Origin of the sequence: Rhizobium sp. F40D2 (assembly GCF_051810745.2) — a bacterium.
Taxonomy (GTDB): Bacteria; Pseudomonadota; Alphaproteobacteria; order Rhizobiales; family Rhizobiaceae; genus Rhizobium.
In genome coordinates, this window is the sequence record NZ_JBPWQX020000004.1 from 56,300 (window position 1) to 112,065 (window position 55,766).

Here is a 55,766-nt window from a genome sequence, read left to right on the forward strand (position 1 = left end):
ATCACCCTGCACAACAAGATGCGCAATGTCGGCGAAGTCCGGAAGAATGTCGGCATGGTGTTCCAGCACTTCAATCTCTTCCCACATATGACTGTGCTGATGAACTGTATGGTCGGGCCGATGTGGATCAAGGGTGTGCCGGCGGCCGAGGCGAAGAAGACGGCGCTGAAATTCCTCGAGCGTGTGCGCATCCCCGAACAGGCCAACAAATATCCGATCCAGCTATCGGGCGGCCAGCAGCAGCGCGTCGCAATTGCCAGATCGCTCTGCATGCAGCCGGCTGTCATGCTGTTCGACGAGCCAACTTCGGCGCTTGATCCGGAAATGGTGTCGGAGGTACTCGAAACCATGACCGGTCTTGCCAAGGACGGCATGACGATGGTTTGCGTCACCCACGAAATGGGCTTTGCCCGGGCCGTCGCGGACCGTGTGATCTTCATGAACACAGGCCAGATCGTCGAGCAGGGCGTGCCCGAAGAATTCTTCGACAATCCGCAGCATGAGCGGACAAAGCTGTTCCTCAGTCAAATCCTTAAGCACTAGCAACATGCGGCGGAAGCGCGGATGGTCCGAAGACGTGCCGCGTTCCTCGCTGTAGATTACACCTCAGGCAGCGTCGGCCGATTAGATAGGATCTCTCGTCGCGATGTGGCTTGGCGACGGGCACGCCTGCAGTTTCCATCCGGACCGGCAGAGAGATTGTCTATGACGCGCTCTGGTCCTCGTCGGATGCCGCAAAGGAAGAGACCGGAAGCACTGTTTCCTCCTTCACCGTCTTGGTGACGATATAGGTGAAGTAGCGGTCGATGCCGAGTTCGCGGTCGAGAAGACCGTCGACCAGCCGCTGATAGGCGTCGATATCGGCGGTGATGATTTTCAGGATGTAATCGACACCGCCGCCGACCGACCAGCAGGCGACGATCTCCGGGATTGCGGCAACGGCGCGCTCGAAGCGCTCGAAATCCGCCTGGCGATGGTTGGCGAGCGTCACTTCCATCATCACGCTGGCGACCGGCGCGATGCGCCGCGGGGCGATGCGGGCGTGGTAGCCGGTAATGATGCCCGCCTTTTCGAGCTTGCGCAGCCGCATCCAGCACGGCGTCGGCGACAGGCCCGCCTTTTCAGCCAGTGCGAGCTTGGTGATGCGGCCGTCGCGCTGGACGGCGTCAAGAATGCGCAGGTCGATGGCGTCGAGCTTCATGGTACTTTCTTTAGAAAGAAATCATTTCAAACGCAGCGAAAAGACAATGGAAGCGCATTTTTGCATTGTCAATTGAACTGATTTTCAGCAGTGTTAAATCATGACAAAGTGGCGCCCCGATCCCTCGCAACTCCGCCGGCCGGCTTACCTCTCGCTTGCCGAGCAGATCGCCAATGCGATCACCGACGGCAAGCTCTCCGACGGCACGCAATTGCCGCCGCACCGTAAGCTGGCCGACGATCTGCATCTTTCGGTGCAGACGGTCAGCCGCGCCTATGACGAACTCAGCCGCCGGGGGCTGATATCAGGCGAAATCGGCCGCGGCAGCTTCGTCCAGACCAGGCCGCGCGAGCCGGAGCCGCCTTATCTGCCGGAACGGCTGGGCGAGGTGATCGATTTGTCGATCCTGAAGCCGGTCTGCGAGCAGATCCACCTGGAAAAACTGCGCCAGGCCTTCGGCTGGCTTTCAGAAAACCTGCCTTCCAGTTCCGCCCTGTCGTTCCGTCCGAACATGGTGTTCCCGCGCCACCGCACGGTCGCCACCGAATGGCTGGCGCGCTGCGGGCTGGACGTGTCGCCGCTGAATATCAGCGTAACGAATGGCGCCACCTCGGGCATGACGGTGGCGCTGATGAGCGTCGCGCCGCCCGGCTCGACCATCGCGACCGAAGCGGTCAGCCACCACACGCTGGTGCCGCTCTGCGGCTACCTCGGCCTGCACCTCGAAGGGCTGGGGATCGACGAGGAGGGCATGATCCCTGAGGCGCTCGATGAAGCCTGCCGCACGGGGCCGATCCGGGCAATCTTTCTGCAGCCCTCGGTCATCAATCCGATGGCGGCGCTGATGAGCGCCGAGCGCCGCCAGGCGCTGGCCGCCGTTGCCGCCAAGCATGACATCGCGATCATCGAAAACGATATTCTCGGTCCGATGGTCGAGAACCGGGCGCCGCCGATGGCCGCCTTTGCGCCGGAGCGGACGCTCTACATCACGAGCTTCACGAAGATCACCGTTCCCGGCCTCAGGATCGGCTATCTCGTCGCACCCGACCGCTATGTCGCCGCCGTCGCCAACCGGCATCTCGTTTCCAGTTGGATGGCGACGCCTGCCATGGCCGAGATCGCCACCCGCTGGGTCAGCGACGGCACGGCGATGGAACTGGTCAACTGGCAGCGCCGCGCCCTTGCGAGCCGCCACGCGATCGCAGCAGAGATGCTGGCCGGCCTCAGCTACCGGGCGCATCCGCAAAGCCTGCACGTCTGGCTGCCGCTCGCTGGCAACCATGCCGAGGATGGTTTCGTGTCACAGGCGAGGCTGCGCGGCGTGGCGATCGCGCCAGGCAAATCGTTCCGCACCGCCGACCAGGGCTCGACGCCGGCCGTGCGCATCTCGCTCGGCTCGACGACGGAAAGCGAGCTGCGGACCGGGCTTGGGATCGTCGCTTCATTGGCGCAGGGAAATCCGGAAGAGCTGCTGCTGGCGATTTGATGGCACTGGCCCTCATTTGAGCATTCGCAGAATAATTGTCATGATATTATTTTACGAATTGACATGATTTCAATGGGCCGTCATCGTTAGGGCATTGCTTGTCTCAACAGGGAGAGACATGAATGCCTCAGCCCATCATCCGCATCGACAACATCGTCAAGAGATACGGCCCGCTGACCGTGCTCGACGGCCTGTCGATGAATGTCATGCCGGGTGAGAAGCTGGCGCTGATCGGGCCGTCCGGCTCCGGCAAGACGACGATCCTGCGCATTCTGATGACGCTGGAGACGATCAGCGGCGGCCATATCGAGGTTGACGGCGAACAGCTCTACCATATGGCAGGCAGCGGCGGGCTGGTGCCGGCCGATGAACGGCACCTTCATCGCATGCGCGAAAAGATCGGCATGGTCTTCCAGCACTTCAATCTTTTTCCGCACAAATGCGTGCTCGACAATGTGACGCTGGCGCCGATGCTGACCAAGGGCATCAAACGTCCGCAGGCCGAAAAGCGGGCAATGGAGTTGCTCGATATGGTCGGCCTGGCCGACAAGGCGAAAAGCGTCCCGGCGCAGCTTTCCGGCGGACAGAAGCAACGCGTCGCCATTGCCCGGGCGCTGGCGCTGTCGCCGAAGATTATGCTGTTTGACGAAGTCACCTCGGCACTCGACCCGGAGCTGGTCGAAGAGGTGCTGAACGTCATGCGGCGGCTGGCCTCCGAGACCGATATGACCATGCTTCTCGTGACCCATGAGATGGGTTTTGCCCATGACTTCGCCGACCGCGTGCTGTTCTTCGATCGCGGCAAGATCGTCGAGGAAGGCAAGCCGGGCGATATCTTCCGAAATCCGACGCAGGAGCGGACGCAGACCTTCCTGCGCAAGATCATTGCGGCTGGGCACCGCGTCTGACCTCAGACATTGCCCGCAAAGAATAAAACTCAAAGGAAAGCCAGAGGAGTTGGGAACGATGAAAGCAGGATATGTTTTGAGCGCCGTCAGTCTGTCGGTGCTTCTGGCCGCGGCCGCCGGCCCGGCTTTCGCCGCCGATGACAAGCTCGAGCAGCTGAAGGAGCAGGGTTTTGCCCGCATCGCCATCGCCAACGAGCCGCCGTTCACGGCCGTCGGCGCCGACGGCAAGGTGTCCGGCGCCGCGCCCGATGTGGCGCGCGTGATCTTCGAAAAGCTGGGCGTCAAGGAAGTGGTTGCCTCGATTTCGGAATATGGCGCGATGATCCCCGGCCTGCAGGCCGGCCGCCACGACGCGATCACCGCCGGCCTGTTCATGAAGCCCGAGCGCTGCAATGCGGTTGCCTATTCGGAACCGATCCTCTGCGACGCCGAAGCCTTCGCCCTCAAGAAGGGCAACCCGCTGAAGCTGACCAGCTACAAGGATATCGCCGACAATCCCGATGCCAAGATCGGCGCACCGGGCGGCGGCACCGAGGAGAAGCTGGCGCTCGAGGCCGGCGTGCCGCGCGACCGCGTCATCGTCGTTCCGGATGGCCAGAGCGGCATCAAAATGCTGCAGGACGGGCGCATCGACGTCTACTCGCTGCCGGTCCTGTCGATCCACGACCTGATGGCCAAGGCGAATGATCCCAATCTCGAAACCGTCGCTCCGGTCGTCAATGCACCGGTCTATTGCGATGGCGCCGCCTTCCGCAAGCAGGATGTCGCGCTGCGCGACGCCTTCGACGTCGAGCTGAAGAAGCTGAAGGAATCGGGCGAATTCGCCAAGATCATCGAGCCCTACGGCTTCTCGGCCAAGGCGGCGATGTCGACGAGCCGCGACAAGCTCTGCGCCGCAGCCAAGTAACCTGATGAGAGCAGCCGGCCATGCGTCCTGCCATGGCCGGCTTGCCCTTCGAACGATCTCCAGCGAAGTGAGTTGCCGATGTCGGTATGGTCCGGCTATCTGACACTGATCCTTGAGGGCGCCCTGGTCACGCTCCAGCTGACGGTCATGGGCTCTGCGCTGGCGCTGGTCATGGCCTTCCTCGCGGGGCTCGGCCGCCTGTCACGCTTCTTTGCCGTCAGGGCTCTGGCGACCGGCTATATCGAGTTCTTCCGCGGCACCTCGATTTTCGTCCAGCTCTTCTGGGTCTATTTCGTGCTGCCATTTGCCGGCTTGACCCTGACGCCGCTGCAGGCGGGTGTCCTGGCGCTTGGCCTGAATGTCGGCGCCTATGCGGCGGAAGTGGTGCGCGGCGCCGTCAAGGCCGTCGGACGCGAACAATCGGAAGCCTGTGTTGCGCTCAACCTGTCGCGCTACCAGCGCATGCGACACGTCATCCTGCCGCAGGCGCTGCCGCTGATGCTGCCGACCTTCTGCAACAATGCGATCGAGCTCCTGAAGGGCACGGCCGTCGTGTCGTTGATCTCGCTGACGGATATGACCTTCCAGGCGCAGGTGGTGCGGGCGCAGACCGGCAGTACGCTGGTGCCCTTCGCAACGATCCTCATTCTCTATTTCCTCATGGCCTTGGCGATTTCGGCGGCGATGCGCTGGCTGGAGCGCCGCATGGCCCGCAGCCTCGACGGCATAAGGACCTGATCGGATGGAATGGGATTGGGACTTCGTCTGGCAGATCATGCCGACCCTCCTCGAAGGGTTCAAGATCACCATTCTCGCGACCATCCTCGGCGCTGCCGTCGCCATGGTCGCGGGCCTCGGCCTTGCCATCGCGCGGCGGTCACCGGTCACTGCTATCTCCAGAACGGTCGGCTTCGTCTCGGAATTCATCCGCGGCACGCCGCTCCTGGTGCAGCTTTACTTCATCTTCTACGTGTTGCCTGATATCGGCATCCGGCTGTCGCCGCTTACCGCCGGCGTCATCGGCATGGGCATTCACTATGCGACCTACACGGCGGAAGTCTATCGCGCCGGCATCGAGAATGTGCCGCGCGGCCAATGGGAAGCGGCCAAGGCCACCAATCTGACGACGCGCCAGGCCTGGATCCACGTGGTCCTGCCGCAGGCAATCCCGCCGATGATCCCGGCGCTCGCCAATTATTTCATCGCCATGTTCAAGGAGACGCCGCTGCTGTCGGCGATCACCGTGCTCGAATTGATGAACCAGGCAAAGAGCATTGCCAACAGCAATTACCGCTACATTGAGCCGATGACGCTGGTCGGGGTCTTCTTCCTCGTCATCAGCCTGATCTCGGTCGTGGGCTTGCGCTGGCTCGAAGAACGTTACGCCAGGATGGATGATTGATATGATCGCAGCAATCGAGATCATTCCCGCCGGACGCCGGCCGCGACTGGACGACCGGCCGCTCGAAAAGCGCATCGGCCTGATCATCCTGGCGACCGACCATACGACCGAGGTCGACTTCCGGCGCATGGTCGCCAGCGACCGCATCGGCGTTTATGTCAGCCGCATCCGCTACGCCAATCCGGTCACACCGGAAAACCTCCTGAAAATGCAGCCGTCGCTGACGGAAGGCGCAGGGCTGATCCTGCCGGATGAGACGCTGGATGCGGTGATGTATTCCTGCACCTCCGCCTCTGTGGTGATCGGCGACCGCAACATCGAAGCGGCGATCCATGCCTCCAAACCCGGCGTTCCGGTGGTGACGCCGACGGCGGCGGCCGTGAAAGGCCTGCAGGCGCTTGGCGCAAAACGCATCTCGGTGCTGACGCCTTATACGATCGAGACCAGCCGGCCGATGGCGGATTATTTCGCCTATCTCGGCTTTGCGATCGACCGTTTCACCTGTCTCGGCCTGAATGACGATCGTGAGATGGCGCGAATTGCGCCGGATGAAATAGCAGCCTTCGCGCGTGAGGCGCTGGATCCGCAATCCGATGCGCTGTTCATCTCCTGTACCGCCGTGCGCGCAGCCGAGGTCGCCGCCCGCATCGAAGCCGAGACCGGCAAGCCCGTGGTCACCAGCAATCTCGCAACCGCCTGGGCGTGTCTGAGGCTTTGCGGCGATGACCGGGCGCGGCCCGAACTCGGACAATTGATGACCAAGCCCTACGGGAAAGGCTGAAATCATGGTCCGCACCTTGCCCGTTTCGCTGGAGGATATTCGCGCGGCGGCGCGGCGGATCGCCGGCCGGTTTATCGAAACGCCGATGGTGCATTCGGCATCGCTTGCCGACATTGCCGGTGTGCCTGTCCATCTCAAGCTCGAACATCATCAGACGACTGGCAGCTTCAAGCTGCGCGGCGCGATCAATGCTGTGCTGTCCTTGTCGCCGGCCGAACGTTCGCGCGGCGTCGTCGCCGCCTCAACCGGAAATCACGGCCGGGCGCTTGCCTATGCGGCGAAGGCCGAAGGTGCGGTTGCAACCATCTGCATGTCGCGGCTGGTGCCGGAGAACAAGATCTCGGAAATCCGCCGTCTCGGCGCCGATGTCCGCATCGTCGGGCGATCACAGGACGAGGCGCAGCAGGAGGTCGACCGGCTGGTCCGCGAAGAGGGGCTGGTCATGGTTCCGCCCTTCGACCATCAGGCTGTCGTGGCCGGGCAGGGGACTCTTGGGCTTGAGATCATCGATGCTTTGCCGGACGCGGCCACGGTGCTGGTGCCTCTCTCCGGCGGCGGCCTCGCGGCGGGCGTTGCCGCCGCGATCAAGGGCGTCAATCCGAAGACGCAGGTGATCGGCCTGACGATGGAATGGGGTGCGGCGATGAAGGCAAGCCTCGATGCCGGCCGGCCGGTGCAGGTCGAGGAAAGGCCGAGCCTTGCCGATCTGCTCGGCGGCGGCATCGGCCTCGACAATCGCGTGACCTTCGCCATGTGCCGCGCGCTTCTCGACGACGTCATCCTGCTGACGGAGGCGGAAATCGCCGCCGGCATGCGCCACGCCTATTCCTGCGAGCGGGAGATCGTCGAAGGCGCGGGTGCGGTCGGCATTGCCGCCCTGCTTGCGGGAAAGATCCGCTCCGGCGGTCCCGTCGTTGCGATCCTGTCCGGGCGGAATGTCGACATGGAACAGCACCGACGGGTGATCAACGGCGAGGCGGCGATGTTCGGGGAGGATGGGTCATGAGCCGGATGATCATTCTGACGGAAGCGGAGCTCAGGAAAATCATCGGCCTTGACCTGGATGCGGTAACCTGCGTCGAGCAGGCCTTTGCAGCGCTTGCGACCAAGGCCGTCGCCATGCCGCCGATCCTGCGACTCGACATTCCCGAACATCGCGGCGAAGTCGATGTGAAGACGGCCTATATCCCGGGGATCGAAAGCTTCGCGATCAAGATCAGCCCCGGCTTCTTCGACAATCCCAAGATTGGGCTGCCGAGCACCAACGGCATGATGGTGCTGTTGTCGAGCCGGACCGGGCTGGTACAGGCACTGCTCTTGGACAATGGTTATCTCACCGACATACGCACCGCGGCGGCCGGCGCGGTCGCGGCCAAGTATCTGTCGCGTGAAAATGCGTCCATGGCCGCCGTCTTCGGGGCGGGCATGCAGGCGCGGCTGCAGCTTGAAGCCTTGACGCTGGTGCGGCCGATCCGCGAAGCCCGAATATGGGCGCGTGATGCCGCAAAAGCCGAGAGCGCCGCAGCGGAACTGACCGCAAGGCTCGGCTTTCTCGTCACTGCGATATCGGATCCAAGGCGCGCAATCTCCGGCGCCGATATCGTCGTGACCACCACACCCTCGGAAGCGCCGATCGTTCAGGCCGGGTGGCTGGAACCCGGACAGCATCTGACGGCCATGGGCTCGGATGCGGAGCACAAGAACGAGATCGATCCGGCCGTCATCGCCGAAGCCGGCCTCTATGTCGCCGACAGCCTGAAGCAGACGCGGCGTCTCGGCGAGTTGCATCACGCAATCGGCGCCGGCCTGGTCGCGCCCGATGCCGTCTTCGCCGAACTCGGCCAGATCGTCGCCGGTAGGGTGCCGGGACGGACGAGCGACGACCAGATCACCTTCGCCGACCTCACGGGAACCGGCATCCAGGACACCGCCATTGCCACCCTCGCTTTTGCCCGCGCCAATGCGGCAAACGCCGGGACCACATTCGAAAGCTGGACGGAAAAGAAGGGAAGAAACATGACCCAGCCCAATCTGAAGTTTTCGCTCGGCGAATATGCCGCGCGGCTGGAAAAGACACGGCGCGCCATGGAGGCGAAGGGCGTCGACCTGCTTGTTGTCAGCGACCCGTCGAACATGGCCTGGCTGACCGGCTATGACGGCTGGTCCTTCTACGTGCACCAGGCGGTGATTGTGCCGCCTGAGGGCGAGCCGATCTGGTTCGGCCGCGGGCAGGATGCCAACGGCGCCAAGTTCACCACCTATCTGAAGCACGATAACATCGTCGGCTATCCCGATCATTACGTGCAGTCGATCGAGCGCCATCCGATGGATTACCTCTCCGGCATCCTGACCGAGCGCGGCTTTAGCAAGCTGATGATCGGCGTCGAGATGGACAATTACTGGTTCTCGGCGGCCGCCTTCGCCGCGTTGCAGAAACATCTGCCGAATGCGCGCTTCGTCGACGCGACTGCGCTGGTCAACTGGCAGCGCGCGGTCAAGAGCGAGACCGAAATCAAATATATGCGCAATGCCGCCCGCATCGTCGAGGCCATGCACGCCCGTATCTTCGACAAAATCGAAGTTGGCATGCGCAAATGCGATCTGGTCGCGGAAATCTATGATGCCGGCACCCGCGGCGTCGACGGCATCGGCGGCGATTATCCGGCGATCGTGCCGCTGCTGCCGTCCGGCGTCGAAGCATCCGCCCCGCATCTGACCTGGGACGACCGGCCGCTGAAAAAGGGCGAGGGCACCTTCTTCGAGATTGCCGGCTGCTACAACCGCTATCACCTACCGCTGTCGCGCACCGTCTTCCTCGGCAAACCGACACAGGCTTTTCTCGACGCCGAGAAGGCGACATTGGAAGGCATGGAGGCCGGTCTTGCCGTCGCCAAGCCCGGCAACACCTGCGAGGACATCGCCAACGCCTTCTTCGCGGTGCTGAAGAAATACGGCATCGTCAAGGACAACCGCACCGGTTACCCGATCGGCCTGTCCTATCCGCCGGACTGGGGCGAGCGCACGATGAGCCTGCGACCGGGCGACCGGACGGAATTGAAGCCCGGCATGACCTTCCATTTCATGACCGGCCTCTGGCTCGACGACATGGGCTTCGAGACAACCGAGAGCATCCTGATCACCGAGAGCGGCGTCGAATGCTTCGCCAACGTGCCGCGCAGGCTGATGGTCAAGGATTGAGGCTGTCATGACAGAGATTGGCTTGCGGCCGTCGCCGATCAGCGCGACGGTGGATTTCGCCGCCGAGGGCGTCCAGCATGGTTTCCTGAGGCTGCCTTACAGCCGCGACGATTCCGCCTGGGGCTCGGTGATGATCCCGATAACGGTCGTCAGGAACGGCCGGGGACCGACGGCGCTGCTGACCGGCGGCAATCATGGCGACGAGTATGAAGGACCGATCGCGCTTTTCGACCTTGCCCGCTCGCTGAAGGCCGAAGAGGTGAACGGCACCGTCATTATCGTGCCGGCGATGAATTATCCGGCATTCTTGGCGGGAACCCGGACCTCGCCGATCGACAGGGGCAATTTGAACCGCAGCTTTCCGGGCCGGCCGGACGGCACGGTGACGCAGAAGATTGCCGACTATTTCCAGCGCGTGCTCCTGCCGATGGCCGATCTGGTTCTTGATTTTCATTCCGGCGGCAAGACGCTCGATTTTCTGCCGTTCTGCGCGGCCCATATCCTGCCGAACAAACAGCAGGAGGCTCAGGCTTTGGAATATGTGACGGCCTTTGCCGCGCCCTATTCGATGAAGATGCTGGAGATCGATGCGGTCGGCATGTACGACACCGCGGCCGAGGAGATGGGCAAGGTCTTCATCACCACGGAACTCGGCGGCGGCGGCACGGCTACGGCCAAGAGTGCGGCGATTGCCAAGCGCGGCACCATGAATGTGCTGCGCCATGCCGGGATCGTTGCGGGTGCTGTCGATGCCAGTCCGACGACCTGGCTCGACATGCCGGGCGGCCGCTGTTTCTCCTTCGCTGAGGAGGGCGGGTTGATCGAGCCCGTCATCGATCTCGGTGAAGCCGTCAGTAAGGATGCTGTCATCGCCCGCATCTATCCGACCGGGCGGACCGGAGTGGTCCCCCACGAGATCCGCGCCGGCATGAGCGGCATTCTCTGCGCCCGGCATTTCCCGGGCCTGGTCAAATCAGGCGATTGCGTTGCCGTTGTGGCAACCGTCGACGAATGAGGCGACGAAAGGAGCCCGACCGGCGCGTCAAGCGGCTTGACGCGGGCTTGACATGCTGGCTGCCGCGTCGATCTGAAAGCGTTTGACGACCCCTTCCAATGTCTGCGTTTGGGTGCCGAGCGCGCGGCAGGCCGAAGCGGTATCGACGGCCATCGTCGCATTATGTTGCGTCACCTGGTCGAGAGCATTGACGGAGGCATTGATCTCGCGGATCGCGAACGCCTGCTCGGAGGATACAGACACGATCCGGGCAATGAGCTCGGCAACCTGCTCGACCTGTCCTTCGATTTCCTGAAGCGCCTTGCCGGTGCGGTTGACAAGTTCCACCCCGTTGGAAACCTGCGACGAGGATGTGGAAATCAGAGCCCTGATCTCCTTGGCGGCGTTGGCCGAGCGCATGGCGAGTTCGCGCACCTCCTGCGCCACCACGGCAAAACCCTTGCCGGCTTCGCCTGCGCGGGCCGCTTCAACCCCGGCATTCAGCGCCAGAAGATTGGTCTGGAAGGCGATTTCATCGATGACGTTGACGATGTCGCCAATCTGCGAGGACGAGCCCTCGATCCGTTCCATGGCGGCGATCGCTTCGCGGACGACGGACGCCGAATGTTCGGCGCTGTTGCGGGTCTCGGCCATCATGCCGGTTGCCTTGCCGGCATGATCGGAGGCGTCTTTCGCCTTGGCATTCATCTCGCCGAGCGCGGTTGTGGCCTCTTCGAGCATCGCGGCTTGCTGTTCCGTGCGCGATGCGAGGCTCTCGGTTGCACCCGTAATCTCGGCAGAAGCGCTATCCACTTGTTTGGAGGTCTGGGCGATCTCGGCCATCGAAGCGCAAAGCGCGTCCATGCTGTCGTTGAACTTGGCGCGCAAAGTCTCGTAGGCGGCGGCAAAGGGTGTGGCGATCCGGCAATCGAGATTGCCGTGCGATAGCTGGTCCAAGCCGTGGGTCAGTTGAGCGATTACCGTTTCGCGAACCTGCTCTTCGGCGGACTTTTCGGCCATCTGGCTGCGTTCGCGTTCGAATTCCGCATCGCGAAGCGCCGTCTCGCGCTTCTGCGCCTCCTGCCGCTCAAGGGCGTTACGGCGGAAGACCGCCACAGCCTTCGACATGGCGCCGATTTCGTCTGAACGGCTGGCATAGGGAACCTCGGTCGAAAAGTCGCCGTCTGCGAGGTTGCCCATATAGGCCTTCATGCCGTCGAGCGGCACAATGGCGCGGCGGCGCAGGAGATAGAGGCCGACCAGCAACAAAGCGAAGGATCCGAATCCAGCGCCACCAGCATAGATCGTCCAGGTGACGATTTCCGAGGCGGCATTGCGCTCCTCGCCCTTCAGGAAGGCATCGGAATTGGCGACGAGTTTCTCGACCGCGTCCTGGTGCGAATGGAAGGCGACGCGCAACTGCTCGATCGCCCCATGCGCCTTGTCCTCGTCTTTGGCGGTCAGGGCGGGGATGATCTCGCGGTTCATCACGTCCCAGAATTTGTCGCCCTTGGCGATGACATCGTTTTCAAGCTCGTCCTTCAACGCCTGCGGCAGTCGGGTGGTCTTCCAATAAGCGCGGCGATCGTCATAAGCGGCCTTGAGATTAGCGATCTTGGCAAGATTGGTGTCGGTGAGCTCGGGAAATTTGCTCGCCTCGAAGGACAGCATGTAGGATTCGACCACAAAGAGCGGCGGGGGCAGAATATCGGCGATAAGATCTTTGCCATAGACCACTTGCTCGTAAACCGGACCGTTAACTTTCAGTCGTTCGAGCGCAGATTGCTGTAATCCGATCGACATGAAAAGGCCTGCTGAAACGGCGACACCAAATGCCACCAGGCTACGGGCGATAGTAAAAGCCAAGGCTTTGCTCCAGCTAACTTGTGGCCTTTCCATGTGAGAGGCCTGATCTACGTACAGCATTCTGCCGCAAGACCACTGAAATATGGTTAATTCTCTTGGGGCTCCCGGGCTGATCTCGCTTTTTCTTGCCTGTCAATCGTCCAAAAATGGGATGATGATGTGGTGTTGCAAAGAATCTGTTGGTACCAAGCTATCAATTGCCATTTTGACGGCCCCTGGCAGCGGTCGCTATATTGCCAAAAAGGGAGACCGAAATGGTCGAACCGCAGCTTTCCGTACGAAGCGCAAAGGCGCGTGATATCGCACACCGGCTTGCTCGCCGCGAAAATCGCTCGATAGCCGACATTGTCGAGCGTGCTCTCGAATCATACGAAATACGCGAAGCTGGACGAGAGCCGGCTGCGTCCTTTTATGGCAGGCTCTCGCAGCAAAGCGGGACGGACATCGACCTTGAGGCTGTCACCAAGGAAGGCCGGCAGGTTCATAAGGGCATCGCGCTTTGATTTTTCTCGATACCAACATTGTTTCGGAAACAGAGGTGGCTCGGTTGGTCTGAACAGAGCCTGATCCGGCGTCTGCCGGTCAGGGGATGAATGTGGGCGCCGGGTGGTGTACAACAGGGTGACGGAACACCCACGGGACCGAGGTTCGGGAGCTTTTATATCCGTGGCATCCCTGGTCTGGGCGGCTTGTCCATATCCATTTTTGGCGGACAAGGGGTCTGCTGTGTTCCGCTGCAGCCTTTCGGGTTCGACGTCATGCCGGTTGCTTGAAGTTCCGGTGTGGATGTTTGACCGAACACTGAGTGCACGGTGGTTGGCCTTACCAATTGCGTATGCCGATTTTGCTTGCCTGCTTGCTTTGGCAAATTTGCAGGAAGAGGCAGGCACTCCCTCACAAGGCGCGGATATGAGCGCAGCATTGATCTCTCACGAACGGAGGTGAACTGCGACCCCTGATCCGTATTGAAGATGTCAGGCTTGCCATATCGGGCAAGCGCTTCCTCGACTGCCTCGATGCAGAAAGCGGTCTCCCATCGTGATCGACAGCCGCCACGACAGAACCCGGCGACTGAACCCATCGACGACAGCACAGAGATAGACGAAGCCCCGCGCCATGTCGCCGTCCTGCTCCTCGCTGGAGCCGGACTGTCCGCTAAGGCCGTTCATTTTCAGCGCCATCAGCTGGGACATGAGTTTTTCGGCGCTGTTGGTCGCGTCTTCGCCGAGCTGCTGGCTTGCGGTTGATTTTTTTGCCGAAACCGTATTACAGGATAGGAGGTCCTGGGACGTGGATGTCGAGTTCTTGCTATGGGAATAGGAAGGAATCGATGGTGCGGCGGAGATGGTCGTCATAAGCGCTCCATCGCTAAAGAGGGTGGGGTGCAATGCATTACAGAACGTGTGAGTTCTTTAAATCGAAATTGCAAATGCAACAACCGAAGAATTCATCCCTTAGAAATCGCAATCCGCTTTTCAGGGCCGTCGGCGTGCGCTTCGGTACAGCGGTTTAGATCGTCATGGATGGCGTCAATGAGCCCGCAGATGAACCGCGCAAGCGAGGCCGGCCGAAAGTCTCCAGCGATGAGGACAAGCGGACGCATATCGTCGAAATCGCCCGCCGTGTTTTTACAAAATGCGGCTATGCCGGAAGCACCACTGCGGTGGTCGCCACCGAGGCTGGTGTCTCGAAACAGACGCTCTACAAGCTGTTTGAGAGCAAGGAAGAGCTGTTTGCCGCCGTGGTCGGCGCGCATCGGCGCCTGATGCTCGACCTGCCGAGGCCCGCGGAAGACCTTCCGATCGCCGAAAGCCTCGAACATATCTTCATGATCGACATGGATGAGGAGAAGGATGCGGACCGCGCCGGTTTTCTGCAGCTCGTCTTTCGTGAAGCGGCGCAGTTTCCAGAGCTTATCGAAATTCTGCAGCGCGATGGAATGCTTGCCAGCCGTCAACACCTCGCCGACTGGTTGAGCGATCGCCGGGCGGAAGGCAGATTGACGCTTGATGATCCGGTGAGCGGAGCCCGGATGCTGATGGACATGATCTTCGGCGGTATGGGCCCGCCGGAAGGGCGCGCCCTGGCCTGGCCCGACCGGGCCGGACTGCTCGCCCATCTTCGCCGCTGCATTGCAATCTTCGCCGCCGGCGTCGGGGCCTCGTAGCCCCGAAAAGCGATCCTTCGACTTTTGTCAAGTCGGTCGATGATTTCCTGTCGAGTTCGAGACTGGAGAATTATGCGCTGACGGCCTTCGGTCTCAGCACCGATTACACTCCCGCAGTTTCCTGAAGCAGGTTTTGACGAGCGAAAGCCTTCAACTTCAACGGGGACGGCTCTAGAGACGGCGAAGCGATGTCGGAAGTCTCGCTGGTGACGAGCGGCTATGCGGTGACCTCTTCGACCATTGCCTCTTCGGACACCGGAGAGGCCTATGACACTTATTTCGCGGCGGAGATTGGTAACATCACCTCCGTCGATCAGTTGATGAGCGACGACAAGCTGGTCGGCTATCTCAGGATCGCCTACGGGCTGACCAACGACGAATCCGACACCTTCATTTCCGCAGCGCTGAAAAGCGCCGATATTGCCGACGCGATCGGCCTGTCGGATCTGCACGACGCCTTCAATTTCGATGAGGACGGCGCGCTTGCCGATGGCGACACGGAAGATGCGGTCGATGACTACACGACGCGCATCGCCAGCGTCACCTCGATCGATGATTTCCTCGTCTCTAATGACGATGACGATGATGACGACAATGTCGATCTCCCGGAAATGTGGGAAAGGGTGTGCGGGCCTTCGACATCGATCCGGACAGCGTTTCGCGAAGCCGGGTGCGGAAAATTCTCAAAAGCGATCCCACGGACTCCAAAAGCAATGTTAACAGCCTGGACGATGACCGGTTCGTCGCCTTTCGCAGAGCATTCAACTTTGACAGCGATGGTGGCGTCACCGTTCCCTTGCAGGCCATGTTGGAACCCGTCGTCGAAATCCGGCTGAGGGTCTGGCGTCACGCAAGCGGCGCCATAGAAAAGAGCCGGCTGGTTTCAGCCTTGGCCGGCAGGCGAGTCCATCAAGAGCAAATATCCCGATAAATAGCAGCGGCGCTCCTGCGCCCTTTGTAGTTGGTCTCAGCTAGCCTCGCTTCCGTTTGCAGAAACGGCCGGAGCGCAGCCAGGCGATCAGCCTCGGCAGCGGCAGGAAAATGCTGCGCTGCCAAAAAAATCGCCACCTGCGCGTCTGCGCGTTTTTTCAGCATGACCCATTGACAATTTGTCCTCGATGGCACTTGATAGGCTATTCCAGTAAAACAGACAGTAGTCCATTATATTGGAATAATGGGAATTATCTATAAGGGGAACGCCATGACTATTTCCTTTCGCACAGCCGTGATGTCGCTGGCCGCCGCCGCGCTGCTCGCCACGCCTGCACTGGCCGACGGCAGCAAGCTAGATGAAGTGCTGGCCCGCGGCCATCTTGTCCTAGGCACGGGCAGCACCAACGCGCCTTGGCACTTCAAGAGCGCCGACGACAAGCTTCAGGGTTTCGATGTCGACATGGGCCATATCATCGCCAAGGCGCTGTTCGGCGATCCTGAGAAGATCGAATATGTGAACCAGTCCTCGGACGCCCGCATCCCGAACATCACCACCGATAAGGTCGATATCACCTGCCAGTTCATGACCGTTACCGGCGAACGTGCCCAGCAGGTCGCGTTCACCATTCCTTACTATCGTGAGGGTGTAGGTCTGATGCTCAAGGCGGACGGAAAATATGGCGACTACGCCGCCCTCAAGGCCGCTGGTTCCTCCGTCACTATCTCGGTTCTCCAGAACGTCTATGCCGAGACGATGGTGCACGCGGCATTGCCGGAGGCGACCGTCGATCAGTATGATTCCGTCGACTTGATCTATCAGGCCCTGGAGTCGGGACGTGCCGATGCCGTCGCCACCGACCAGTCGTCGCTCGCCTGGTACATGACGCAGAACCCGGGCCGCTACAAAGACGCCGGCTACGGTTGGAACCCGCAGACCTACGCCTGCGCCGTCAAGCGCGGCGATCAGGACTGGCTGAACTTCGTTAACACTGCCCTGCACGAGGCCATGACTGGCGTCGAGTTCGACTTTTACGCCAAGTCCTTCAAGACCTGGTTCGGCAAGGAGCTGACGCCGCCGCAGATCGGCTTCCCCGTCGAGTTCAAATAACGGCCATGCGGAGCGGGACCTGTCTCCCGCTCCGCTGCAGCGCCGCGCGTCTTTCCAGACGCACAAAGGACGCTGTAACACTTTGAATCTGCGCATCGTGCACGATGCGTTAGTCTGAAAGGGCGGCCCGCATGGGTTACACTTTGAACTTCGGTGCCGTCTGGCGCAATTTCGATTTTCTGTTGAGCGGGCTTGCGCTCAGCCTCGGCCTGGCGGTGATCTCGATCCTGATCGGGGCCGTGATCGGCCTCGTCGTGGCCTTCGCGCTGACGTCCAAAAACCGCCTGGCGGTGGTGCCGGCGCGGGTCTATGTGACGGTCATTCGCAACCTGCCGATTCTCGTCCTCGTGCTATTCGCCTTTTTCGCGCTGCCGCAGATGGGCCTGCGCCTCGACAAGATAAAAAGCTTTGTGCTCGTTTTATCCCTCTATTCCGGCGCCTATCTGGCCGAGGTGTTCCGCGCCGGCCTGCTGTCGATCCCGAAAGGGCTGACCGAGGCCGGCCTCGCCATCGGCCTGACGGGGATGCAGATCCGCAGTTCCATCATCGCTCCGCTGATGCTGCGCAACGTGCTGCCGTCGCTGTCCTCGACGATCATCTCGCTGTTCAAGGACACCTCGCTTGCCGCCGCCATCGCCGTGCCGGAACTGACCTTTGCCGCCCGCAAGATCAACGTCGAAAGTTTCCGCGTCATCGAAACCTGGATGGTCACCTCCGCCCTGTATGTCGCGACCTGTTTCCTCATCGCTGCCGTGATGCGCTTCGTGGAGCGCCGTCTGGCCCTGCCGAGATAGACCCGATGTCCCACACCTTTCTCGAACAACTCTGGATCGCCCGCTACGTCATCATCCACGGCATCGGCGTGACCGTGTCGATTTCTCTGCTGGCCATTCTCGCAGGGTCCGTGCTCGGCGTCTTCGTCGGCCTGGCGCTCGTTTATGGCGGCGTTGTTTTGCGTCTGATCGTGCGCGCCTATACCGATATCATCCGCGGCACGCCGGTGCTCGTGCTGGTGCTGGCAAGCTATTATGTCTCCGCCGCCGTCGGGCTCGATCTCGGGCCGTTCTCCGCAGGCGTGCTCGCCCTTGCGATCTTCTGCTCCTCGCATGTCGGAGAAATCGTCCGTGGAGCGCTGCAGGCGATCCCGAAGGGGCAGACCGAAGCCGCCAAGGCGATCGGCCTGACCTTTACTCAGACCTTCACTTCGGTGCTGTGGCCGCAGGCCATGCGCCAGTGCCTGCCGGCCTGGGTGAATACGGCGGCCGAAATGGTGAAGGCCTCGACGCTGCTCTCCGTCATCGGCGTCGCGGAGCTGCTCCTACGCACGCAGGAGATCATCTCCCGCAATTTCATGAGCCTCCAGTTTTATTTCCTGGCCGGCGGTCTCTATTTCATTGTCAACTACGGCATCGAGCACTTCGGCAAATATGTCGAGCGCAAGACCGCCCTGCCGTCCTGAGGAGTTCCCCCGATGGCCAAGACCATTCTCGACATCAAGGGTCTGCGCAAGACTTACGGCGTCCACGAAGTCCTCAAAGGTGTCGATTGCGCCGTGGAGGAAGGCGAGGTCATTTCCATCATCGGCTCGTCAGGCTCCGGAAAGACCACCTTGCTGCGCTGCGTCAACATGCTGGAAGAATTCCAGGGCGGTACGATCAGCCTCGATGGCGAAGAGATCGGCTACCGCATCGACGGCGCAACCCGCCGCCGCAAGGGCGAGAAAGAGATTGCCCGCCAGCGCGCGCTGACCGGCATGGCCTTTCAGCAGTTCAATCTCTTCCCGCATATGAGTGCGGCCGAAAACGTCATGCTCGGCCTCGTCAAGGTGAAGAAAATGACCAAGCCGGACGCCCGGGCCGTCGCGGAAAAGTGGCTCGACCGGGTCGGCCTTGCCGCCCGGACGAACCACTATCCCGGTCAGCTCTCCGGCGGCCAACAGCAGCGCGTCGCCATCGCCCGCGCCATCGCCATGTCGCCGCGGCTGATGCTGTTCGACGAGGTGACCTCGGCGCTCGACCCCGAACTGGTGGGCGAGGTGCTGCAGGTCATCAAGGGGCTTGCCGCCGACGGCATGACCATGCTGCTCGTCACCCACGAGATGCGTTTCGCCTACGAGGTTTCGTCCCGCGTCATCTTCATGAACCAGGGCGTTATCTGCGAGGAGGGCGATCCGAAGGAAATGTTCGTGCGGCCGAAGACCGAACGGCTGGCGGAATTCCTCAAGACCTCGAGTTTCAACTAAGACGGCCGAGGTGTGCGGCAGCGCGGCGTCGTCGGGCGCCGGCGCCGCTAGTTGGATCGGAGATCCAGAGATCGAGTCGGCGAGGGCCATCTCGCTTAAATTACGTTCAGTCTGCATCCCCGGCAGGCATATTTTGCGCAAAGCATCCGAGACATGCTGAAAATCCTGAGCACGGGATTTTGGCATGGGCTTTGCTTTCTGCCTTGTATGCAAGATAGCCACACATACGAGGCCAACCAGAAATCCATCGAAGCAACCATTGTCTCCGGCATCCTGTCTGCCAGGATTCGGCCCGGTACGCGGCTTGGCGAAAATCAGCTGGCGACGCTCTTCGGTGTGTCCCGAACCCGCGTCCGTGAAGCCATGATGCGCCTGGAGACCCGCGGTATCGTGCATGTCAGCCCCCGGCGGGGCTGGTTTGTCGTCGAGCCGTCCGCCGAAGATGCGATCGCGGTTTATGAAGCGCGGCGTATCGTCGAGGCCGGCTTGCTGCGCAGCATGCGCGTGCTCATGGAGGAGGGCCGCAAGGCGCTCGAGGCGCATCTGAACGAGGAGAGAAATGCAATGGCGGCGGGCGACCGCCAACGACTGACTTATCTGATGGGTGATTTCCATATCCGCATCGCGGAATTGAGCGGGAACGCCATCATCGTCGATATCCTGCGCGACCTGACTGCAAGGACCATCCTCATCTCGATGCTCTATCAATCTGAATTTCATGCGATGCAGTCCCATGAGGGGCACTGCCGGATTTTCGAGGCCATGCAGGCGGGCGACTTCGTCAAAGCTGCGGCGCTCTCCGTCGAACACCTTGATGAAGTCGAAATGGGCCTCGACCTCACGGCACGACCAGATCCGCTTTTGGATCTGCGCAATTCCCTGTCGCTGCCGCCCAAGACCGCGTCCGCCGTCTCCCAACAGCCAGACTTAAAAGCCACAACCTCAAAGGAGCAATGAACACATGCTGACAAGACGAGTCTTCTTCGCAATCGCCACCCTGGCCGCGACCTTCGGGTTCAATGCGCCGTCTCACGCCGATGCCCTCGCCGATATCACGGCGCGCGGCACGCTGCGCGTCGCTGTCCCACAGGATTTCCCGCCCTTCGGCAGCGTCGGCACCGACATGGCGCCCATGGGCTATGATATCGACATGGCCAATCTCATTGCCGAAAAGCTCGGCGTCAAAGCCGAGCTTGTGCCGGTCACCAGCGCCAATCGCATCCCCTATCTGCAGACGAACAAGGTCGATCTCGTCATATCAAGCCTCGGCAAGAATGCGGAGCGCGAAAAGGTGATCGATTTTTCGGTCGCCTACGCGCCCTTCTTCAACGGCGTGTTCGGACCGGCCGATCTTGCGGTGGCCAAGGCAGAAGATCTCGCAGGCAAGAGCATCGGCGTCACGCGCGGCGCGGTGGAGGATCTCGAACTGACGAAGATCGCGCCAACCGACGCGACGATCAAGCGTTATGAGGACAATAACGGCACCATCTCGGCATTCCTGTCCGGCCAGGTCGACATCGTTGCCACCGGCAATGTCGTGGCGGCTGCTATCCTCGCCAAGAATCCTCCCAAGCGCCCTGAGCTCAAATTCCTGATCAAGAACTCGCCTTGCTACATCGGCCTCAACAAGGAACAGTCCGCCCTGCTGGAGAAGGTGAACGGCATTGTCGCCGCCGCCAAAACCGACGGCGCGCTGAACGCGATATCGCAGAAGTGGCTCGGCGCCGATCTGCCGTCCGATCTGTAAGCAAGCCTGGATCTTGTGCATGTCTCCCGCGCGCCCCGCGGGATGACATGCGCTCCGTCGCGGAAAAAGGGGAGATGCCTTGAGCTACCATTTCGAATTCGGCTGGCTGCTTCAATATTACCCTGAGATCATCAAGGGCATTCTGATCACCTTGGAGCTTGTCGCGGTCGGCGGGGTGCTCGGCATTTCGCTCGGCATTTTCTGCGCCTGGGTGCGGGCACTCGGGCCGGCCTGGCTGAAGCCGTTCGTTGCGGCCTATGTCGAGCTGATCCGCAACACGCCCTTCCTCATCCAGCTCTTTTTCATCTTTTTCGGTCTGCCGTCGCTCGGCCTCCACCTTTCCGAACTGACGGCAGCCAACCTTGCAATGGTCGTCAACCTTGGCGCCTATAGTTGCGAGATTATCCGCGCCGGTATCCAGGCAACGCCGAAGGGCCAGTTCGAGGCAGGCGAGAGCCTTGCCATGACCCGCTTTGAAACCTTCCGGCATGTGGTTCTCGCGCCTTCGCTGCAGCGCATCTGGCCGTCGCTGTCGTCGCAAGTCGTCATCGTCATGCTCGGCTCGTCGGTCGTGTCGCAGATCGCCGCTGAGGATCTGACCTTTGCCGCGAACTTCATACAATCGCGAACTTTCCGCGCCTTCGAGGCCTACATCGTCTCGACAGCGATCTATCTGGTGATGGCGATCCTGCTGCGGCAGGTACTGGGCGTGATCGGCGGCCTGATTTTCCCGAGGAGAGAAGCACGATGATCGAGTTCACACTCTGGGACATCCTGCGCAACCTGCTGCTTGCCACCCGCTGGACGATCCTGCTTTCGCTCGTCTCGTTCGCCGGCGGCGGGGCGGTCGGACTGGGGCTGCTGTTCCTGCGCATCAGCAAGCGCAAGGGATTCAAGGTGCTGGCGAATTACTATATCGAACTTTTCCAGGGCACCCCTCTGCTGATGCAGCTCTTCATCGCTTTTTTCGGTCTCGGCCTCTTCGGCATCGACGTACCGGCCTGGCTTGCTGCGGGATTAGCGCTCACTCTCTGGAGTGCCGCCTTCCTCGCCGAAATCTGGCGAGGCTGCGTCGAATCGATTGCGAGGGGCCAATGGGAAGCTTCCGCCAGTCTCGGCATGGGGCGGTTGCAGCAAATGCGTTACGTCATCCTCCCGCAGGCGCTGAGAGTTGCCATACCGCCCACGGTCGGTTTCTCCGTTCAAATCGTCAAGGGTACGGCGCTGACCTCGATCATCGGTTTCGTCGAACTGTCGAAAGCCGGCACCGTGGTCACCAATGCGACCTTCCAGCCGTTCACGGTCTACGGGCTCGTCGCCCTCATCTACTTCGCCCTTTGCTGGCCTTTGTCGAAAAGCAGCCAGATCCTGGAAAGGAAGCTCAATGTCGCTCATCGAAATCACTGAAGTCCGCAAAAGCTTCGGAACCACCGAGGTGCTGAAAGGCATCAATCTCGATGTGGAGGCCGGCGAGGTCATCGCCATTATCGGCAAAAGCGGTTCGGGCAAATCGACCCTGCTTCGCTGCATCAATGGCCTGGAGAGCATCACCGACGGCTCCATCTCCGTGGCCGGCGCGCAGCTCGTCGATGACGAAGTGCATCTGAAGGCATTGCGGCTCAAGGTCGGCATGATCTTCCAGCAGTTCAACCTCTTCCCGCACCTGACGGTCGGAGGCAACGTCATGCTGTCGCAGACCGTGGTCAAGAAGACCCCGAAGACCGAAGCCGAGGCCACCGCCCGCAAAATGCTGGAGCGAGTGGGGCTGGGTCACAGGTTCGAGGCCTATCCGGACGAGCTCTCGGGCGGCCAGCAGCAGCGCGTCGCCATCGCCCGCGCACTCGCCATGCAGCCGACAGCGCTTCTTTGCGACGAGATCACCTCGGCGCTCGATCCGGAGCTGGTTGCTGAGGTTCTGGCCGTCGTGCGCGAGCTTGCCGCCGAGGGAATGACGCTGCTGATGGTCACGCACGAGATGAAGTTTGCCCGCGACGTCTGCAACCGCGTCGTCTTCATGCATCAGGGCCGAGTCCACGAAGTTGGCGTCCCGGAGGAAGTCTTCGCCAATCCACAGACTGCCGAGCTGAAACAGTTTTTCGGCGTCAACTAACGCATGTCGCTCGAAAGTGTGCCGGCGAGCGTCCCAGGAAGATCAATCGGGCGATGCTGATCAAGACGCCGGCCATCGGACCTTCAGCCATTTTACGAAGATCGTGGTAAATTTCCGCGTGGCCGCTGCGTCTTTAAGAAAAAGATCCGCCGACGGGGCAGCCGCTCATCATCGATTAGGAGGAATATATCAGTTCGCCTTCTCCTGTCCTCATATCCAAACATCAGAAAACGTTCATGACTACTCCTGTCGGTGCCTATTCAATCCCCGGAACGCGGTTTTTCGATCTGGCTCCGGCCGCAGGCGGCGAGCCTTATCGGATATTCCTGTCCATTCCGGTGGAGAAACCGCCGGTGGAAGGATGGCCGCTTCTTATTATGACCGATGGCAACGCCACTTTCCCCTTCGCGGTTGCCAGCCTGGTCACGCAGGCACCTTATCCCAGCGGCACGAATGTCGGTTGGGGGGTGATCGCGGCGATCGGCTACCCATCGGACGAGCCCTATGACGCCCTCCGCCGGTCTTGGGATCTCGGCCCTCCGCCGGTCAAATCCTATCCGCCCTTTGTTGAGGGCGGTCCCCCGGTTGTCATCGGAGGGACCGGTGAACTGGTGAATTTCATCGAGAGCGAATTGATACCGCGGATTGCGGAGATGGTGACCCTGGATCCGCTGCGCCGATCGCTTTTCGGGCATTCCTTCGGTGGTCTCTTTACCCTCTATGCGCTGTTCGAGCGTCCGGATCTGTTTGCCAATTGGATTGCGGCAAGCCCAACCATCTATTGGGAGAACAGTGAAATCCTCAATAATGAGGCGCGACGTCAACTCATACCGGGGCATGCGGCCTTCCTGCATTTGTCCGCCGGAGAATATGAAGGCGACGAGCTGGCACCCTTTCAGCATCGCAACGACGATGCCGCCATCCGCCTGGAGAAGAGGAAATCGGAGCGGACCATCCTCCTGGCGCAGGAGATGGCGGAGCGACTAAGCGGCACGGCCGACGGATTGCGTGCCGAATTCGAGCTTTATGCCGGCCAGACCCACATGTCCGTTCTTGCGGCGGCTGTTAACCGTGCGGTCAGCATTGCGTTCGCCGTCGGAGGCTAAAATCGTCCTGTTCTACTGACGTTCTTTGTCAAGGCTTCGTCGGCGGGCACGATCCCGGCGGTCAGACGATCGCGTCCCGCTGGAGCCTATTGAGCGGTCGAACCCGACTTTTCCGCTCCGATGCCCGGATTGAGATCGGGGGGCCGGCCCGCATTTTGATCAACAGGAACCTGGTCCGTGCCGATTGGCTGCGGCGTGATCTTTCCGTCGGACGACGCAACGCGCCAAACGGTATTGCCGGCGTCATCGGCAACGAGCAGGGCTCCCGTCCCGTCGATCCCGACGCCGACCGGCCGTCCTTTCGCCTGATCACCCTGGAGAAAGCCCGTGACGACATCCTGCGCCTTGCCGGATGGCTTGCCGTTTTCAAATGGCACGTACACCACCTTATAGCCGTTAAAGCTGTCCCGGTTCCAACTGCCGTGCTCGCCGATGAAGGCGCCGTTGGCGTATGCGGTTGGAAGCGACGAATGCATCGAGAAGGTCAGTCCGAGCGCCGCAACATGGCTCGACAGGGCATAATCCGGCGGGATCGCCGTTTCGACCATGTCGGGGCGCTGCGGATGGACACGCGCATCGACATGGTTGCCATAATAGCTCCATGGCCAGCCGTAAAAGTCGCCTTCCTCGACCGATGTCATGTAGTCGGGAACGAGGTTTGGGCCAAGTTCGTCGCGCTCGTTGACAACGGTCCAGAGCGTCCCCGTTTCGGGGTTGAAGGTCAGGCCGTTCGGATTGCGCAAACCTGACGCGAAGATACGCGCTGCTCCCGTTTGTCGGTCGACCTGCCAGATCGCGGCGCGGCCCTTTTCCGCTTCAAGCCCGTTCTCGACGATGTTGGAATTCGATCCGACCGATACGTAGAGCATCTGACCATCCGGGCTGAGCGCCAGATCTTTTGTCCAATGGTGATCGATCGGACCACCGGGCAGGGGGTGAGAACCTTCGGCCGTGCAGTGATTTCATTCTGCCCGAGTTTATAGGGGTAGGCGAGAATGGCGGCCGTCGAGGCAACGTAAAGGGTATTGTCGATCCACGCGACGCCGAACGGCGAATCCAGCTTCTTGAGGAGATCATGCTTCTCATCCACCTTGCCGTCGCGGTTCGTATCACGCAGCAGTGTGATGAGGTTGCTTTCCTTCTGCTCGCCGCCACCACTGCCGTGTGCGATCGACATTATCCAGCCGCGGATGAAGTCCTTGGGCCGCGAGGTAGGCTCGCCTGACGGCGCGCGAGACTGGACTACCAGCACGTCGCCGTTCGGCAAGGTATGAACTGTCCGGGGATTGGCAAGATCCTTGGCATAGGCTGTGACCGTCAAGCCATCCGGAGCGGTCGGCGCCTCGCCATTTTTCCAACCGACGACCTCCGCGACTTTCAGGTCAGGCAGCAGGGGAGAGGGGCAGGATCCGGAAGGACTGGGTTCGGTCCGATCTGTTGAGAAACGTCAAAATTTCCGCTCTGCGCGTAAGCCGCAAGGCCGACGCCCGCAAATATCGACAGAGCCGAAGCACCGAGAATCTGCGACTTCATCATATCCTCCAGGCCAGTCTGGCATACTTACGGGCGGAAACGGCTGCGGCGACCAAGCACAAAAAGAAGGTGACAGCCGAGAGCGCCAGCCCGTAGGGAATGACAGCCGTCCATCCGTCGCCGGCATGGACCAGACTGTTGGCAAGGGCGAGCGAAAGTATGACCAGGTAGAGGAGGGAGGACAGGAAGGGCGGCCGCAGCGGGCGGGTGCGCGGACGCAGCAGATCCATCAATCCGGCCACAATGGCAAGTGCGCCGAACACCAAGCCGGCAAACAACAGCCATGCGGAGAAGTTCTGCCACATCACATTGCCGCTCTGCCAGAAGGCGATATCGGTCGCGAGTGCAAGCGTGAAGCAGACGAGGGGAAACGGGACGAAGAGCGACTGTATCGGATAGGCCGCCGCGTCTCGATCACTGGCGGAAAGTATAGCCATGACATACTCCGTAGAGATGGATCTTGGAGATGCCTATCAAACCGCCGCGACAGGAGATGGTTCCGTGCGGTGCATAGCGCTCAGACGAAAGCACGTCGCGATCCTTCAATTCGCTGGCGCTTGAAGCCTTGGTTTCTCGCATGTCGTTATCGCAAAACGCTGGATAGGTTGCGCGGCCTGTTTCTGGCCCAAAGGGAATAAACGCGTGTGAGAATGCCGATGGGTTTATCGCCGCTCAGCGCCGCGCTGCCCGATCCCCGGCGTGAACCCACGTCCTATGGCGAGGTTTGAGCGCCATCGAGGATCCGCCGCGCCTCGGCCCGCGGCGCGGCGACGGAGTGGCGCTTGACGAGCGAGCATTCGAGCTTGGCAATAGGATAGCGCTTGCCGGGCATGGTTTCCGGGTTGAGATGTTCGATTGCCCATTGCCCCATGGCAAGATGTGGAAGGACCGAAGTGGTCAGCGGCGGGACGAGATGCCGTGCAATTTCCTCGTCGTCATAACCCACCACCGACATGTCCTGGGGAATGCGAAGCCCTGCATCCTTAAGCGCTTCGTAGCAACCGATGGCGGTGCGGTCGTTCTGGCAGAAGATCGCGGTCGGCGGCTCTTTCAGAGCAAGCAGTTTCATCGTGGCGGCATAGCCGGCACCGGCAGACCAGTCGCCTTCGATGACCAATTCCGGATCGAAGGGTATATCGGCGGTCGCCAGCGCGCGGCGATATCCCGTCAGCCGGTCCTGCGCGGCCTGCATCCAGATTTCGCCGGTGATCGTCGCGATGCGATGGTGTCCGTGCGTGATGAGATGCCGGGTGGAGTTCTGCCCTCCCGCGATCTCGCTCGGCACGACGGCCGGAAAAGCATGGTCCGCCGTATAACAATTCAGCAGGACCGTCGGGATGTTGAGCTTGCTGACATAGGACGGAAGCTCCACCTGACGGGTATAGATTGTCATATAGATGAGCGCTGATATGCCTCCGCTCGTCAACGCCTTGATGGCTTTCGGCTCCATGATAGGATCACTGAGCGTCTGGGCGACCAGGAGGACATTGCCGGCGTTCCAGGAAGCTTGCCGCGCGCCTTCGATCGCAACGATCGCTTCCGGGCTTGTGGCAAGTTGATCGACCGCGAAACCGATCACATTGTCCAGCCCTGAATAAGAGGCCTTCGCCGTATACGTCGTCCCGGTATATCCCAGAGCCCGCGCCGCCTCCCATACGCGGTCGCGGGTCTGCTGCGAGATACGGGTGCCGGGTGTGTCGTTGAGAACGAAAGAGACGGCTGCCTGCGAGCAGCCGGCCGCCGCGGCAATATCCATCATCGTCACGCGGGCAGGCTTGTCCACGGCGGGCTTATTGCTCTTTTGGGTCTTGGCTTGTCGCATTCGCGGAAAACTGTCTCTTTGTGCCTGGATTTATCATTTTGGTAATTACTATTAGCATCTATCTGAAAGCGCTGGCAATTGCATCAACTGCTGCAATGCCGGCAGTTACTCGCTATTGTCGGTACAAAATTGCATCCCGGTCGGTGCACGATGAAATGTTTTGATCTGCATTGATAATACTATTTACTAATTAAAATTCTTCTATACCGTCACGGAGCGATCGGAACCAATGCCACTCGTCGCTTTGCGACGGCCCTGGGAGGGGGCGCATCCGGCCGGCCGTAAGTCGAAAACGGGCCCATGCGACTGCGGCCCCTCGGGAGGTGTATTATGAAACAGCTGAAACGCAATGCAGCCCTGTTCTTTGCCGGTTTGATGCTGAGCGCGGCGCCGGCTGCCGTATCGCATGCCGCCGACAAGCCGACACTGGCATTCGTCGTCAACGGAGCGTCCGACTTCTGGAAAGCTGCAGAGGCCGGCGTAAAGAAGGCGCAGAGCGAGATGCCGGATTACCAGATGGAGCTGAAATACCCTGAGCAGGCGGCTGTCGCCATTCAGCAGCGTCTCATGGAAGATCTGGTCAGCGCCGGCGTCAAAGGAATCATGGTCTCCGCTGTCGATCCCAAGACCCAGACGGACGGCCTCAACAAGATCGGCTCGCAGACGGCTCTGTTCACCACCGACAGCGACGCGCCGAAGACCAACCGCGTCGCCTATATCGGTTCTTCAAACGTCGACGCCGGCAAGCAGGCCGCCGAAATCGCTAAGAAGGCTATGCCGGACGGTGGTAAGTGTATGGGTTTCGTCGGTCTGCTCGGCGCCGATAACGCCCGCGAACGCATCGAAGGGATGAAGGAAGGGCTCAAGGGCACGAAGATCGAGCTTGTCGATGTTCGCGGTGACGACATCGACCAGACGCGCGCCAAGAAGAACGTCGAGGATGCGCTAGTGGCCAGCCCCGACCTGACCTGCATGGTCGGCTTCTACTCCTACAACACGCCGCGCATCTATGAGGCGCTGCGCGACGCAGGCAAACTCGGCCAGATCACCGTCGTCGGCTTCGACGACGATCCGATCACGCTCGGCGGCGTCAAGGAAGGCACGATCGCGGCAACCGTCGTACAGCAGCCGTTCGAATGGGCTTATCAGGGCATGAAATTGATGGCCGCCTACCTCAAGGGCGACAAATCAGGCGTTCCCGCCGATGGCTTGATCATCATCCCGACGGTAATCATCGGCAAGGATGACGTTGACAAATATGCCGCCAACCTGAAGGCCATGGCTGGAAAGTAACCTCTTTCGCGGCGGCGGCACTCGCCGCCGCGAAACGCATTTCATGCCGACAGCATCAGCAGCCATGGACAGCCGATGAATTATAGTTCCGACATCCCGTCACCGAGCGCGCCCGGAACGCCATTCCTTTCGCTTTCCGGCGTTGGCAAGACCTATCCAGGCGTCGTTGCGCTCGAAGGCCTGTCAATGGACATCATGCCGGGCGAGGTCATCGGCCTTGTCGGCGAAAACGGGGCTGGAAAATCGACTCTGATGAAGATTCTCGGAGGTGTGATCGCGCCCGATCGGGGCACGATCCTGCTCGACGGGGCAGAGCTTCGTTTCCTCACTGTGGAATCGAGCATCTCATCGGGCATCGCCTTCGTGCATCAGGAACTCAATCTCTTTGAGAATCTCGACGTCGCTGCCAATATCTTCCTGGGGCGCGAACCGCTGAAGGCGGGACCTCTTAAGCTCGTCGATCGCGATCGACTAAGGGACATGGTGAAGCCGCTTTTGAGGCGCGTGGGCGCGCATTTTTCCGCCGACACACCCGTGGCGTCGCTTTCCCTTGCCGAGCAGCAGATGGTGGAGATCGCCAAGGCGCTGTCCATCAACGCCAGGCTCGTTATCTTCGACGAGCCCACGTCCAGCCTGCCGCTGGACGAAACCGAGCGGCTGCTCAGCATTATCAAATTGCTGAAAGCCGATGGCATCAGCGTCATTTTCATCTCGCATCGCCTTCACGAGGTTGAGCGCGTCGCAGACCGGGTCGTCGTGCTGCGCGACGGCACGCTTGTCGGCACGCTAGCCAAGAAGGACATCGGCCACGACCAGATGGTCAAGCTGATGATCGGCCGGGTGCTTGCGGCCCGGACCGCAAAACCGCAGCGCTCGCCAGGCTCGGTCGCGCTGAAGGCCAGTGGCGTGCGCACCGAGGCCTATCCTGGCCGTCCGGTCGATCTGGAAATCCGCTATGGAGAAATCATGGGGCTTGCGGGCCTCGTGGGGTCCGGCCGCACCGAGCTTGCGAGGGTCTTCTTCGGCATCGACCGGAGCTACGGCGGAACCATCCTGCAGGACGGGCAGGAAATTTCCGTCCGTTCCGCCCGCGATGCCGTCGCTCGCGGCATTTTCCTGGTGCCGGAGGATCGCAAGCGCAACGGCATACTTCTCGATTTGCCGATTGCCCAGAACATCACCCTTGCCAATCTTCCCAAGCTCTCCCGCCGCTTCATGCTTTCTGCTGACCGGGAGGCGGCGGCGGCCGAAAAGCAGCGGGTTCGCCTCGCGATCAAGGCGCCCTCCGTTTCGACGCGAACGGGCACTCTCTCCGGCGGCAACCAGCAGAAGGTGGTGCTTGCCAAATGGCTGTCGATGAGCCCGAGGGTGATGATCTTCGACGAGCCGACTCGCGGCATCGATATCGGCGCCAAGAACGAGATTTACGGCCTGATGCGCGCGCTTGCCGATGCCGGGGTCGCGATCCTGATGATCTCCAGCGACATGGAAGAGGTAATCGGCGTTTCCGACCGTATTGCCGTCATGCACGAGGGCCAGATCGCCGGCATATTGGAAGAGGACGAATTCAGCCAGGAAAGCGTCCTTTTGCTTGCTGTCGGCAAAAGGGTAAAATAGCGGCTGCGGCCAATGTACAAGTATCGGGGAATGGATCTCGAATGGTCAAAAAAGATCTCGGACTGCTGCTTTTGATCGTCGTCGTCGGCATCGTCGTCGCCATCATCAATCCGCGCTTCCTACTGCCGATCAACCTCGCCAACACCGCCAACCTGATCGGCCTGTTCGGCATTCTGTCGATCGGCCAGGCCTTTGTCATTATTACCGGCGGTATCGAGCTTTCCGTCGGCTCGCTCGTCGCACTTCTCGGCGTGCTGTTCGTCGATTTCATCGCGGTCCAGGATATGTCTTGGATGCTGGCGCTGCCGCTCATACTCGCGCTTGGCGCGGTCATAGGCGCCGTCCACGGCTGGCTGATCACCCGCCTCAACCTGCAGCCCTTCGTCGTCACCCTCTGCGGCCTGCTGATTTATCGCGGGGCAGCACGTTTCTACACCGCCGATGGGACGGCTGGCTTCGCATTTGGCCAGAATTTTCCGCAGCTCGAATTCCTGACCGCCGGACGGTTCTACGGCGTTCCCAACTCCTTCATCGCCCTCGTCATTATTGCCGTTGTGATGTGGATCATGCTGCATCGCTCCGTCTTCGGGCGTTATCTTTACGCGATCGGCAAGAATGAGGAGGCGGCCCGCTATTCCGGTATCCGTACCGGCCGCATGATCATGTCGGCCTATGTCATCTGCGGCCTGCTGACGGCCCTTTCGGCGATTTATTTCGCCATGTACACACGCTCGATTTCGCCGGCCAGCCATGGCCAGTTCTACGAGCTCTACGCGATTGCCGCCGCCGTCCTCGGCGGCTTTTCGCTCCGCGGCGGCGAGGGCTCGATCGTCGGCGTCGTGCTCGGCACTGTCCTGCTCCAGGAGCTGCAGAATCTCGTCAACCTGCTTGGCATCCCGTCGTCGCTGAATTTCGCCGTCATGGGCGGGGTGATCCTCATCGGCGTCCTGATCGACCAGCAATGGCACGCCATCCGCGCCAAGCGCCGCCTCGTCTCCGCCGCCCGGCATACCGAAACCCGTCATTCGAACGAAGGCAGTTTGCCGGTGGCTGCCAATCAGGACTAAATCAGATGACAAGCCGTGCCGCCCGGCCGAGTTTGCGCTCCGGATTGTTATAATCCTCCGCGATCGACCGATTCTGTCATGAAGCCCAACCGCGGCCCGCGGACCGAGAAAGCGGTCTGATCGAGCCCGCTTGTCGCGCTCGGGCTTTCAGGATCAGGTTGACCGATCGCGGTGGATGCGGCTCGACGCTAATGTTCCCTAATACATATACGCCTCATCATCGGCAATGTTGCCAGCACGGTGGCCATGATGAGCCCGGCCGTGGTCTTGTCGCAACCGCCCATCAGCACCACGCCGTCGAGCGGGTCCGAGTGGATCATCTCCTCCGTCTCCATCGCCAACATGTTGCGGTAATGCATGGAAGTCGGCTTGGTGAAACGCTCATCGACGGAGAGCGACGGCATCTGTACCGGGAAGCCGCCGGCGTGGCTGACGCCGCGTTGAGATGCGAAAACAGGTGTCGAGTTCCGACCAGTATCGAGAATGCGGATGATCGGCTTATCGCGAAAGTCCTCTTCTGCATAGCCAAGCTGCATCATACGCGACCGGTGGCCGAAGCTTCGCAGGGCCTTCGCAGCGTTTCGGGCGTCTTTGTTTTCGTCTAGGAATGACCTTTTCGGGAATGCGAAGGAACAGCTCAAAGCTCACATGAGGATTTTGCCGTCAAGATCAATCATAGTTTCATAGCTTGTTCCCTTCAATTTCGTTTCGAACCCATGGTCTGAGCCACTTTGCTTGACGCGGCACGTTTCCGTCACCGGTTCAAACTCACATACGGTCGCCGTTTGGTCCGGCAGCACCATTATCCCGCTTGCGTAGCGGCAAGGCTCAGGAGAACGGGACCAATCTAAAGCGCGGCATTTAAAGCCCGACTTTGAGGCGGTTCGCTCACCTGGATCCGCCAGGAGTGATCAGTCCTGGAAGATTTGTGTGTTCGGCAATCTTTTGGGGTCGTCAGGCGGTCTTCATGACAGCCCCCTCGATGACAACACCCGCAGTGACAAACTTCCACAGTGCGATAAGGAGTTTGCGCGCAAGGGCCACTATCGCGGCTTTCTTTAAGCGTCCACCATTCGACTGAACCCGATCCACAAACCAACGGCTAAGCGCTGATGCTGGCTGATTGCGTAGCCAAAGCCACGACAGTTGAATCATCGTGGTGCGCAGCCGAGGGTTTCCTGCCTTTGAGACACCCTGCGTGGTCGATGGTCCCGCTCATCCATGGCGTTGGTGTCAAACCTGCATAGGCGGCAATCTGCCGCCGATTATCAAAATGCCGGGACAGTGCTTCGGTCCAAAGAACGGCGGCAAATTCAGCGCCGACACCCTTTAAGGACAGCAGCATCGCTGCGGGCGAGGTTGCCTCAACCGCTGGCTGCTCATACGTCGATAGGAGAGAATTACGCTCGCTTTCCACTGTAGCAATCTGTTCAAGCAGCAACTCGAGACGGTCGAGTTCGCGATTGATTTGAGCCTTTAGGTGTTTCGGCAACTCGCGCCCATCTCCCGTCTGGAGCTCCTCCAGGCGCTTACGGCGATCCTTACGGAGCGGTTGATAGCCGCTGACGCCTTGAGCGAAGAGCAGCCCCTTCACTCGATTGACATGCCTGACCCGTTCAGCAATCAAAACTTTGCGTTCCCGGCAAATCCGACGCCGATCTTCGTCCTTCGGATCTGGCGCTCTGACCATCGCACATACGCGTGGCTCGCCGCGCTTGAACGCGAGCAATGTGCGCGTCAGAGCCTCTCCATCAATCTTGTCGGTCTTCGCACGCCGACGTCGACGGGAGGTCGCGATCGAAGCTGCGTCGACAACGTAACTTTCGATGCCGCGAGCCTCCAGCACGCGGTGTATCCAGAAGCCGTCCAATCCGGCCTCTTGGATCGTCACGATGGGAAATAACTTCCCTGTTCTCAACCGCGCCTTCTGTTGTAGCTGCTCAAACCGATCCAGCAGCTCGGCCACATTGCCACCGGCCACTACATGCTTCGACATCTTCTCGCCACTGCCCGGCGACAACGAAGTGATCAACCAGGTCGATCGGCTCAGTTCCAATGACACAAAAATTGCGCCAAGATCAGTGCGGACAGCGGTCGGATGAATGGATGCAGGTTTCATAAACTTCTCCTCCTGAGCGAGTGTTTTGATGCAACCTCACTCTGCCAGAGCGGCGGCCGCTGTTCACTCCTCATGGGATCTATTCCTTCATGCCCCATTTCTGGATGGTGTGACGCTCGATCGCCTGGAAAACCAGGTTTTCGACGATCAGGCCGATGATGATGATGACGGTGAGCAGTCCGGCGAATACGGCTGGGATGTCGAGCAGGTTGCGGTTCTCGAAGATGAACCAGCCGAGACCGCCCTGTCCGGACGAGACGCCGAAGACAAGTTCGGCGGCGATCAGCGTGCGCCGGGCAAAGGCCCAGCCGATCTTGAGGCCGAAGGAGCGGCATCCTCCAGCTCTGGGCAAACGTTCGACGCCAGAGCGTTCACCTCGATCGATTGCGCCGCTTGAACCTCCCAATGCCTGGAAAGATGCAAATGGTGATCGCTGACCACGAGGCAATCGTCGAGGCTATAGCGTCCGGCAAGCCTGAGGTGGCGGCGGCAGCACTAAAGAAGCATTTGTCAGGTACCCTTTCCGTCATAGATGTTATCAGCGCAGAATTCCCTAACTATATTCGAGTTTGATTGCATGTCTGCACATCTTGATCACCGGCAAACCGACGCTTAACCGTCGCCGTCGCCAATATCGCTAATGAAGGGCACATAGGTTGTAGAGCCGAACATCTCCTGCCTGCTCACGACCGGTCGCGAGATAGATTACAGTATTCGTGATGCGGATTGTGGCGCGATTTAGTGGTTCCATAATTCAGCTTATGCGATTACTATTTGTAGCCGCAAAGTTAAAGTGTCCTGTTTCTGCAAAGTTGGAATGTCAAACTGCCCGCCCGCTTTTTCTCTTCTATGCGACAAAACCAATTTCAAGCTGTTTCGGGACCGAAATCCGATAAACCGAACATCGACATCTGCACGCCGTAGGGGAACAGGATACTGTTGAGAAGGCAGAGCGCATTCTCGCTTCGGTGACCGGCGAGCGAATAGTAGATCGTTTGGGCTTCGCGCCGCGCCTTGACGACCTGCTGGCGTTTGAGCACGTTTAGATGATGTGACAATGCCGACTGGCTAAGCACCACCCGTTCGGCTAGTTCCTTAGCCGGGATTTCACCCCGGGCAGCATGCGAAGCACCGACAAACGATTGGCGTTTGCCAGCGCGGAAAAATAATCCGCGAGTTCACCGTCGTTGGCGATCATCCGCACCTCCTCTGAACACGATGCATAATAGCGACGGATGGAACTTGCTCGTTGACCTAGCGCAAAATTGCCGTGCCGGTGGGGACATTCCTCCGACGCAAGCCTGGCGCTGTATGTTCGGCCTTCAAAATGCGCTGAACATCAGGACGGCGGAAAACGCGACTAAGGTTGCGGATCCGCATCGCCGTGCAAATAGGGGTATTTGTTTTTGCCTCCCAGCCCCATTCTGAGGCAAGTTTGACGCCTTGTGCGACAGAGGGTGGCTTGCAGAAAGGGAGTGGCCAGGCTGGAAACCGGAAGTACGACCACAAGATCAGCGAGCACGACCGTGGCAAGCAGCATCATTGCGCGTTGAGCGGTCACGCCCTGAGAAACCATTGGCAGCGTGGTATTGGTCGGCCCCGGCAGAATGAGAAACATGCAGACGCCGGCTGCGAAAGGCAGAAAGATTCACTGGTTAGAGCCTTCCTGTTCCTTCCTCCTTTGCATGACCGGTCTATCCCTTCGTCGACAAGGATCGTTTTACGTCAGGAACATTTTCGAGGCACGGTCGTTACTGTTCACCGCGTTTGAGGTGCTGTCATGCCTCGCCTGATAAGGTTCATGCTCACTCGATTGGCCACGGGTTTCGCGATTGGATGCGTCGTGGGGTTCCTGGTTTGGCCGAATGATGCTTTGACCTCCGGCGCCATGTCAGGGCGCGTTGAGAACTACATCGCTCAAGGGCTGTTCATTTACCTGTTCGCAAGCACGATAAGCATGGGTTATCTGGCGACGGCTCTCCTGCTGGAAGCAGAATGACTCGGTTTGATATCGTCGAAGATCCGTTATGCACGTGCTCTGCAATAGATGAAGCTTGCACGGACAGAGACTTGATCAATTCGCTGAACGGCAGCCGGTTCTTTTGCAAGGCCGGAATCGGCCCGCATCTCCAGGGCGCGACGTCCGGCCGCGTGGCCAGTCGCCGTGTCTCCTTGGTACTTGCTTCAGCCCCTTCTCGCCCGGGCGAGGATTCCGGTGTACTCAGGCGACCATTCGCGCCAGCGCGCAGCGCGACCAAAGCGAATGCAGCGCTTCGACCAGATGGGCGATGTCGGCATCGGAATGCAGCGGCGTCGGCGTGATGCGCAGGCGCTCGGTCTTCTTCGGCACGGTGGGATAGTTGATCGGCTGGACGTAGACGCCGCAATTGTCGAGCAGCAGGTCAGAGATCCACTTGCATTTGGCAGCATCGCCGACCAGCACCGGCACGATATGGCTCGGATTGGGCACATGCGGAATGCCGCTCTGGTCGAGCAGCATCCGGAGCTTGCGCACCCGGTCCTGATGGCGGGCGCGCTCGAACTGGCTGACCTTCAGGTGCTGGATCGAGGCGACGGCGCCGGCAGCAAGCGCCGGCGGCAGCGCCGTGGTGAAGATGAAGCCGGAGGCGAAGGAACGGATGAAATCGCAAAGCGCTGAAGACGCGGCGATATAACCGCCCATCACCCCGAAGGCCTTGCCGAGTGTGCCTTCGATGACGGTCAGCCGGTCCATCAGCCCCTCGCGCTCGGCAATGCCGCCGCCGCGCGGGCCATACATGCCGACCGCATGCACTTCGTCGAGATAGGTCATCGCGCCGTATTTGTCGGCGAGGTCGCAGATTTCCTTGATCGGGGCGATATCGCCGTCCATCGAATAGACGCTCTCGAAAGCGATCAGCTTCGGCGCCTTCGGATCGGCGGCCTTAAGCTTGGCTTCGAGATCGGCGACGTCATTGTGCTTCCAGATCACCTTGTCGCACTTGGCATGACGGATGCCCTCGATCATCGAGGCATGGTTCAGCGCGTCGGAGAAGATGACCAGGCCGGGGATCTTGGCGCCAAGCGTGCCGAGCGCTGCCCAGTTGGAGACATAGCCCGAGGTGAAGATCAGCGCTGCTTCCTTGGCGTGCAGATCGGCAAGCTCACGCTCGAGCATGACGTGATAGTGGTTGGTGCCAGAAATATTCCGGGTGCCTCCCGCACCCGCGCCACAGTGGTCGATGGCGTTTTTCATCGCCTCGATCACCTTCGGGTTCTGGCCCATGCCGAGATAGTCGTTGGAGCACCAGACCGTGACTTCCTTTTCGCCATCGGTCGTATGGCGCGTGGCGCGCGGAAAATTGCCGCGGTGACGCTCGAGATCGGCAAAAACGCGGTAACGGCCCTCGGCATGAAGCCCGTCCAACTCGTTTTTGAAAAACGCTTCGAAATCCATCATCTGCTCCTTTTGTGCACGCCAAGCGATACCCAAAGCGGCCTTTTGCGTATTTGATCTCTGTCAAGTTCACTACAGGTTTTGATCTTCGTCTTCGTTCTCGTTGACGAAGATCAATATGCGCGGGCTGGTTTGAAGCTAGATCGATCTCATGAACACCGTCCTCCAGCTCAGGAACGCGATCACCGGTTTGTCGCAACCAGCCAGATTCGCGTATTTCGCCGATCGCTCGATCCCCTACCTGATCGGTCTCACGGGCGTCGGCTTTGGTATCGGCTTCTATCTGAGTTTCGCTTCCGACGTGGATTATCAGCAGGGCGCGACCATCCGGATTATGTATGTCCACGTGCCGGCAGCTTGGCTCTCGCTGCTTTGCTACACGATCATGACGGTAAATGCGGTCGGTTCGCTGGTCTGGAGACATCCCCTAGCGGACGTGGCGGCGCGTGCGGCGGCTCCCCTTGGAGTAGCATTCACCTTCGTGGCCCTGGTGACCGGCGCCCTGTGGGGAAAACCGATGTGGGGCGCATGGTGGGTATGGGATGCAAGGCTCACCTCGATGTTCATCCTGCTAATCATGTATCTCGGCATCGTCGCAATCAATCGTGCGATCGACGAACCGACGCGCGCTGCGCGCGTCGTCGCGGTTCTGATCATCGTCGGTTTCGTCAACATTCCGATCATCAAGTTTTCGGTCGATTGGTGGAACACGCTTCATCAGCCAGCAAGCGTCCTGCGCATAGGCGGACCGGCGGTGGACATTGAGTTTCTCCGCCCCCTGCTGACGATGGCTACGGCGTTCACCGCCTTCTTTTTCACGCTCTACATCGGCGCGATCAGAAATGAGATCTGGCGCAGAAAGCTGGTCTCGCAGCAAAGATTGGCAGCACGGGCGGCTGCCCAAAGGGAGGCCTGAAATGAACCATCTGAACTACGTGATCGCGGCTTACGCCGTTGCCGTCGGCGTGCTGATCATAACCGCCTTCAAAATATGGCTGTCGGCGCAAACCTTGCGCCGGCAGATCAAGGTGCTCGCCGAGACCCGTCGCCTGCATGCCAGGAACGGGAGCTAGATGCGACGCTTCATCCTGGCTGGATCGCCTCTGGTCATATTCCTCGGTATCGCCTGGGCGGCCGCGGATGTCCTGTGTAGGGAATCCGGTCAAGGGTATTCGCCGGCAGTACTGCCGTTCGCACTTATCGGACAGGTGCATCCCGCACTGACGCTCCCGCCGGTCGGCGGCTTCCCGGTCCCGGCGCCGGCGGATGACGATCTACGTGGCCAGGTGGTCGTCGTCAATATTTTCGCCTCCTGATGCACCCCCTGTCGGCGGGAACACCCTGCTCCGATGGAGCTTGCGCGAAGATGGGCGCATCAAGCTGGTCGGCATAAATTACAAGGACAACCCGGAGAACGTGGGGCATTTCTCGATGCCGACGGCAATCCTTTTGCAGCGATCGGGGCCGACGCATCAGGAAGGGCTGCGATGGACTGGGCGTCTACGGAGTCCGGAGACGTTCGTCGTCGACCTCTCGGGGCGGATCGTCTTCAAGCATGTCGGGCCGGTCGACGAGAACAGCCTGAAAAACGAAGGTAGGGCTGTGAGTGGGGAATTTCCGTGTCAATCAGAGAAGTTGACAGATGGCTTGCTCAGCCTCCGTAAGGTCGGGCTAGCCTCCTCGCGCCGGATTCAGCGGTCGCTCGCGCGCAGGGAGGCGCGTTGCCGTCGAGATGGATTACCAATCCTGGCTGTGAACTGGAGCGACGAGCAGTTGGTCCTTATAGCCGGCAATCCCGCTCAGGCCTTCGACGAGGACCTTGACCGCCTTGCGCTTCAGCTCCGATTCCACCTGACCATCAACGGTCACCTGGCCGTTCGTGACGGACACCTGCACCCTTTGAGCGGTCAGTCCGAGGTCAGATCTCAGCCTGGTGCGCACTGCCAGCCTGATGGCCTCATCCCCTCTCGGCAATGCGGTGGTCGGCGCCTCGGCAATAAAGCGCAAGATGTCTCTTCGGCTCACGATCCCGACCAGGCTTTCATCCTCGACGATCGGCAGCCGTTTGATGCGATGCGCCTGCAGGCTTTCGGCAATATCGGACACTTCGCTGTCGGGCCGCGCCACGATGACATCCTTGGACATGACATCCGTGACGCACCAACCGTTGCTGCAGATGTACCGTTCCAGATCGATCTCTGAAATAAGCTCCGGCGCCCGTGCCGCACGAGACGTGAGCCGGACCTCCCGGCGCAGAAGCAGATCACCTTCGGTGATCATGCCGCAAACGCGGCCCTGATCGTCGACGACGGGAAGACCGCTGACGTGGTTCTGCAACATCATGGCAATCGCATGACGCACGCTGACCGCCGGGCCGATCGAAATCACCTTCGTGGTCATAATATCCCTTGCCTGCATGGTCGCTCCCTCGCTGGTCATTACTATCGTGAGGAATATGCTAGACGCCGATCGGCTGGACCGCGTTGATCTTCGTCAACTGCTGACCAGCCGACTTTACATTCGGTCCGATCGCAGGATGACCTCCAGCCTGGCGCGTTCCTCCTCGGTCAGGACCGCAGAGGTCCTCGTCGGCGATCGTCTCGCCATCGCGACCAGGCCTGCGCTTGCCGCACCCGCAAGCAACAGAGGCGTCATCCAGAGCAGGCCGGTCTTGATACTAAACCGCGGTTTCAGCAGCACGAATTCGCCGTAGCGCGAGACGATATAGTTCAGCACCGCCTCGTCGCTGTCGCCGTCGGTGATGCGCTCGCGCACCAGCAGGCGCAGATCCTTGGCGAGATCGGCATTGCTATCGTCGATCGACTGGTTCTGGCAGACCATGCAGCGCAGCTCCGCCGAAAGGGCGCGCGCCCGCGCTTCCAGTGCCGGGTCGGCGAGCACCTCGTCCGGGTTGACGGCGAAGGCGGGCGCGGCCAACAGCAGCAAGACGAAAGCCAGCAGGAGACGCGGCATCATTCCGCCGGCTCCATTGCAGGCTCTACAGGCTTTGCCGCCTTCGCCTTCCGGCGCGGAGCACCGACGCGCAGGCGCCGGTCGGACAGCGAGACGAGGCCGCCGGCAGCCATGATCAGAGCGCCGCCCCAGATGCAGAGGATGAACGGCTTCCACCAGATGCGCACGACAATGCCGCCATCCTTGGTGGCGTCGCCGAGCGAGACGTAGAGCTGGCTGAGGCCGAAGGTCAGGATGCCCGCTTCCGTCGTCGGCATCTGGCGGGCGGTGTAGAGGCGCTTGGCCGACCAGGTGTCGGCGACCGCGACGCCGGCGCGACGGATGGTGAAGTGGCCGCGCTCCTCGGTGTAGTTCGGCCCGGTCGCCGGCTGCATGCCGTCGAAATGCAGGCTGTAACCGCCGGCGTCCGTGGTCTCGCCGGGCTTCATCTCGATGACGTGCTCGGTCTGGAACGTCGTCACGGCAACGATGCCGAGCACGGTGACGCCGAGCCCGGCATGGGCAAAGGCGGTGCCGAAGGCCGAACGCGGCAGGCCGGTCAGGCGGCGCCAGGCGACACTGCCCGCAACCTTGCCGATGCCGGCGCGATACCAGAGATCGGCAACGGCGCCGAAGACCAGGAACAGCCCGGCGGCGAGGCCGAGCACCGAAAGCACCGGCCCGCCATGCTGCAGATAGAAGAAGATCACCGCGGCAGTGAAGGCGATGCCGGCGACGACATAGAGCCGCTGCAAAGCGCCGAGCAGATCGCCGCGCTTCCAGGCGAGCAGCGGCCCGAAGGGCACGATGACGATCAGCGGCGCCATCAGCAGACCGAAGGTCAGGTTGAAGAAGGGCGGCCCGACGGAAATCTTGTCGCCGGTCAGCGTCTCCAGCAGCAGCGGATAGAGCGTGCCGGTCAAGACCGTGCCGCAGGCGACCGTCAGGATCAGATTGTTGACGACCAGCGCGCCCTCGCGCGAAATCGGCGCAAACAGTCCGCCGGCCGAAAGCTTCGGCGCGCGGAAGGCAAACAGCGACAGCGCGCCGCCGATGAAGATCAGCAGGATGCAGAGAATGAAGACGCCGCGGGAGGGATCGCTGGCGAAAGCATGCACCGAGGTCAGCACGCCGGAGCGGACCAGGAAGGTGCCCATCAGCGACAGCGAGAAGGTTAGGATGGCCAGCAGCACCGTCCAGATCTTCAGCGCCTCGCGCTTTTCCATGACGAGGGCCGAATGCAACAGCGCGGTGCCGGCAAGCCAGGGCATGAAGGAGGCGTTTTCCACCGGATCCCAGAACCACCAGCCGCCCCAGCCGAGTTCGTAATAGGCCCAGTAGGAGCCCATGGCGATGCCTGATGTCAGAAAGGTCCAGGCGGCCAGCGTCCAGGGCCGCACCCAGCGGGCCCAGGCGGCGTCGATGCGGCCTTCGAGGAGCGCTGCGACGGCAAAGGAGAAGCAGACGGAAAAGCCGACATAACCGAGATAGAGCAGCGGCGGGTGGATCGCCAGACCGACATCCTGCAGGACGGGATTGAGATCGCGGCCCTCGGCCGGCGCCGGATCGAGCCGCAGGAAGGGATTGGAGGTCAACAGGATGAACAGCGTGAAGGCGACCGAAATCCAGGCCTGCACGGCAAGCACATTGGCCTTCAGCGTCTCCGGCAGATTGCGCCCGAAGACGGCGACCAGCGCACTGAACAGCGTCAGGATCAGCAGCCAGAGCATCATCGATCCCTCGTGATTGCCCCAGACGCCGGAATATTTATAGATCAGCGGCACCAGCGAATGCGAGTTCTCCCAGACGTTCTCGACCGAAAAGTCGGAGACGACATGGGCATAGGTGAGCACGCCGAAGGAGAAGGCGACAAGCGCAAACATCGCCAGCGAACCGATGGTTGCCACATCCATCATCGCCCGGTCGTGGCGGCGGGCGCCGATGACCGGCACGATCGAGAGGATGAGCGCCGTTGCCAGCGCCAGTACCAGCGCGTAATGGCCGATCTCGATGATCATTGCGTCGCTTTCGCCTCCTGGCCCTGATTCTCCTGGCCCCGGCTCTCCTGGCCTTGACCTTCTTTTCCTGGGCTCTCCTGGCCTTGACCTTCTTTCCACAGCCCCTGCTGCTTCAGCCTGTCGGCCACGTCCTTCGGCATATAGGTCTCGTCATGCTTGGCAAGCACGGTATCGGCGGTAAAGACGTTGGTCCCCGGCGCAAACATGCCTTCGGTGACCACCCCCTGCCCTTCGCGGAAAAGATCCGGCAGGATGCCGGTATATTTGACCTTCACGGCATTGGCGCTGCCGTCGGTGACGGAAAATTCCACTGTCGAGCCGGCGCCGCGCACGACGCTGCCCTCACCGACCAGGCCGCCGAGCCGGATGCGGGTTTCCGGCGCCACCGGGGTCTTTGCCAGATCGGCCGGCATGTAGAAATAGGCGACCGACTGGCTGAAGGCGAACATGACCAGCAGCACGGCGGCGGCAATGAAGCCCATGCCGCCTGCGATCACCGCCAGGCGCTTCTGCTTGCGGGTCATTGCGTCGCTCCCTCCGTGGCTATGCCGAGTTCCTTGGCCAGCGCCAGCAATTGGCTGCCCTGTTCGCCGGGCGGCGGAAAGGCGGCAAGCCCGCGCTTCAGCGCAGCGGCGGCACGATCCTTGTCGTTCAACACGGCATAGGAACGGACGAGCCGCACCCATCCCTCGAAATTGTTCGGATCGGCGCTCAGCTTGGCATCGAGGCTCTCGACCATGCCGCGGATCATCTGCTGCCGGTCGCCGGCATTCATGCTCTGCGCGGCTGCGACATCTTCCTGCGTGGGATTGCCCGGGGCAGCCTGATCGACGCCCGGGGCAGCTGCCTGGCCGGCGCCTGCCGGCGCGCCGCCATTCATGGCGATATGCTCGTTGACCAGCGGCAGCCAGGGCGCATCGGCCGGCGATTGTTTCGCCAGCGCCTCGAAGGCCTGGCGCGCCTCGTCGCGTCGTCCTGCCTGCTCCATGCTGAGGGCGACGTAGAAGCGCGCGCGGGGGTTTTTTGGTTCGAGTTGTAGGATCTGCCGCAGAATGTTTACGGTTTCCGCGGTCACGGAGCCATCCGCCTTGGCCATCAAGGCCTCTGCAAGACCACCCAGACGCCGCATATCCGGACCCGAGAGCCGTAGGGCATTGCGGTAGGCCGCCTCTGCCTCGGAGGCACGGCCTGTCCTGAGATAGACTGGAGCGATCACATCCCATCCGCGACCGTCACCGGGCCGGCTCGCGAGATGTCGTTCCGTCTTCGCGACAAGGATCGCGATGTCCTGACCTGGATCTTCCAACCGTGCCTGCAGCGGCTGCGATGGCAAATCCGGCGACCCCAGGACGACATAGAGACCGATACCTGCCAGAGGAAGAAATGCGACGATGCCCGGCCTTAGCCATCGATAGGCATGTGGAAACTTCCGGCATTCTTCACGCTCCTGCCACTGTTCGCTCACCTTGAAAAGCCGCCGTGCAATCTCTGCCCGAGCATATTCATACTCATTGCGCCGGATATCATTCGCTCTCAGTTCCCGGTCGAGCTCTGCAAGCTGATCGCGATAGACCGGGGATCCGTCAGCCGCGCCGACGTCGACCCGGGCACGGGGCGACGCAAGCGGGTGGAGCAGAGAGGCGATGACGGCAGTCGTTATCACCGCGAAAACAATCCAGATAAACATATCGTCCAAGTGCCTTTTGCGCCTGAACCTATCGGGCCGGAAAATTGGCACATTGATGCCGACCAAATAGAGCAGTCCCGCAATCGATGGAAAAATTCAGCACGCCTTCCGAAGCAGATCGACGTTGTCGACCAGAATGGTCTTGCCTCTGACTTCGACTCCCGAAGGGACAAGTGCAGCAAACGCCCGGGAAAGAGCCTCGGGTGCAAGACCCAGCTTGCCGGCCAGAATTCTCTTCCGGTAGGGAAGGCGGAAGGTGACCGGCGAGGCGGATGCCGGGCATCGGCTCATCAGGTAATTTGCGACGCGTTGGGCGGCCGTGTGCAGGCGGTCTCCGGCGATACAATCCATCGCGCCGAGCAGATGACGGACCATGATGCGCATGACGTTTCGGTGCATGACCGGATGTTGTTCAGCCAGCGCCCGTAAGTCCGAGAGCTCGAACAACGCGACCTCGGCCCCGTCGGCAGACCACGCGCTGTAAGCGTAGGAGCCACCCCCGGAGAGAAGATATTCACCGAAGGTATCGCCTGGCTCGCATATTGAGATATCCGCTTCGCGCCCCGTCGTTTCCGCTTTCGAAAGCCGCACGAACCCGCTCGTGACGCAATAGACGAATGACGCTCGCTGGCCCTCGGCGATGATCTGCTCGTCGGCGGTGAAGGTTCGCATCCGGGCGGTTGCGGCCAGTTGCTCCGCGGTCGCGGGATCCAGCCCTGTGAACAGGTCAGACTGTAAAAGTACAGGATTTTTCGCAAGCATGGGTCTTCCTTTCCTGTTGGGCTCGAATGCGCTCAGGGGTTTTTTCGATCGGTTTCGTCGTCGGTGAGAATTCGCCAGGCGGCTCCTTGAAGGTCTTCGTACTGGCCGCTCTTCAGCGACCAGAGGAATGCCAGAAGCCCCATGCCGCCCATGAGGAGCGCGATCGGTATGAGATAGATCAGCATGTTCATGCGGTTTTCGCCTCCCTGCTGCCGCCGACCCGCCCGTGAATCTGCACAGCGGGTCGCTTGCCGAATGCATTCAGGCGCAGCGCGTTCGTTACGACGATGATCGACGACGTCGACATCGCCAACGCCGCCATCAGCGGTGTCGCCAGCCCAGCGATGGCGATCGGCACCGCCAGCAAATTGTATCCGATGGCCAGTGCAAAGTTCTGCCGGATGAGGCTGGCGGATCGTCGTGCTACGGAGATCGCAATCGGAACGGCGTCAAGTCGATCGTTGAAGAAGACGAGGTCGGCGGCTTGACGGCCGATGTCGGACGCCGTGGCCGGCGCCATCGAGACATGCGCTGCGGCAAGCGACGGAGCATCGTTGATCCCGTCGCCGACCATGAGCACGTGATGACCTTCTTCGCTTAGTCTCCGGCATTCGTCGACCTTCTGTTTCGGGGTCAGGGCGCCCATAGCCGTCTTGATACCGAGGACCTGCGCCGTATTGTCGACGACGCTGTGCCTGTCGCCGGACACCATCAGGGTTTCAAGTCCGGCTGCAGCAAGTTCATCAATCGTCTCGAAAGCACCGGGGCGAAGCGTGTCGTCGAAGGAGAACCGGGCGAGCGCGGCGCCGTTCCGCGACAGCACCACTTCCGAGAATGGACTATCGGCGGCGCCGAGAAGGAAATCGGCTCCGCAGGCGAATGTCGCGTTGCCCAGACGATAGACATCCGTGCCGTGTCTACCTTCCAGCCCCCCGCCGGGAATTTCCGCAACGCTATCGAAATTCGGCGCATGAACAAGTTCCGCGTCCCGCACCAGGGCTTGTGAGAGAGGATGGCGCGAATGCGCGGCCAATCCGCGGGCGATCGCGGCCGCGCCGTCTTCCATCGCCTCGACTCTGACGAGGCACGGCCTGCCCATCGTCAGCGTGCCGGTCTTGTCAAAGGCCACGGTATCCGCCTCCGCCAGTCTTTCGAGGGCCGAACCGTCCTTCACCATGATGCCCCTGCGGAAAAGCTCGCCTGCGGCGACGACCTGGACCACGGGAACAGCAAGGCCCAATGCGCAAGGGCACGTGATGATCAGGACCGCGACCGCGACCAGCATGGCATGTTTCCAGTCGCCGCCCAGGAAGCCCCAGGCGAGAAAAGAGACTAGCGCCAACAGATGTACGACCGGAGAATAAAGTGCTGCGGCGCGGTCGGCGATCCGTCGATAGCGCGCCCTGCCGCCCTCGGCGGCTTCCATGAGGCCGATGATTTCCGCGAGAAGCGAGTTCCTGGCAACTTTCGTCGCTCGCAAGGCGAGCGCGCCCGTCAGGTTCATCGCCCCCGAATTCACCTCGCTGTCGGGCGCGACGGCGACCGGACTGCTTTCGCCGGTAACAATGGAAAGATCGAGGTCGCTTTCCCCGCTGACGACGATGCCGTCGACGGGGACACGTTCGCCCGCCGCAATCAAGATTTTATCTCCCACCGCGATCTCTTCCACCGCGATATAGCGCCGCGACTCGTCGGGCATCATCAGCAGAGCTCCACGCGGAGCGAGCCGCGCAAGGCCATTGATGGCCGCGCGCGCCTTTTCGCGCATGATATGATCGAGGGTCCTCCCGATCAGCAGGAAGAACAGCAGGGAAACCGAAGCGTCGAACCACGCGTGCTCGCCATGGTGAACGGTCTCCCATAATGAAACGGCATAGGAGAGGGTCACGGCGAGCGAGATCGGAACGTCCATATTGGTACGTCCGCGCTTCAGCGCATTCCAGGCCGATTTGAAGAAGAAGCGGCCGGCATAAACCAACGCAGGCGCCGCGATCATCGCCGAGATCCAATGAAACATGTCGCGCGTCGCGGCATCCGCGCCGGACCAAACCGACACAGAGAGCAACATGATGTTGGCGGCCGCGAAACCGGAGACGCCGATCGCCAGCAGGAGCTGGTTGCTGATCCTGTCATTTTCGGGGGCTGCCGGCGTAAAGAGATGTGCGCGGTATCCGGCCGAGTTGATCGCTGTGAGGATCTCGGACGGATCGGTTGTGCGCTTGTCGATCTCCTCTTCGTAAACGCAGCTCACCCTGCGCGCGGTGAGATTGACTCGGGCTTTCCTGACGTAGGGAAGCGCCAAAAGCGCCCTTTCGATCGTCGAGATACAGCCGCCGCAATGGACATCGGGAACGCTGAGGTCGAGCTGGCGCAATCCTGCGCCGAGCGGATGGCTTGCAAGACGGGCTTCTTCGGCGCTGGAAGATGTGGCGCTGAGGGCAAGCACACTTTCCGTATCCATAGAGCAGCAGGTCACCGGCTCAACTCCGCGGTATCGATGCGTTTGGCTTCATGCATGACGACCACGCCGTTCCTTCGCGATATGATCTCGACGATCCAGTCGCCTCGGGCGACCGCATGATCCGCTTCGAACCGCCCTTCGCTGATTTCCCTGAGCGTCAAACGGAAATCCTCGTGGTCTCCGACAGGCCTTTTGAAATTCGCCACGACGTCGTCGACGATCGCGGGTGATCCGCCTTTGTCGTGGATGTCGTAGCGGATCTCCCGCCCCTTGATGGAGAGATCGCCGCTGATGCCGGAAGCGGCCATCGCTTTCATCGCCGCCGCTTTGTCGTTGAACTCCTGGCTGGCGACGTAGGTGTTTTCCACAACGAGGCCGCTCCAGCTGGAGGAGGCGTAGACAGCCATGGTGACGTTGACGGCAATCACCACGGCGAAGAATGCCGAGGTGGCAAGCAGCATGTGCAAACCGGTAAAACCTTGAGCCGAAACCTTCATTTCATGTCTCCCGGCGTATTGAACGCCGCGCGATATGTTGCCCGATCGGAACGATCCGTATCTTCGACGACGAAAAGGAATTCATTGACTGCGGCTCCATCGGGCTTGCGGGTGATGAAGACCTTGAGCGTCGTGGCCTGGTCGGGTTCGGCATGGACCGTAAAACTGCGGTCGTCCTGCTTCCCGAATTCGGGAATGCGAATGGTCGCCCCCTCCAGTCCGACGAGTGTAATGGTCACATCCCTTGGCGTTGGCACCATGTTCAGGACGCGAAGCGTGTAGCCGTTGCGGATCGAACCGTTGCTTTCAAGAACATATTGCGGGTTCCGGTCGTGGACGACGTTGAGCTCCAAGCGTTCGCGGAAGGCGAGATGGACGATCATGGCGACGCCGATCGACGCCCAGACGGCGGCGTAAAAGACGATTCTGGGACGAAAGATGATGCGCCAGTCGAAGTGCCTGACCGTGGAGACAAAGCTTCCATCTTCGTTTCGGACCCTGGACGGCTGGATGGCCGTTCTTCCCTCATCGGTCGCAAGCGCCATATTGGCCGAATACTCGCTGAGGGTCGCATAAGCGATCAGGCCACGGGGCTTTCCGAGCTTGTCCATGACGCCGTCGCAGGCATCGATGCAGAGAGCGCATGTGATGCATTCCATCTGCTGGCCGTCACGAATGTCGATCCCCATCGGGCATACTGCCACGCAGGCATTGCAATCCACGCAATCCCCGACGGGCAGGCCCGTCGCCTGGGCTTTCTTCGCATGGCGCGACCGTTGCTCGCCCCGCCAGTCGTTATAGGTGACGACAAGCGAATTTTCGTCGAGCATCGCACCCTGAATGCGCGGCCACGGACACATGTAGGTGCAGACCTGCTCGCGCATCAGGCCGCCGAGCACATAGGTCGTCGCCGTCAGAATGGCGACCGTGGCGTAGGCGGCTGCAGGAGCGCGGCCGGTGACCAGCGAGACCGCCAGGCTCGGTGCGTCGGCAAAATAGAAAATCCACGCTCCGCCCGTCGCGATGCCGATCAGGAGCCAGATCGAATGCTTGATCACTCTCTTCCTCAACTTGTCGAAGCTGAAGGGGCTGGCGTCGAGCTTCATGCGCGCGTTGCGGTCGCCTTCGATCGCACGCTCGACGACGAGGAAAAGATCAACCCAGACGGTCTGCGGACAGGCGTAGCCGCACCATGCGCGGCCGACCGCGGAAGTCACGAGAAACAGGCCAAAGCCGGCCATGACGAGGAGGCCAGCGACATAGTAGAATTCCTGCGGCCAGATTTCGATGAAGAAAAAGAAGAAACGCCGCGAAGACAGATCGATGAGGATCGCCTGGTCGGGTGCATAGGGGCCGCGATCCCAGCGGATCCACGGCGCGAGATAGTAAATGCCGAGCGTGATCAGCATCACGATCCACTTGAACCGGCGGAATCGTCCCTCGGCCCGCTTGGGGAAAATCTTATTCCGGGGCGCGTAGAGGGGCTGTCGGTAGCGACGGGCGTTGACCGGCTCGACGCTGACCCGCTCGATGTCGTTGGGATCTGGTGCAGTGTAGAGATTCATGGGACCTATCCGGTTTTCACCTGCTCTTCTCCCACCTGTCGGCCATCCGTTCCTTGATTCAGATCAAGAAGGTCGGTCTTGCGAGGGACGGGTTCCCTCTCAGACAAGAGGAAAGGCCACACCCCGGGGTAAGGGCGTGGCCTGGAGGAACTGCGGGGGAGAGCACCGCTGGGACGTCCTCGACAAGTCCAGAACTAACGGCTCGTCTGCTTGTGATCTTTGAGGCAGGTCAAACTGACGATCGAATTGCCGATCTTTGCCGGATCGTCCTGTTCGCAAGGGGGGACCATCTCTTTGGCGCGCGCCGACACGCGCGATCGAATGGTGGCGCGCGGCGTGCCGTAGAGACCGAGGATCGGATTGTGATCATGAACCGTCATAGCTTTTTCCCTTACGTGCCGCCGCCGAGCGAATGGACGAAAATGGTGAGCTCCTTGACTGTGGTGTCGCCGAGACGCCCTGCCCAGGCCGGCATGACACCATGTTTGGGAGAGGCCACCTGGCGAAGGATGGCGTCTTCGCCGCGCGACTTCAGCCAGATCGCGTCGGCGAGATCCGGCGCGCCCATTTCTGCTTTGCCTTTGGCGTCCTCGCCGTGACATGCGGCGCAATTGTCGAGGAAGATCTGTTTTCCAGCCTCGGCGAGACCGGCATCAGAGGGCGTATTGGTCAGGCCCCAGACATAGGCGGCGACCTGCTTCATCTGGATAGGCTCCAGAACCTCGGCGAAGGGCGGCATCTCGGAGGCATGGGTATCGGTATCGCCGTCGAAGCGGACCCCGTGGGCGATCGTGGTCTGAATGGTGTCGAGGTCCCCGCCCCACAGCCAGTCGTCGTCATTGAGGTTCGGAAATCCCGGACCGCCGCTCGCGCCCGAGCCATGGCAGGGCGCGCAGTTCACCTTGAATGCCGACGCACCGCCGGCGATCGCGAATTCACGAAGATCCGGATCGACATCGATCTCCTGCACTGTCTTGGCAGCGATCAGATCATGAAACTTCGTCTGGGATGCCTTGGCGAGATCGAGCTCCTGCTGCAGTTCGGCGCGCGTCGAATAGCCGAAATAGCCTTTCGTGGCGGAGGTAATCATTGGGATGGCCGGATAGGCGATGGCATAGCCGATCGCCCACAGGATCGTTGCGTAGAACGTCCAGACCCACCAGCGCGGCATTGGATTGTTAAGTTCGCGAATGCCGTCCCATTCATGTCCGGTCGTTTCGACGCCGCTGAATTCGTCAATATGTTTTTCCGACATCTCAATCGTCCTTCAAGGGAATATCGGCGGCCTCTTTCGCCGTCTGCTTGCTGCCTGGGCGAAGGGTGAACGCAACCGCGCCCACGAAGAATGCCGCCATCGCCAGAAGGCCCCAGCTGTCGGCGAAGTGTCTCATTGCGGTGTAGGTTTCCATGGATCACCTCATCGGTAGCCGGTCGCGTCGTCGTAGGTCGAGAAATCGACCAGCGTTCCGAGCATCTGCAGGTAGGACACCAGAGCGTCCATTTCGGTCAGTCTGGCGGGATCGCCGTCGAAATCACCGACCTTCGCCTTGGGATAGCGCGCAAGCAGGGCCGCCGTATCCGCGTTCGGATCGGCTTGCGCCTTCATGTCGGTCTCGGCATTCGCCAGCATATCGGGGTCGTAGGGCACGCCCACGTCCTCATTGGCCTTTAAGTCCATGCCGATATCCTTGACCGTTACTTCCTGCTCTTTGAGAAAGGCGTAACTCGGCATGATCGATTCCGGCACCACGGCGCGCGGATTTGCGAGATGCTGGACGTGCCATTCGTTGGAGTAACGTCCGCCGACGCGGGCAAGATCGGGCCCGGTTCGCTTGGATCCCCACTGAAAGGGATGATCGTACATGGACTCGGCCGCCAGCGAATAATGGCCGTAACGTTCGACCTCGTCGCGGAACGGTCTGATCATCTGGCTGTGGCAGAGATAGCAGCCTTCGCGGATGTAGATGTTTCGTCCGGCGAGTTCCAGCGGCGTATAGGGCCGCATGCCTTCCACCTTTTCGATAGTGTTCTGCAGGTAGAAAAGAGGAGCGATTTCGACGATGCCGCCGATGCTGACGACGAGCAGCGAGCCGACGAGAAGAAGCGTCGCGTTCTTCTCGAGGATCTGGTGTTTATCAAGTATCGATGCCATGTCTTCACCTCATTCGGCAGGCTGTGCTTGGGGCACGAAAGTCGCTGGGATCTGAGCTTCGTCGCGCAGGTGCCCGCGGATGGTCATGAACACGTTCCAGGCCATGACGAGGCCGCCCGCCAGGTAAAGCGCCCCGCCGACGGCGCGCAACACATAGTAGGGGATCATCGCTGCGACGGTTTCTGCGAAGGAATAGACCAGGAAGCCCTGGGAATTGTATTCGCGCCACATCAGCCCCTGCTGGATGCCGGCAACCCAGAGCACCGCCGCATAAATCACGATGCCGAGCGTTGCGAGCCAGAAGTGCCAGTTGACCATCCGCAGGCTGTAGAGACGCTCCCGGCCCCACAGCTTCGGCGTCAGATAGTAGATCGCCCCGAAGGTGATCATGCCCACCCAGCCAAGGGCGCCGGAATGCACGTGGCCGATCGTCCATTCGGTATAGTGGCTGAGTGAATTGACGGCTTTCACCGACATCATCGGGCCCTCGAAGGTCGACATGCCATAGAAGGCGATGGCGACGATCATCATCCGGATGATCGGATCCGTGCGGATCTTGTCCCAGGCGCCCGAAAGGGTCATGAGGCCGTTGATCATGCCGCCCCAGGAGGGCATCCAGAGCATGACCGAGAAGACCATGCCGAGCGTTTGCGCCCAATCGGGCAGCGCCGTGTAATGCAGATGATGCGGGCCGGCCCAGATATACATGAAGATCAGGGCCCAGAAATGGATGATCGAAAGCCGGTAGGAATAGACGGGCCGGTTGGCTTGCTTGGGCACAAAATAGTACATCATGCCCAGGAAGCCGGCGGTGAGGAAGAAGCCAACAGCATTGTGGCCGTACCACCATTGGGTCAGCGCATCCTGAACGCCCGAGAAGAACGAGTAGCTCTTGGAGCCGAGGAACGACGCCGGCACCGCCAGGTTATTGACGACGTGGAGCATCGCGATGGTGACGATGAAGCCAAGATAGAACCAGTTCGCCACGTAGATATGCGGCTCCTTGCGCTTCAGGATCGTTCCGAGGTAGACGGCGAGATAGGCGACCCATACGACCGTGAGCCAGAGATCGACATACCACTCGGGCTCGGCGTATTCGCGGGCCTGGGTGATACCAAGGACGTATCCGGTCGCAGCCATCACGATGAAAAGCTGGTAGCCCCAGAAGACGAACCAGGCGAGATTGCCGCCGAAGAGACGCGCGCGACAGGTGCGCTGCACTACATAGAACGACGTCATGATGAGCGCGTTGCCGCCGAATGCGAAGATGACAGCCGACGTATGAACGGGCCGCAATCTCCCGAAATTGAGATATGGCGCCAGATTGAGGTCGGGAAAGGCGAGCTGCAGCGCGATGACGACGCCGACGAGGAAGCCGACGACACCCCAGAACACCGTGGCGATCAGGCCGTAGCGTATCACCTCGTCGAAATAGCCTGAGAGGTCGATCTTCCGCCGCTGGTCAGCCGGCGCAAAATCCACATTCCTGATCAGGAGCACTGTTCCCACCAAAAGGCAGAAGCACAGTATGCCCATATGGACCGCAAAGAGATGGTCATGTGCGAATGCGGCCCCCAGCAGCGCTAGAAACGCCGCGACCGCGACCACCATCGTTTCCGTCGAGTAATTCATGATGTCGTCCCCAGTGCAAAGACGACCGTCTTGCGGCCGACTTTCTCGTCGTATGTGGCAGGACTGTCATGAAGGCTGGAATTGCTCCTTGATCTACATCAACCAGGGAGCAGGAAAGCGGAGGCGGGCCGCCGCTGTTACAGACTGTTACAATCTTTCACTCTTTGGCACTGTCCGATCATTCCTGTGTGACGCAGCGGCGTTCTTATGCACCCACAGCAACCAGGGGACACGACGATGCTGATGCAGAACAACCATGCATTCGAAAATGCCAAGAAGACGTGCGAAGCCGTTCAAGCGGGCCAATCGCTGTCGTCGCTTTTCGTAAGCTCGGCCGCCGAGCCCGTCGCAGCCGGCAAGGCGATTTGCTGGGAGGGCGATAAGGTGAACCATCTTTTCCGGGTGGAAGAAGGTGTCGTCCGCCTGCATCGCATCATCGGCGAAGGTCGCCGCGTGATAACCGCGTTTCATTTCGCCGGTGATCTCATCGGCGCGTCGCTGCAAAGCGATTTCCTTTTCACGGCCGAGGCCGTCACTGAATGCAAGATTCGCCGGCTGTCGCGCAAGAGCTTCCACGAAGAAGTCGCTCGGTCGAATGCGCTCGGCCCGGCCTACATCTCGCTGCTCTGTCGGGAAGCGGCCGTAGCGCATGAGCAGATGGTACTGTTGTCGAAGAAGAATGCCGAGGAGCGTCTCTGCAGCTTCATCGTCAAGCTTGCATCCCGCGGCAATCCCCGGTCGCGCCAGAGCCTGTTGCGCGTCCCGATGAATCGCCAGGACATCGCGGACCATCTCGGCCTGACCATTGAGACCGTGTCCCGGACGATCACGAAACTTGCGGCGCGCAACATCGTTGTTCCCGAAGGCAGGCATGACCTGCGGATCGTCAATCTCGCCCGGCTGATACAGTTGTCGGGCGACGCTGATGATTTTTCGGAGGATTCCTGTCATAGGGTCAAGCCACACTGATGCAACAAGCCGCAGGATCGACGTTCATGCCCCATCGCCTCGTGTCACCGAGAACCGCATCGCCGCAGGAGCTGGATGCCATGGTGCACGTGCTCGACGGAGCAGATATCCTGGTCCATCGTTTCGACGGAACGATTACGCACTGGTCCATCGGATGCGAAAATATGTACGGCTGGGCAAAGGAGGAAGCCGTCGGCGAACAGGTCTACGAACTGCTGGCGACGAAGTTTCCCGAACCGACGGAAAACATCCGCGACCAACTGAAGTCGCGCGGCTTCTGGCAGGGTGAAATCGTTCACCGTCACAAGAGCGGACACGACATTCATGTCGCGTCGCGCTGCGTGCTGGCCAATCTGCCGGATGGGGACCTTGCCGTCATCCAAACGAATAGCGACGTCAGCGCACTGCGGCGCGCCCAGGAGGCGGTCAAATCCCGCGAAGCGCATCTGAGCTCGATCCTCGACACCGTGCCGGACGCGATGGTGGTGATCGACCATAAGGGAACGGTACTCTCGTTCAGCAAGGCGGCGGAAAAGCTGTTTGGACTGTCTTCCGATCAGATCTGCGGCCGCAACGTCAGCAACCTGATGCCGAACCCCTATCGCGACGCCCACGACGGCTATATCCATCATTATATCGAAACCGGCGAGAAGCGCATTATCGGCTATGGACGTGTCGTTACCGGCCAGCGAGCCGACGGGTCGCAATTTCCGATGGAACTCCATGTCGGCGAAGCGACGGTTAAGGGCGAACGAATATTCACCGGTTTCGTCCGCGATCTGACAAGCCGCTTTAAAATCGAGGAAGACCTTCGCCAGGCACAGAAGATGGAAGCCATCGGGCAATTGACGGGTGGTATTGCGCACGATTTCAACAACCTCCTCACCGTCATAAGCGGCAATCTCGAAATGATCGAGGATAAGCTGCCGCCCGGCAATCTTCGTGAAATTCTCAAGGAGGCGCAGTCGGCGGCGCAGGACGGCGCGATCCTTACGGGCCAATTGTTGGCTTTCGGCCGGCGGCAGCCGTTGAACCCGAAGCACGCGGATCTCGGCCAGCTCGTGAGCGGCTTCTCAGACCTGCTCCGGCGAACGCTCGGCGAGGATATCAAGCTGTCGACCGTCATCGACGGGTCGGGCCTGAACGTTCTTGTCGACAGTTCGCAGCTCCAGAACGCAATTTTGAACATCGCCTTGAACGCAAGGGATGCCATGCCCAAGGGCGGCAGCCTCACGACGACGATCTCGCGGGTCCATCTCGATGCCGACTATGCAAAGATGTACCCGGAGGTGCGCAGCGGCAACTTCGTGCTTGTGACCATGACGGATACCGGCGTAGGCATGAGCGAAGAGGTCAGGAAGCGGGCGATAGAACCGTTTTTCACGACAAAGGAAGTGGGTTCGGGCACAGGTCTCGGCCTGAGCATGGTCTATGGATTTGTCAAGCAATCGGGCGGCCATCTCCAGCTTTACAGCGAAGTCGGGCGTGGCACGACAGTCCGGATATATCTGCCCGCCAACAGTGGAGCGAATGCTGGGGAATCTGTGCCGAACGGGGATGCCGGCGAGAGCCAGTTGCCGCGCGGCGATGAAACGATCCTGGTCGTCGAGGACGATGCACGGGTTCGCCGCGTCGCCGTCGCCCGGCTCGCCTCGATGGGTTATGCAGTGTGCGAAGCTGAAAACGGCCACCGAGCGCTCGACCTCCTGCAGGAAAACCCTGGCATTGCACTCCTGTTTACGGACATCGTGATGCCCGGCGGGATGACCGGCGACGAACTCGCACAGGAGGTGCGCGTTTTGCGACCTGATATTGCCGTGCTGTTCACGTCAGGATATTCCGAGCCAGGTCTGGCGGGCAAAGGCATCGTTCCCCGTGCGCAATGGCTGCGCAAGCCCTACACGGCAAGAGACCTCGCTTTGACGATCCGCGAGCTTCTCGACGCAAAGTGACAGGCGCGGCCGCCATCCGGCTTACCTATGGAACCGGCCCTGGCGGAGGCGATGGCGCTCTGCCAGGGCCGACCTT

54 protein-coding genes and 8 pseudogenes (1 of these 62 cut by a window edge) are annotated in these 55,766 nt (G+C 60.6%); 34 read left to right on the top strand and 28 right to left on the bottom strand.

From position 1 onward, the window contains the following. Positions 1-543: the 3' portion of an amino acid ABC transporter ATP-binding protein gene (locus ACS4RS_RS28790; RefSeq protein ID WP_003591471.1), read on the top strand. The gene continues 201 nt to the left of window position 1, outside the view; the window shows 543 of its 744 coding nt (coding positions 202-744); its start codon lies off the left edge, out of view; it ends in the stop codon at positions 541-543. A 160-nt stretch (positions 544-703) separates the two neighbouring features. Here ACS4RS_RS28790 and ACS4RS_RS28795 read toward each other — a convergent pair whose 3' ends face one another. After that, on the bottom strand, positions 704-1,201 hold the full coding sequence (locus tag ACS4RS_RS28795) for an Lrp/AsnC ligand binding domain-containing protein (protein WP_439012400.1): 498 nt from the start codon (positions 1,199-1,201) through the stop codon (positions 704-706). Positions 1,202-1,301: 100 nt separating this feature from the next. Here ACS4RS_RS28795 and ehuR point away from each other — a divergent pair, with 100 nt between their 5' ends. From ehuR to doeB, 10 genes and pseudogenes are all read left to right on the top strand, one after another. After that, positions 1,302-2,687 (top strand): MocR-like ectoine utilization transcription factor EhuR, encoded by a 1,386-nt coding sequence (gene ehuR / locus ACS4RS_RS28800; RefSeq protein ID WP_439012401.1) that lies wholly within the window; start codon positions 1,302-1,304, stop codon positions 2,685-2,687. Positions 2,688-2,809: 122 nt separating this feature from the next. Beyond that, complete coding sequence (ehuA, locus tag ACS4RS_RS28805; protein ID WP_439012402.1) at positions 2,810-3,595, top strand: ectoine/hydroxyectoine ABC transporter ATP-binding protein EhuA; 786 nt, start codon at positions 2,810-2,812, stop codon at positions 3,593-3,595. Between the two features lie 58 nt (positions 3,596-3,653). Continuing rightward, the gene (gene ehuB, locus ACS4RS_RS28810) at positions 3,654-4,502 is read left to right on the top strand and encodes an ectoine/hydroxyectoine ABC transporter substrate-binding protein EhuB (protein WP_439012403.1); all 849 of its coding nucleotides are present in this window, start codon (positions 3,654-3,656) and stop codon (positions 4,500-4,502) included. 78 nt (positions 4,503-4,580) lie between these two features. Then, positions 4,581-5,240, top strand: a complete 660-nt coding sequence (gene ehuC / locus ACS4RS_RS28815) for an ectoine/hydroxyectoine ABC transporter permease subunit EhuC (RefSeq protein WP_439012404.1) — start codon at positions 4,581-4,583, stop codon at positions 5,238-5,240. A 4-nt stretch (positions 5,241-5,244) separates the two neighbouring features. After that, the gene (gene ehuD / locus ACS4RS_RS28820) at positions 5,245-5,904 is read left to right on the top strand and encodes an ectoine/hydroxyectoine ABC transporter permease subunit EhuD (protein WP_003591483.1); all 660 of its coding nucleotides are present in this window, start codon (positions 5,245-5,247) and stop codon (positions 5,902-5,904) included. Between the two features lies 1 nt (position 5,905). Beyond that, complete coding sequence (gene eutA / locus ACS4RS_RS28825; protein WP_439012405.1) at positions 5,906-6,685, top strand: ectoine utilization protein EutA; 780 nt, start codon at positions 5,906-5,908, stop codon at positions 6,683-6,685. Between the two features lie 4 nt (positions 6,686-6,689). Continuing rightward, positions 6,690-7,691, top strand: coding sequence for a hydroxyectoine utilization dehydratase EutB (gene eutB, locus ACS4RS_RS28830; protein WP_449314124.1), 1,002 nt, complete (start codon positions 6,690-6,692; stop codon positions 7,689-7,691). A 5-nt stretch (positions 7,692-7,696) separates the two neighbouring features. After that, positions 7,697-8,617 (top strand): annotated as a pseudogene (gene eutC, locus ACS4RS_RS28835) (ectoine utilization protein EutC); the annotation flags it as partial. 84 nt (positions 8,618-8,701) lie between these two features. Beyond that, positions 8,702-9,883 (top strand): ectoine hydrolase DoeA, encoded by a 1,182-nt coding sequence (doeA, locus tag ACS4RS_RS28840; protein WP_439012407.1) that lies wholly within the window; start codon positions 8,702-8,704, stop codon positions 9,881-9,883. Between the two features lie 7 nt (positions 9,884-9,890). Beyond that, entirely contained in the window at positions 9,891-10,898 is a 1,008-nt protein-coding gene (gene doeB, locus ACS4RS_RS28845; protein WP_439012408.1) for a N(2)-acetyl-L-2,4-diaminobutanoate deacetylase DoeB, read from the top strand. 27 nt (positions 10,899-10,925) lie between these two features. Here doeB and ACS4RS_RS28850 read toward each other — a convergent pair whose 3' ends face one another. After that, the gene (locus ACS4RS_RS28850) at positions 10,926-12,743 is read right to left on the bottom strand and encodes a methyl-accepting chemotaxis protein (RefSeq protein ID WP_439012409.1); all 1,818 of its coding nucleotides are present in this window, start codon (positions 12,741-12,743) and stop codon (positions 10,926-10,928) included. Between the two features lie 254 nt (positions 12,744-12,997). On the opposite strand from ACS4RS_RS28850, the gene ACS4RS_RS28855 reads away from it, so the two are divergent. After that, positions 12,998-13,246 carry a plasmid stabilization protein gene (locus ACS4RS_RS28855; RefSeq protein ID WP_439012410.1) on the top strand — a complete coding sequence of 83 codons (249 nt, stop codon included), beginning with the start codon at positions 12,998-13,000 and terminating at the stop codon, positions 13,244-13,246. Positions 13,247-13,659: 413 nt separating this feature from the next. On the opposite strand, the pseudogene ACS4RS_RS28860 reads toward ACS4RS_RS28855, so the two are convergent. After that, positions 13,660-14,098, bottom strand: a pseudogene (locus tag ACS4RS_RS28860) (DDE-type integrase/transposase/recombinase); the annotation flags it as partial. Positions 14,099-14,262: 164 nt separating this feature from the next. Between ACS4RS_RS28860 and ACS4RS_RS28865 the strand changes: the two are divergent. Both ACS4RS_RS28865 and ACS4RS_RS28870 read left to right on the top strand, forming a co-directional pair. Continuing rightward, the gene (locus tag ACS4RS_RS28865) at positions 14,263-14,910 is read left to right on the top strand and encodes a TetR family transcriptional regulator (RefSeq protein WP_439012411.1); all 648 of its coding nucleotides are present in this window, start codon (positions 14,263-14,265) and stop codon (positions 14,908-14,910) included. Positions 14,911-14,936: 26 nt separating this feature from the next. Continuing rightward, positions 14,937-15,736 (top strand): annotated as a pseudogene (locus ACS4RS_RS28870) (DUF1217 domain-containing protein); the annotation flags it as partial. Positions 15,737-15,819: 83 nt separating this feature from the next. On the opposite strand, the gene ACS4RS_RS28875 reads toward ACS4RS_RS28870, so the two are convergent. Then, positions 15,820-16,005 carry a hypothetical protein gene (locus ACS4RS_RS28875; RefSeq protein ID WP_439012619.1) on the bottom strand — a complete coding sequence of 62 codons (186 nt, stop codon included), beginning with the start codon at positions 16,003-16,005 and terminating at the stop codon, positions 15,820-15,822. A gap of 106 nt (positions 16,006-16,111) precedes the next feature. Here ACS4RS_RS28875 and ACS4RS_RS28880 point away from each other — a divergent pair, with 106 nt between their 5' ends. The 10 genes from ACS4RS_RS28880 (at position 16,112) to ACS4RS_RS28925 (ending at position 24,156) form a co-directional block, all read left to right on the top strand. After that, positions 16,112-16,951: a transporter substrate-binding domain-containing protein gene (locus tag ACS4RS_RS28880; protein WP_439012412.1), complete on the top strand. Its 840-nt coding sequence runs from the start codon at positions 16,112-16,114 to the stop codon at positions 16,949-16,951. A 131-nt stretch (positions 16,952-17,082) separates the two neighbouring features. Then, complete coding sequence (locus ACS4RS_RS28885) at positions 17,083-17,745, top strand: amino acid ABC transporter permease (RefSeq protein ID WP_003591525.1); 663 nt, start codon at positions 17,083-17,085, stop codon at positions 17,743-17,745. 5 nt (positions 17,746-17,750) lie between these two features. Further along, a complete protein-coding gene (locus ACS4RS_RS28890) occupies positions 17,751-18,410 on the top strand; it encodes an ABC transporter permease subunit (RefSeq protein ID WP_439012413.1) in 660 nt (219 codons plus the stop codon). Positions 18,411-18,422: 12 nt separating this feature from the next. Continuing rightward, positions 18,423-19,193, top strand: coding sequence for an ATP-binding cassette domain-containing protein (locus ACS4RS_RS28895; protein WP_439012414.1), 771 nt, complete (start codon positions 18,423-18,425; stop codon positions 19,191-19,193). A gap of 207 nt (positions 19,194-19,400) precedes the next feature. Next, positions 19,401-20,150 carry a GntR family transcriptional regulator gene (locus tag ACS4RS_RS28900; RefSeq protein ID WP_439012606.1) on the top strand — a complete coding sequence of 250 codons (750 nt, stop codon included), beginning with the start codon at positions 19,401-19,403 and terminating at the stop codon, positions 20,148-20,150. Between the two features lie 4 nt (positions 20,151-20,154). Further along, positions 20,155-20,940 carry a transporter substrate-binding domain-containing protein gene (locus ACS4RS_RS28905; RefSeq protein WP_439012415.1) on the top strand — a complete coding sequence of 262 codons (786 nt, stop codon included), beginning with the start codon at positions 20,155-20,157 and terminating at the stop codon, positions 20,938-20,940. 79 nt (positions 20,941-21,019) lie between these two features. Further along, complete coding sequence (locus ACS4RS_RS28910; protein ID WP_439012416.1) at positions 21,020-21,691, top strand: ABC transporter permease subunit; 672 nt, start codon at positions 21,020-21,022, stop codon at positions 21,689-21,691. Continuing rightward, complete coding sequence (locus tag ACS4RS_RS28915; protein ID WP_439012417.1) at positions 21,688-22,347, top strand: ABC transporter permease subunit; 660 nt, start codon at positions 21,688-21,690, stop codon at positions 22,345-22,347. Before ACS4RS_RS28910 ends, ACS4RS_RS28915 begins: the two co-directional genes overlap by 4 nt. Beyond that, positions 22,325-23,050 carry an ATP-binding cassette domain-containing protein gene (locus tag ACS4RS_RS28920; protein ID WP_439012418.1) on the top strand — a complete coding sequence of 242 codons (726 nt, stop codon included), beginning with the start codon at positions 22,325-22,327 and terminating at the stop codon, positions 23,048-23,050. The genes ACS4RS_RS28915 and ACS4RS_RS28920 overlap by 23 nt, the downstream gene beginning before the upstream one ends. Positions 23,051-23,286: 236 nt before the next feature. Next, on the top strand, positions 23,287-24,156 hold the full coding sequence (locus tag ACS4RS_RS28925) for an alpha/beta hydrolase-fold protein (protein WP_439012419.1): 870 nt from the start codon (positions 23,287-23,289) through the stop codon (positions 24,154-24,156). A gap of 86 nt (positions 24,157-24,242) precedes the next feature. On the opposite strand, the pseudogene ACS4RS_RS28930 reads toward ACS4RS_RS28925, so the two are convergent. The 3 genes and pseudogenes from ACS4RS_RS28930 to ACS4RS_RS28940 all read right to left on the bottom strand — a co-directional run bounded on the left by ACS4RS_RS28930 (position 24,243) and on the right by ACS4RS_RS28940 (position 27,511). Continuing rightward, a pseudogene (locus ACS4RS_RS28930) lies at positions 24,243-25,692 on the bottom strand (PQQ-dependent sugar dehydrogenase). Further along, a complete protein-coding gene (locus ACS4RS_RS28935) occupies positions 25,689-26,126 on the bottom strand; it encodes a DUF2231 domain-containing protein (protein ID WP_439012420.1) in 438 nt (145 codons plus the stop codon). The pseudogene ACS4RS_RS28930 and the gene ACS4RS_RS28935 overlap by 4 nt, the downstream one beginning before the upstream one ends. 275 nt (positions 26,127-26,401) lie before the next feature. Beyond that, a complete protein-coding gene (locus ACS4RS_RS28940) occupies positions 26,402-27,511 on the bottom strand; it encodes a LacI family DNA-binding transcriptional regulator (RefSeq protein ID WP_439012421.1) in 1,110 nt (369 codons plus the stop codon). A gap of 330 nt (positions 27,512-27,841) precedes the next feature. Between ACS4RS_RS28940 and ACS4RS_RS28945 the strand changes: the two genes are divergently transcribed. The 3 genes from ACS4RS_RS28945 to ACS4RS_RS28955 all read left to right on the top strand — a co-directional run bounded on the left by ACS4RS_RS28945 (position 27,842) and on the right by ACS4RS_RS28955 (position 31,488). Further along, on the top strand, positions 27,842-28,804 hold the full coding sequence (locus tag ACS4RS_RS28945; protein ID WP_439012422.1) for a sugar-binding protein: 963 nt from the start codon (positions 27,842-27,844) through the stop codon (positions 28,802-28,804). A 75-nt stretch (positions 28,805-28,879) separates the two neighbouring features. Continuing rightward, complete coding sequence (locus ACS4RS_RS28950; protein ID WP_439012423.1) at positions 28,880-30,421, top strand: ATP-binding cassette domain-containing protein; 1,542 nt, start codon at positions 28,880-28,882, stop codon at positions 30,419-30,421. A 41-nt stretch (positions 30,422-30,462) separates the two neighbouring features. Beyond that, positions 30,463-31,488 (top strand): ABC transporter permease subunit, encoded by a 1,026-nt coding sequence (locus tag ACS4RS_RS28955; RefSeq protein ID WP_439012424.1) that lies wholly within the window; start codon positions 30,463-30,465, stop codon positions 31,486-31,488. 215 nt (positions 31,489-31,703) lie between these two features. On the opposite strand, the pseudogene ACS4RS_RS28960 reads toward ACS4RS_RS28955, so the two are convergent. From ACS4RS_RS28960 to ACS4RS_RS28970, 3 pseudogenes are all read right to left on the bottom strand, one after another. Then, a pseudogene (locus ACS4RS_RS28960) lies at positions 31,704-32,065 on the bottom strand (dihydroxy-acid dehydratase domain-containing protein); the annotation flags it as partial. Between the two features lie 377 nt (positions 32,066-32,442). Then, positions 32,443-33,607: pseudogene (locus ACS4RS_RS28965) on the bottom strand (IS110 family transposase). A 79-nt stretch (positions 33,608-33,686) separates the two neighbouring features. Beyond that, positions 33,687-33,935: pseudogene (locus tag ACS4RS_RS28970) on the bottom strand (ABC transporter permease); the annotation flags it as partial. On the opposite strand from ACS4RS_RS28970, the pseudogene ACS4RS_RS28975 reads away from it, so the two are divergent. Continuing rightward, a pseudogene (locus ACS4RS_RS28975) lies at positions 33,932-34,180 on the top strand (FCD domain-containing protein); the annotation flags it as partial. The pseudogenes ACS4RS_RS28970 and ACS4RS_RS28975 sit on opposite strands and share 4 nt — an antisense overlap. 293 nt (positions 34,181-34,473) lie before the next feature. Here the strand turns inward: ACS4RS_RS28975 and ACS4RS_RS28980 are convergent. Next, entirely contained in the window at positions 34,474-34,686 is a 213-nt protein-coding gene (locus tag ACS4RS_RS28980; protein WP_439012427.1) for a hypothetical protein, read from the bottom strand. A gap of 281 nt (positions 34,687-34,967) precedes the next feature. Continuing rightward, positions 34,968-35,225: a hypothetical protein gene (locus tag ACS4RS_RS28985; RefSeq protein WP_439012428.1), complete on the bottom strand. Its 258-nt coding sequence runs from the start codon at positions 35,223-35,225 to the stop codon at positions 34,968-34,970. Between the two features lie 162 nt (positions 35,226-35,387). Between ACS4RS_RS28985 and ACS4RS_RS28990 the strand changes: the two genes are divergently transcribed. After that, on the top strand, positions 35,388-35,606 hold the full coding sequence (locus ACS4RS_RS28990) for a hypothetical protein (RefSeq protein WP_439012429.1): 219 nt from the start codon (positions 35,388-35,390) through the stop codon (positions 35,604-35,606). A gap of 222 nt (positions 35,607-35,828) precedes the next feature. Here the strand turns inward: ACS4RS_RS28990 and hemA are convergent, their stop codons facing one another. Beyond that, a complete protein-coding gene (gene hemA / locus ACS4RS_RS28995; RefSeq protein ID WP_439012430.1) occupies positions 35,829-37,043 on the bottom strand; it encodes a 5-aminolevulinate synthase in 1,215 nt (404 codons plus the stop codon). Between the two features lie 151 nt (positions 37,044-37,194). Here hemA and ACS4RS_RS29000 point away from each other — a divergent pair, with 151 nt between their 5' ends. From ACS4RS_RS29000 to ACS4RS_RS29010, 3 genes are read left to right on the top strand one after another with little or no spacing between them, the layout of a single operon-like run. Further along, complete coding sequence (locus ACS4RS_RS29000) at positions 37,195-37,959, top strand: heme ABC transporter permease CcmC (protein WP_439012431.1); 765 nt, start codon at positions 37,195-37,197, stop codon at positions 37,957-37,959. Between the two features lies 1 nt (position 37,960). Next, positions 37,961-38,116: a heme exporter protein CcmD gene (locus ACS4RS_RS29005; RefSeq protein ID WP_439012432.1), complete on the top strand. Its 156-nt coding sequence runs from the start codon at positions 37,961-37,963 to the stop codon at positions 38,114-38,116. Then, positions 38,117-38,359 (top strand): hypothetical protein, encoded by a 243-nt coding sequence (locus ACS4RS_RS29010; RefSeq protein WP_439012433.1) that lies wholly within the window; start codon positions 38,117-38,119, stop codon positions 38,357-38,359. It abuts the gene before it with no gap. Between the two features lie 421 nt (positions 38,360-38,780). On the opposite strand, the gene ACS4RS_RS29015 is transcribed toward ACS4RS_RS29010, so the two are convergent. The 15 genes from ACS4RS_RS29015 to ccoN form a co-directional block, all read right to left on the bottom strand. Then, positions 38,781-39,461, bottom strand: coding sequence for a CBS domain-containing protein (locus tag ACS4RS_RS29015; RefSeq protein ID WP_439012434.1), 681 nt, complete (start codon positions 39,459-39,461; stop codon positions 38,781-38,783). 96 nt (positions 39,462-39,557) lie between these two features. Beyond that, positions 39,558-40,019, bottom strand: coding sequence for a cytochrome c-type biogenesis protein CcmH (locus tag ACS4RS_RS29020; protein WP_439012435.1), 462 nt, complete (start codon positions 40,017-40,019; stop codon positions 39,558-39,560). Next, positions 40,016-42,013: a heme lyase CcmF/NrfE family subunit gene (locus ACS4RS_RS29025; protein WP_439009079.1), complete on the bottom strand. Its 1,998-nt coding sequence runs from the start codon at positions 42,011-42,013 to the stop codon at positions 40,016-40,018. Before ACS4RS_RS29025 ends, ACS4RS_RS29020 begins: the two co-directional genes overlap by 4 nt. After that, positions 42,010-42,537, bottom strand: coding sequence for a cytochrome c maturation protein CcmE (gene ccmE / locus ACS4RS_RS29030; RefSeq protein WP_439009078.1), 528 nt, complete (start codon positions 42,535-42,537; stop codon positions 42,010-42,012). Before ccmE ends, ACS4RS_RS29025 begins: the two co-directional genes overlap by 4 nt. Continuing rightward, positions 42,534-43,700 carry a c-type cytochrome biogenesis protein CcmI gene (ccmI, locus tag ACS4RS_RS29035; protein WP_449314125.1) on the bottom strand — a complete coding sequence of 389 codons (1,167 nt, stop codon included), beginning with the start codon at positions 43,698-43,700 and terminating at the stop codon, positions 42,534-42,536. The genes ccmE and ccmI overlap by 4 nt, the downstream gene beginning before the upstream one ends. Before the next feature lie 96 nt (positions 43,701-43,796). After that, a complete protein-coding gene (locus ACS4RS_RS29040) occupies positions 43,797-44,462 on the bottom strand; it encodes a cyclic nucleotide-binding domain-containing protein (RefSeq protein ID WP_439012437.1) in 666 nt (221 codons plus the stop codon). A 32-nt stretch (positions 44,463-44,494) separates the two neighbouring features. After that, positions 44,495-44,653 carry a cbb3-type cytochrome oxidase assembly protein CcoS gene (gene ccoS, locus ACS4RS_RS29045; RefSeq protein WP_439012438.1) on the bottom strand — a complete coding sequence of 53 codons (159 nt, stop codon included), beginning with the start codon at positions 44,651-44,653 and terminating at the stop codon, positions 44,495-44,497. Then, on the bottom strand, positions 44,650-46,938 hold the full coding sequence (locus ACS4RS_RS29050) for a cation-translocating P-type ATPase (RefSeq protein WP_439012439.1): 2,289 nt from the start codon (positions 46,936-46,938) through the stop codon (positions 44,650-44,652). Before ACS4RS_RS29050 ends, ccoS begins: the two co-directional genes overlap by 4 nt. After that, positions 46,935-47,420 carry a FixH family protein gene (locus ACS4RS_RS29055; RefSeq protein ID WP_439012440.1) on the bottom strand — a complete coding sequence of 162 codons (486 nt, stop codon included), beginning with the start codon at positions 47,418-47,420 and terminating at the stop codon, positions 46,935-46,937. Before ACS4RS_RS29055 ends, ACS4RS_RS29050 begins: the two co-directional genes overlap by 4 nt. Then, positions 47,417-48,985 carry a cytochrome c oxidase accessory protein CcoG gene (gene ccoG, locus ACS4RS_RS29060; protein ID WP_439012441.1) on the bottom strand — a complete coding sequence of 523 codons (1,569 nt, stop codon included), beginning with the start codon at positions 48,983-48,985 and terminating at the stop codon, positions 47,417-47,419. Before ccoG ends, ACS4RS_RS29055 begins: the two co-directional genes overlap by 4 nt. 194 nt (positions 48,986-49,179) lie before the next feature. After that, the gene (locus ACS4RS_RS29065) at positions 49,180-49,365 is read right to left on the bottom strand and encodes a hypothetical protein (RefSeq protein WP_439012442.1); all 186 of its coding nucleotides are present in this window, start codon (positions 49,363-49,365) and stop codon (positions 49,180-49,182) included. 11 nt (positions 49,366-49,376) lie between these two features. Further along, a complete protein-coding gene (ccoP, locus tag ACS4RS_RS29070) occupies positions 49,377-50,240 on the bottom strand; it encodes a cytochrome-c oxidase, cbb3-type subunit III (protein ID WP_439012443.1) in 864 nt (287 codons plus the stop codon). 1 nt (position 50,241) lies between these two features. Beyond that, positions 50,242-50,394 (bottom strand): CcoQ/FixQ family Cbb3-type cytochrome c oxidase assembly chaperone, encoded by a 153-nt coding sequence (locus tag ACS4RS_RS29075; protein ID WP_049732173.1) that lies wholly within the window; start codon positions 50,392-50,394, stop codon positions 50,242-50,244. Positions 50,395-50,402: 8 nt separating this feature from the next. After that, complete coding sequence (gene ccoO, locus ACS4RS_RS29080) at positions 50,403-51,137, bottom strand: cytochrome-c oxidase, cbb3-type subunit II (protein ID WP_439012444.1); 735 nt, start codon at positions 51,135-51,137, stop codon at positions 50,403-50,405. Between the two features lie 9 nt (positions 51,138-51,146). Then, on the bottom strand, positions 51,147-52,769 hold the full coding sequence (gene ccoN / locus ACS4RS_RS29085; protein WP_439012445.1) for a cytochrome-c oxidase, cbb3-type subunit I: 1,623 nt from the start codon (positions 52,767-52,769) through the stop codon (positions 51,147-51,149). Positions 52,770-53,006: 237 nt separating this feature from the next. On the opposite strand from ccoN, the gene ACS4RS_RS29090 reads away from it, so the two are divergent. Then, positions 53,007-53,738: a helix-turn-helix domain-containing protein gene (locus ACS4RS_RS29090; protein ID WP_439012446.1), complete on the top strand. Its 732-nt coding sequence runs from the start codon at positions 53,007-53,009 to the stop codon at positions 53,736-53,738. Between the two features lie 26 nt (positions 53,739-53,764). Further along, complete coding sequence (locus ACS4RS_RS29095; RefSeq protein ID WP_439012447.1) at positions 53,765-55,690, top strand: PAS domain S-box protein; 1,926 nt, start codon at positions 53,765-53,767, stop codon at positions 55,688-55,690. The last annotated feature ends 76 nt before the right edge of the window (positions 55,691-55,766 follow it).

Coding starts and splice junctions, on each gene's coding strand:
- ACS4RS_RS28795 (WP_439012400.1), bottom strand. CDS start 1,201: ATGAAGCTCGACGCCATCGACCTGCGCATTCTTGACGCCGTCCAGCGC.
- ehuR (WP_439012401.1), top strand. CDS start 1,302: ATGACAAAGTGGCGCCCCGATCCCTCGCAACTCCGCCGGCCGGCTTAC.
- ehuA (WP_439012402.1), top strand. CDS start 2,810: ATGCCTCAGCCCATCATCCGCATCGACAACATCGTCAAGAGATACGGC.
- ehuB (WP_439012403.1), top strand. CDS start 3,654: ATGAAAGCAGGATATGTTTTGAGCGCCGTCAGTCTGTCGGTGCTTCTG.
- ehuC (WP_439012404.1), top strand. CDS start 4,581: ATGTCGGTATGGTCCGGCTATCTGACACTGATCCTTGAGGGCGCCCTG.
- ehuD (WP_003591483.1), top strand. CDS start 5,245: ATGGAATGGGATTGGGACTTCGTCTGGCAGATCATGCCGACCCTCCTC.
- eutA (WP_439012405.1), top strand. CDS start 5,906: ATGATCGCAGCAATCGAGATCATTCCCGCCGGACGCCGGCCGCGACTG.
- eutB (WP_449314124.1), top strand. CDS start 6,690: ATGGTCCGCACCTTGCCCGTTTCGCTGGAGGATATTCGCGCGGCGGCG.
- doeA (WP_439012407.1), top strand. CDS start 8,702: ATGACCCAGCCCAATCTGAAGTTTTCGCTCGGCGAATATGCCGCGCGG.
- doeB (WP_439012408.1), top strand. CDS start 9,891: ATGACAGAGATTGGCTTGCGGCCGTCGCCGATCAGCGCGACGGTGGAT.
- ACS4RS_RS28855 (WP_439012410.1), top strand. CDS start 12,998: ATGGTCGAACCGCAGCTTTCCGTACGAAGCGCAAAGGCGCGTGATATC.
- ACS4RS_RS28865 (WP_439012411.1), top strand. CDS start 14,263: ATGGATGGCGTCAATGAGCCCGCAGATGAACCGCGCAAGCGAGGCCGG.
- ACS4RS_RS28875 (WP_439012619.1), bottom strand. CDS start 16,005: ATGCTGAAAAAACGCGCAGACGCGCAGGTGGCGATTTTTTTGGCAGCG.
- ACS4RS_RS28880 (WP_439012412.1), top strand. CDS start 16,112: ATGACTATTTCCTTTCGCACAGCCGTGATGTCGCTGGCCGCCGCCGCG.
- ACS4RS_RS28885 (WP_003591525.1), top strand. CDS start 17,083: ATGGGTTACACTTTGAACTTCGGTGCCGTCTGGCGCAATTTCGATTTT.
- ACS4RS_RS28890 (WP_439012413.1), top strand. CDS start 17,751: ATGTCCCACACCTTTCTCGAACAACTCTGGATCGCCCGCTACGTCATC.
- ACS4RS_RS28895 (WP_439012414.1), top strand. CDS start 18,423: ATGGCCAAGACCATTCTCGACATCAAGGGTCTGCGCAAGACTTACGGC.
- ACS4RS_RS28900 (WP_439012606.1), top strand. CDS start 19,401: ATGCAAGATAGCCACACATACGAGGCCAACCAGAAATCCATCGAAGCA.
- ACS4RS_RS28905 (WP_439012415.1), top strand. CDS start 20,155: ATGCTGACAAGACGAGTCTTCTTCGCAATCGCCACCCTGGCCGCGACC.
- ACS4RS_RS28915 (WP_439012417.1), top strand. CDS start 21,688: ATGATCGAGTTCACACTCTGGGACATCCTGCGCAACCTGCTGCTTGCC.
- ACS4RS_RS28920 (WP_439012418.1), top strand. CDS start 22,325: ATGTCGCTCATCGAAATCACTGAAGTCCGCAAAAGCTTCGGAACCACC.
- ACS4RS_RS28925 (WP_439012419.1), top strand. CDS start 23,287: ATGACTACTCCTGTCGGTGCCTATTCAATCCCCGGAACGCGGTTTTTC.
- ACS4RS_RS28935 (WP_439012420.1), bottom strand. CDS start 26,126: ATGGCTATACTTTCCGCCAGTGATCGAGACGCGGCGGCCTATCCGATA.
- ACS4RS_RS28940 (WP_439012421.1), bottom strand. CDS start 27,511: ATGCGACAAGCCAAGACCCAAAAGAGCAATAAGCCCGCCGTGGACAAG.
- ACS4RS_RS28945 (WP_439012422.1), top strand. CDS start 27,842: ATGAAACAGCTGAAACGCAATGCAGCCCTGTTCTTTGCCGGTTTGATG.
- ACS4RS_RS28950 (WP_439012423.1), top strand. CDS start 28,880: ATGAATTATAGTTCCGACATCCCGTCACCGAGCGCGCCCGGAACGCCA.
- ACS4RS_RS28955 (WP_439012424.1), top strand. CDS start 30,463: ATGGTCAAAAAAGATCTCGGACTGCTGCTTTTGATCGTCGTCGTCGGC.
- ACS4RS_RS28985 (WP_439012428.1), bottom strand. CDS start 35,225: ATGTTTCTCATTCTGCCGGGGCCGACCAATACCACGCTGCCAATGGTT.
- ACS4RS_RS28990 (WP_439012429.1), top strand. CDS start 35,388: ATGCCTCGCCTGATAAGGTTCATGCTCACTCGATTGGCCACGGGTTTC.
- hemA (WP_439012430.1), bottom strand. CDS start 37,043: ATGGATTTCGAAGCGTTTTTCAAAAACGAGTTGGACGGGCTTCATGCC.
- ACS4RS_RS29000 (WP_439012431.1), top strand. CDS start 37,195: ATGAACACCGTCCTCCAGCTCAGGAACGCGATCACCGGTTTGTCGCAA.
- ACS4RS_RS29005 (WP_439012432.1), top strand. CDS start 37,961: ATGAACCATCTGAACTACGTGATCGCGGCTTACGCCGTTGCCGTCGGC.
- ACS4RS_RS29010 (WP_439012433.1), top strand. CDS start 38,117: ATGCGACGCTTCATCCTGGCTGGATCGCCTCTGGTCATATTCCTCGGT.
- ACS4RS_RS29015 (WP_439012434.1), bottom strand. CDS start 39,461: ATGCAGGCAAGGGATATTATGACCACGAAGGTGATTTCGATCGGCCCG.
- ACS4RS_RS29020 (WP_439012435.1), bottom strand. CDS start 40,019: ATGATGCCGCGTCTCCTGCTGGCTTTCGTCTTGCTGCTGTTGGCCGCG.
- ACS4RS_RS29025 (WP_439009079.1), bottom strand. CDS start 42,013: ATGATCATCGAGATCGGCCATTACGCGCTGGTACTGGCGCTGGCAACG.
- ccmE (WP_439009078.1), bottom strand. CDS start 42,537: ATGACCCGCAAGCAGAAGCGCCTGGCGGTGATCGCAGGCGGCATGGGC.
- ccmI (WP_449314125.1), bottom strand. CDS start 43,700: ATGTTTATCTGGATTGTTTTCGCGGTGATAACGACTGCCGTCATCGCC.
- ACS4RS_RS29040 (WP_439012437.1), bottom strand. CDS start 44,462: ATGCTTGCGAAAAATCCTGTACTTTTACAGTCTGACCTGTTCACAGGG.
- ccoS (WP_439012438.1), bottom strand. CDS start 44,653: ATGAACATGCTGATCTATCTCATACCGATCGCGCTCCTCATGGGCGGC.
- ACS4RS_RS29055 (WP_439012440.1), bottom strand. CDS start 47,420: ATGAAGGTTTCGGCTCAAGGTTTTACCGGTTTGCACATGCTGCTTGCC.
- ccoG (WP_439012441.1), bottom strand. CDS start 48,985: ATGAATCTCTACACTGCACCAGATCCCAACGACATCGAGCGGGTCAGC.
- ACS4RS_RS29065 (WP_439012442.1), bottom strand. CDS start 49,365: ATGACGGTTCATGATCACAATCCGATCCTCGGTCTCTACGGCACGCCG.
- ccoP (WP_439012443.1), bottom strand. CDS start 50,240: ATGTCGGAAAAACATATTGACGAATTCAGCGGCGTCGAAACGACCGGA.
- ACS4RS_RS29075 (WP_049732173.1), bottom strand. CDS start 50,394: ATGGAAACCTACACCGCAATGAGACACTTCGCCGACAGCTGGGGCCTT.
- ccoO (WP_439012444.1), bottom strand. CDS start 51,137: ATGGCATCGATACTTGATAAACACCAGATCCTCGAGAAGAACGCGACG.
- ccoN (WP_439012445.1), bottom strand. CDS start 52,769: ATGAATTACTCGACGGAAACGATGGTGGTCGCGGTCGCGGCGTTTCTA.
- ACS4RS_RS29090 (WP_439012446.1), top strand. CDS start 53,007: ATGCTGATGCAGAACAACCATGCATTCGAAAATGCCAAGAAGACGTGC.
- ACS4RS_RS29095 (WP_439012447.1), top strand. CDS start 53,765: ATGCCCCATCGCCTCGTGTCACCGAGAACCGCATCGCCGCAGGAGCTG.